Genomic DNA, 57,671 nt, shown 5'->3' with positions numbered 1-57,671 from the left:
CGGTAGTCAAGGGCATGCTCATCGGTGACAACGGAGCGATTGCCACGAGCCCATGTCGGACTCAGGCCGGAAAGCACTTCACTCTCGCTTTGCAAGTGTCCGAGCTGCGTGCGGATGACCGAAGCCGCCGCACGGAAATCGAGGACTTCATGCGTTCCTACTTCCCGGCCACGCTCAAGACAATGCACTGCTCCTGAGGACCACCCACCACTGTCCGACAAAGCAGTTGCCGCTGTCCGCGCGACGGGCTACCAACTCTCCATGACAACTCTCGGTGCCATCATCCGCCCGCAGCTTCCCCCCGAGCGGTTCCGGGGTCTCGTTCAGCTTGCCGATCGGGCTGGGCTTGAGGAGGTGTGGCTGTGGGAGGACTGCTTCCTTGAGGGTGGGGTGTCCAGTGCTGCTGCCGCGCTCGCCTGGACCGAGAACGTTCGGGTGGGGGTCGGGCTGTTGCCCGTTCCGTTGCGGAACGTTGCCATCGCCGCCATGGAGATCGCCTCGCTGCAGCGCATGTTCCCTGGGCGGGCCCGTGTCGGCGTCGGGCACGGGGTGCAGGAGTGGATGGGGCAGGTGGGGGCCCGGGTCGAGTCGCCCGTGACGTTGTTGCGGGAGTATGTCGAGGCTCTGCGGGCGCTGTTGAGGGGGGAGAGGGTTTCCGTGCAGGGGCGGTACGTCAGGCTTGAGGACGTGCAGCTCGGGTGGCCGCCTCAGGAGGCCGTCGAGGTTCTTGTGGGGGCCGTCGGGCCCCGGACCGTGCGGCTGTCGGGGGAGGTTGCCGACGGGACCATCCTCAGTGAGGTGACGCCGGCCGACGGGGTGCGCAGCGCCGTGCAGTTGATCGCCGAAGGGCGCGCGGCGAGTGGGCGGGGTGGCGAGCATGCCGTCGTGTCCTATCTGCTCGCCGCCACCGGGGACGGCGCCCATGACCGGCTCCGTGCCGAGGTCGAGGGGAAGGGGCTCGGGGACGTGGCCGGGCTCGGGGTCGCCGGGGATGCCAAGGCCGTTGCCGAGGCCGTGTTGCGGCTGGTCGATGCCGGGGCCGACACCGTCGTACTCGAACCGACCGGGGACGAGCCCGACCCCGAGGGGTTCCTGCGGTTCGTGGCCGAGGAGGTTCGGCCGCTCGTCCCCTAGGGCTCGCGCCTGGTCCCCTGATGCTCGGCCCTCGTTCCCTGAGGCTCGCCGCTCGTCCCCCTGAGCCCGGCGTCAGGTGCGTGGGCGGTCGCCCGTCGCGCCGTCGATCAGTTCCCGCACGATGTCCATGTGGCCCGCGTGCCGTGCCGTCTCCGTGAGCATGTGGGTCAGGACCCAGCGCAGGGAGACCGTGCGGTCCGGTTTCCAGGGCGGGGCGCCCACCGCGTCCAAGGGGAGTTCCGTGATGACCGCGTCCGCGGCGGCCCGGGCGCGGGCGTAGAAGGCGAGGAGGCCGGCCGTCGTCTCGTCGGCCGTCGCCCGCATGTCCTCGTCCGTGTAGGGGTCGAACCACAGCGGCTCCCGTTCACGGCCGAACGTCTCCACGAACCAGCCGTACTCCACCGACGCCAGGTGCTTCACCAGGCCCAGCAGGCTTGTGCCGGACGGGGTCATCGGGCGGCGGGCCGCCTCCTCGTCCAAGCCCTCCAGCTTCCACACCACCGCGTCGCGGTGGCTGTCCAGAGCCGCGAGGAGGGTCGTCTTTTCGTCGCCTTGGGCGTCCGCAGTCGTCATGCGCGGAAATTAGCAGCAGCCTCTGACATCGCCCTGTCATCATCATGACCATGCCTACACCGCACGCCCCGGACCACGGCGACCGCAGCTTCGACGATCTCGTCGCCGAAGGCGTCGCCGTGCCCACCGAGGGGTGGGACTTCTCCTGGTTCGAGGGGCGGGCCAGCGAGGAGCGGCCCTCCTGGGGGTACGCCGTGTCCATGGCCGGGCGGATGGCCGGTGCCCGTGCCGCGCTCGATCTGCAGACCGGGGGCGGGGAAGTGCTGGACTTCGCCCTGGGGCGCGCCGGTCGTACGCCGCCCGTCGCCGTCGCCACCGAGGGGTGGCCGCCCAACGTCGCCAAGGCCACCGCCCTCCTGCGGTCGCGCGGCGTCGCCGTCGTCGCCGCCGAGGAGGACGCCCCGCTGCCCTTCGCCGACGGGGCCTTCGATCTCGTCGTCAGCCGGCATCCCGTACGGCCGCAGTGGGAGGAGATCGTGCGGGTGCTGGAGCCGGGCGGGACGTACTTCGCGCAGCATGTCGGGCCCGCGAGTGTCTTCGAACTCGTCGAGTATTTCCTCGGGCCGCTGCCCGAGGAGGTGCGCTCCAAGCGGCATCCCGACCGTGAGCGGGCCGACGCCGAGGCCGTGGGGCTGGAGATCGTCGACCTGCGGGCCGAGCGGCTGCGGATCGAGTTCCACGACATCGCCGCCGTCGTGCACTTCCTGCGGAAGGTCGTGTGGATGGTTCCCGGGTTCACCGTGGAGGCGTACGAGCCGCAGCTGCGGGCGCTGCACGAGCGGATCCGGGACGAGGGGGCGTTCGTGGCGCACAGCACCCGGCATCTCTTCGACGCGCGTAAGCCCCGGTAGGACCCCGGTAGGAGCAGGGCGGGGGCGGTTTCCACATCGTTATCGGGGGCGGCTGGTTTTTCGGGCAGTCCTTCGCATAGGTTCAGACCAAGGTAATTCGCGTGAGCAAAGCTGCGCGGGCGGCACCGCGCAGTGGAGGGGGCTGCGCGGTGCCGTCACCCACCGAGCAAGAGCGCCGCGCCGTAAGTCCGAGGCCGTGAAGCGCCGTCGCCGTCAAGCACGCGCGCGGGACGCGTAGTCCGTCGGGGGGACCCCCGGGGTGGCGCGCTGTACCGGCCGCCGTACGGGTCCGGAATCGTCCGAAAACCGAGAAGCCGCTGCGTCCGGGCCCTCTGCCGGCTGTCCGGAATCCGTTCTCGGTCTCATCGCGGCGTCGTCATTCGGTTTCGGAGAGTAGTTGTGGCACGCCGGTGCACGCATCTGCCCTTACGAAGGGTTATGGTGGAAACCCCCCCTCGGGCCGGTCCGTCTCCCCCCCACGGACCGGCCCGTTTTCTTGTCCGTGCGCACCCCGTGCGCCCCTGCGCCCCCGACCGGCCCCCGGGCCCCGCTCGGCGCCCGCCTCCAGCCCGGCGCCCGCCCCCGGCCCGGCCCTCGCCCCCAGCCCGGCCCCCTCACCCCTTGCCGGCCCCCTCCCGCATCAGCGGTAGGCTTCGCCACCGGGGACCGTTCCGCACCGGAGGGGCTGACAATCACGTGAACCTGCGCGACAAGCTGCGCGGCCTGCTCGTCAGGCTCTACGCACGCCGGGTGGAAGGCCACCTGGACCACGCTCAGGTGCCCAAGCACATCGGCGTGATCATGGACGGCAACCGGCGCTGGGCCAAGGCCGCGGGGTCCACCACCGCCCAGGGGCACCGCGCCGGAGCGGACAAGATCGAGGAGTTCCTCGGCTGGTGCAGCGAGACCGATGTCGAGGTCGTCACCCTCTGGCTGCTGTCGACGGACAACTTCGACCGGCCCCAGGAGGAACTCGGTCCGCTCCTCGGGATCATCGAGGACGTCGTGCGCACCCTCGCCGCCGACGGACGCTGGCGCGTCCACCACGTCGGCACGATGGACCTGCTGCCCGGCGGCATGCAGCGCACGCTGAAGGAGGCCGAGGAGGCCACCGCGCACGTCGACGGGATACTGGTCAACGTGGCCATCGGCTACGGCGGCCGGCAGGAGATCGCCGACGCCGTGCGGTCGATGCTGCTCGACGCCCGGGACAAGGGCACCTCGCTGGAGGAGCTGACCGAGTCCGTCGACGTCGAGATGATCGGGCGGCACCTGTACACCGGCGACCAGCCCGACCCCGACCTCGTGATCCGCACCAGCGGCGAGCAGCGGCTGTCCGGTTTCATGCTGTGGCAGACCGCCCACTCGGAGTACTACTTCTGTGAGGTCTTCTGGCCGGCCTTCCGCAAGGTCGACTTCCTCAGGGCCCTGCGCGACTACGCCGCCCGCCACCGCCGCTACGGCGGCTGAGGGCCCCTGACCTGACACGGAACGGACACGGGGCAGGCGTCACCGGGAGTTCACCGGCACGCCGCCGCGCGCTTCGGCATGGCATCGCGCGTTCGAGGGCATAAGCCAAGCAGGTCGACACCCGAACCACGGGCGTCGGATCTCAGCGGGCGGCACGGGGCCGTCCGCCCGGGAGGCCCTTTGCACCAGCCCGACCGTGCGGACACTGCACGGAAGCAGCCGCGGAGGGCCGGTTCACGGCCCCTCGCACGCGAGGGCCGGACACCGGTCCAGCACCGTCTCGTCGCTCCCCGACCTCATCCGAGGGGGTACGTCCTTCCGTGGTGACCAGCGTAAAGCGCCACAAGCCCGACCGGCGCACCTATGTTCTCGACACCAGCGTCCTGCTGGCCGACCCCAATGCCCTGACCCGCTTCGACGAGCATGAGGTCGTGCTCCCCATCGTCGTGGTCACGGAACTGGAGGCCAAGCGGCACCATCCCGAACTCGGGTACTTCGCCCGGCAGGCCCTGCGCCTGCTCGACGACTACCGGGTGCGGTACGGCCGCCTCGATGCCCCCATCCCGACCGGGGACCTCGGCGGGACCGTACGGGTCGAGCTCAACCACTCGGACCCCAGCGTGCTGCCCACCGGCTACCGCCTGGGGGACAACGACTCCCGCATCCTCGCGGTCGCACGCAACCTCCAGGCCGAGGGATACGACGTCACGGTCGTGTCGAAGGACCTGCCGCTGAGGATCAAGGCCTCCTCCGTCGGGCTCCTCGCGGAGGAGTACCGGGCCGAACTGGCCATCACGGAGAACTCCGGCTGGACCGGGATGTCCGAACTCACCCTGCCCGGCGAGCAGGTGGACATCCTCTTCGAGGAGGGACACGTGTATGTGCCGGAGGCCGCCGGCCTCCCGGTGCACACCGGCCTGACCATCGAGTCCGAGCGCGGCAAGGCCCTCGGCCGGGTCACGCCGGAGGGCAACGTCCGCCTGGTCCGCGGGGACCGCGAGGCGTTCGGCATCAAGGGCCGCAGCGCCGAGCAGCGCATCGCGCTGGACCTGCTGCTCGACCCGGACGTCGGCATCGTCTCCATGGGCGGCCGGGCCGGCACCGGCAAGTCGGCGCTGGCGCTCTGCGCGGGACTGGAGGCCGTCCTGGAGCGGCGGCAGCACCAGAAGGTGATGGTCTTCCGGCCGCTGTACGCGGTCGGCGGGCAGGAGCTGGGCTATCTGCCGGGCAGCGAGGCGGAGAAGATGAGCCCCTGGGCCCAGGCCGTCTTCGACACGCTGTCGGCGGTCACGTCCCGCGAGGTCATCGAGGAGGTCACCGCGCGCGGCATGCTGGAGGTCCTGCCGCTCACCCACATCCGCGGCCGCTCGCTGCACGACGCGTTCGTCATCGTCGACGAGGCCCAGTCGCTGGAGCGCAACGTGCTGCTGACGGTGCTCTCCCGGATCGGCGCCAACTCACGGGTCGTACTGACCCATGACGTGGCACAGCGGGACAATCTGCGCGTCGGCCGCTACGACGGTGTCGTCGCCGTCGTGGAGAAGCTGAAGGGCCACCCGCTCTTCGCGCACGTCACGCTCAACAGGTCCGAGAGGTCCCAGATCGCCGCACTTGTGACCGAAATGCTGGAGGACGGGCACATCTGACCCACCTGAACAGACTCATCCAACTTCATAGGCGTTACGCATCAGTTGGCGCCGTCGGACGAAGGGAAAGAGCCTAGTCCGGCGGCGCCTTCGCATGTGTGCGTTCGATGAAATCCCGTGGGTCAAACGGGATGTGAGCTTTCACACGCAACTCGGAATTGCCTTGCGGCGTCGGGTTACGGCAGAGTCTCACTCCTGTCAGGCCCCGCATACGACACACCTGTACCCCCAGCGGTACGGCACCACAGCAGGAACACCAACTCCATAGCAGCCGTCGTATGCCGCCCGAGCACCACGCGGCGCTCCCGTGCAGGGAGTTGCCCACCGGGCCCGAGCCTCCCGTGACCCCGCAGTTGGGGAGGCCAGTGCCAGGGGCACGATTGCGTCCGCCAGGGTCACCGAAGCGGGCGATGCTGGAAGGAAACCGTGTGAGCCGGATCTCGGTCCGGGGATTCGCAGTGGCATCCGCCACCGCAGTCACCGCTGTCGGAAGCGTCGTCGGCGTTGCCTCGGGCAGCACCGCAGCGCAGAACAACGACGCCGAAGCGCTGGCAGCCGACGCGACGCTCCTCGCGGACATCCCCGCGGGTCAGCAGGCCCAGGTCCAGGCCGCGTCCCTGACGCAGCAGGCCGACGCACAGGCCATCGTCGCGGACGCGTCCGCGAAGAAGGACGCCGAGGAGGCGGCCCGCAAGGCGGCCGCCGAGACCGCGATCGCGAAGAAGGAGGCCGCCGAGAAGGCGGCCGAGGAAGCCAAGGAACGCGCCGAGGCCAAGGCCGCCGCGAGCCGCAGCTCCGCCGACTTCCCCGTACAGAGCTCCTACTCCATCGCGCAGATCCAGGCGATGGCCCGCCAGATGGTGGCGAGCGGCCAGTACCAGTGCTTCAGCAACATCGTGGACCACGAGTCCAGCTGGAACTACCGCGCCGTGAACGCCTCCTCCGGCGCCTACGGTCTCTTCCAGGCCCTGCCCGGCTCCAAGATGGCCTCCGCCGGCGCCGACTGGCAGACCAACCCGGCCACCCAGATCAAGTGGGGCCTCAACTACATGAACGAGCGGTACGGCAGCCCCTGCGACGCCTGGTCGTTCTGGCAGGCCAACCACTGGTACTAGAGACCGGCCACTGGTCCCGGACACCGGTACCCGGCACCGCCGGTCAACCTCCGCAAGCCCCTCCCCGTCTTAACGGAGAGGGGCTTTCGCCCTGTACGGTCTGACACGGACGACCCCTGGGGGGAGTGGTGGGGCGAGACGGGGGAAGAGGACGGATCATGTCGCGAGTGCCAGGGTGGCTCGGCCGGCTCGGCGCTGGGCTCAGTGAGATGGGGGAGCGGCTCGACGAGCGCCGCGCCGAGGCCGAGCGCGAACAGCACGAACCGGAGCCGCAGCCCGACCCGGTGGTGTCACCGGAGTACGAGCCCGCCGTGGTCCGGGTCCGCCCCGACCCCGCCCAGGCGGTCCCCTGGGGTGTGCGGGTGGCCGCCGAGGCCGGCTGGCGGCTGCTCGTGCTGGCCGGCACGCTCTGGGTGCTGATGAAGGTGATCAGCGCCGTCCAGCTCGTCGTCCTCGCCTTCGTCGCCGCCCTGCTCATCACGGCGCTGCTGCAGCCGACGGTCGCGCGGCTGCGGCGCATGGGCGTACCGCGCGGTCCGGCCACGGCGCTCACCGCGATCCTCGGCTTCGTCATCATGGGCCTGATCGGCTGGTTCGTGACCTGGCAGGTCATGGAGAACATCGACAACCTCTCCGACCAGATCCAGGACGGCATCGACGAGTTGCGCAAGTGGCTGCTCAACAGCCCCTTCCACGTCACCGACAAGCAGATCAACCAGATCGCCAAGAACCTGCGCGAGGCGATCGGCGCCAACACCGACCAGATCACCTCGGCCGGCCTGGAAGGCGTCCAGGTCGTGGTCGAGGCGATGACCGGCATCCTGCTGACCGTCTTCTCCACGCTGTTCCTGCTCTACGACGGCCGGCGCATCTGGGAGTGGACGCTCAAGCTGGTCCCCGCCGCCGCCCGCCCGGGCGTGGCCGGGGCCGGGCCGCGCGCCTGGGCCACGCTCACGGCGTACGTACGGGGCACGGTGATCGTCGCCCTCATCGACGCCATCTTCATCGGCCTCGGCATCTACTTCCTGGACGTGCCGATGGCCGTCCCGCTCGCCGTGTTCATCTTCCTGTTCGCCTTCATCCCGCTGGTCGGCGCGGTCGTCTCCGGGGCGCTGGCGGTGGTCGTGGCGCTGGTGACGCAGGGCGTGTTCACGGCGGTGATGACGCTGGTCGTGGTCCTCGCGGTGCAGCAGATCGAGGGGCACATCCTGCAGCCGTTCATCCTCGGCCGGGCGGTGCGGGTCCATCCGCTGGCGGTGGTGCTGTCCGTGGCGGCCGGCGGCATGGTGGCCGGCATCGGCGGCGCGGTGGTGGCCGTACCGCTGGTGGCGGTGACGAACACGGTGGTCGGCTATCTGCGGGCGTACTCCCGCGGCCCCGCCCTGCGGCACTCGCCGCAGCCGCGGGGGGCGACGTCGTCGGACGCCTCACCGGCGGCGCCGGTGTCGGGGGAGGCGGTCGAGACGCGGTCGGAGGAGCCGAGCGAGCAACAACCATAGGAACGACAAGGCCCCGCTCACCTTTCGGTGGGCGGGGCTCTGTCGCGTGTGACGCGTCTTTGACGCTACTCCGCGTCGGCCAGGACGGCTTCGGCGTCCAGGGTCACGCCGACCGCCTGGATCACCGAGGCGATCTTGAAGGCCTCCTGGACGACCTCGCGGTCGAGGCCGGCCTTGCGCAGGACCTGCTCGTGCGAGTCCAGGCACATGCCGCAGCCGTTGATGGCAGAGACCGCGAAGGACCACAGCTCGAAGTCGACCTTGTCGACGCCGGGGTTGCCGATGACGTTCATCCGCAGACCGGCGCGCAGGTTGCCGTACTCGTGGTCCGAGAGCAGGTGGCGCGTCCGGTAGAAGACGTTGTTCATCGCCATGATCGCGGCGGCGGACTTGGCGGCCTGGTACGCCTCCGGCGTCAGGTTCGCCTTGGCCTCCGGCTCCAGCTCCCGCAGCACGACGGCGGAGCGGGAGGCGATGGCGGTGGCGAGCACCGTGCCCCACAGCTGCTGGGCGGGAAGCTCGGAGTTGCCGATGACCGAACCCAGGTTGAGCTTCAGGTCCTTGGCGTAGTCCGGTATACGGGACTTCAGGGAGTCGAGGGACATGCCTCACTCACCAGCCAGCAGCGCGACCGGGTCGAGGGTCTCGTCGCCCTTGCTCCAGTTGCACGGGCACAGCTCGTCCGTCTGCAGCGCGTCGAGGACCCGCAGGACCTCCTTGGGGTTACGGCCGACGGAACCGGCGGTCACCATGGAGAACTGGATCTCGTTGTTCTGGTCGACGATGAAGACGGCACGCTTGGCGAAGCCGTCCTCGTCCTCGATGCCCAGCTCGCGCATCAGCTCGTGCTTGGAGTCGGCCATCATCGGGAACGGCAGGTCGCGCAGGTCGTCGTGGTCCTTGCGCCAGGCGTGGTGGACGAACTCGGAGTCGCCGGAGAAGCCCAGGATCTGCGCGTCACGGTCGGCGAACTCGTCGTTCAGCTTGCCGAACGCGGCGATCTCGGTCGGGCACACGAAGGTGAAGTCCTTGGGCCAAGCGAAGATCACCTTCCACTTGCCCTCGTAGGTCTTGTGGTTGATCTTCTCGAACTCCTTGCCCTTCTCCAGCGAGACGCAGGCGGTCAGTTCGAACTCGGGGAACTTGTCACCGACAGTGAGCACACGCTCTCCTTGCAGCGAAGAAACACCCATTTTGCTGGTGTTTCCCATGGGTTGGACGATCTCGATGTTGGCACAGCGTGCATTGATCCGTGAAATAGCTACACTCGGTCGTGTTGATCGGAGACAGCTATCAGTGAGGATGTCGGTGAGGATCCGTGAGCGTCGGCAGTAAACGACGTCAGCCCAGCCTGTCGCAGCTCCGGGCATTCGCGGCGGTCGCCGAGCATCTGCACTTCCGGGACGCGGCCGCGGCGATCGGGATGAGCCAGCCGGCCCTCTCCGGGGCGGTCTCCGCCCTGGAGGAGACACTCGGTGTCACCCTCCTCGAGCGTACGACGCGCAAGGTACTGCTCTCGCCGGCCGGGGAGAGGCTGGCGGTGCGGGCGAAGGCGGTGCTGGACGAGGTCGGGGCGCTGCTGGAGGAGGCGGAGGCGGTGCGGGCGCCGTTCACCGGGGCGCTGCGGCTGGGCGTGATCCCGACGGTGGCGCCGTACCTCCTGCCGACGGTGCTGCGGCTGGTCCACGAGCGCTATCCGGACCTGGACCTCCAGGTCCACGAGGAGCAGACCGCGAACCTCTTGGACGGCCTGCACAGCGGACGCCTGGACCTGTTGCTGCTGGCGGTACCGCTGGGTGTGCCGGGTGTGGTGGAACTGCCCCTCTTCGACGAGGACTTCGTTCTCGTCACCCCTCTCGACCACCCGCTCGGCGGCCGCGAGGGCATAGGCCGCGAGGCCCTGAAGGAACTCAACCTCCTCCTGCTCGACGAGGGTCACTGCCTGCGGGACCAGGCGCTGGACATCTGCCGGGAGGCGGGGCGGGAGGACGCGCCGGTCACGACGACGGCGGCGGGGCTGTCCACGCTGGTGCAGCTGGTCGCGGGTGGGCTGGGGTGCACGCTGCTGCCGCGTACGGCGCTGAAGCTGGAGACGACGCGGAGCAGCCAGCTCCTCACCGGCTCCTTCGCCGAGCCGGCCCCGACGCGGCGGATCGCCCTGGCGATGCGGGCGGGGGCGGCGCGGGGCGCGGAGTACGAGGAGCTGGCGGCGGCTCTACGGGAGGCGATGCGGGCGCTGCCGGTACGTGTGCTGGACGGCGCGGGGGAATCTTCCTGACTTGGTCCTGGCCGGATCGGCTTGAGGGGTGCCCGGCGTTGGTCCGGCCAGGAGGTGGGTCGTGCCGAGGTCGGCTCGACGGGTGCCCGGCGCTGGTGCCGACCGGGGGTGGGTCGCGCGGCCCGGCGCTGGCGGGGTGCCGCTGCGCCCACCCGTGCCGCCCCAGCGGCACGACTGCCCGCAGCTAAGCGGACTGACGGCCGCTGCCGGGTGGGCGCCGGCCCAGCGGTGCGGCTGCCCGCTACCCCAGCGGGGCGGCCCCGCCGCAGTCAGGGCGGCCGGTAGACGCGTACGGCGGGAAGGGGACGTGTCGGGGGGTGTCCGCCCGCAGCGGGCGGCGGAAAGTGGCGGTGAGAATTTGACCGACGTAGCGGCGCACCGAGGACGGATACCCCCCGGCGCGGCCCCGACCCACCCACCAGCAGATGGCGCTACACCAGCCCCCCACACACCCGCGCGGGCCGCCGCAGGCATTCAGGGGCGCGGGGAACTGCGCGACCAGCCCCCCGCCACCCGCAGACGAACGACTACTCCGTCCGCAACCCGTCCGCCCTCATCAACCGCGCCAGCGGCGGCAGGCTCAGCAGCGTCACCGTCAGGACCACCCCGGCCCCGATCCCGGTCATCGACAGCACGCTCGGCCAGTCCACCCGCACCTTCGCCGCCGACATGCGCAGCAGCACCGACCCCAGCGTCAGCCCCACCACCGAGGCCAGCAGGAGCCCCAGCGCGATCGGGATGGCCGTCTGCCACAGCACCGACAACCCCAGCGTCCGCCGCCGCGTACCGAAGGCGACCAGCGACGACAGCAGCTTCCGCCGTTCCCGCAACTGCTCCAGCTGCGACACCAGCAGGCTCGCCCCGATCAGCGCCAGCACACACGCCGCGCCCACGAACAGCCCCTGCCGGATGGCGGTGAACTTCTCCGACTCCCGCGTCGACGTCCACGTCATCGCGTCCGCCAGCGGATCGACCCGCGCGGCGGTGTTACGGACGTACTCCGCCGCATCCGGCACCGACCGGTCGAGCCGCAGGTAGATCTCGGAACTGAGCGCAGAGCCGAGGGAGGAATCGAGGGCAGAGGCGGGGGCTGAGACGGCGGTAGAAGCGACCGCACCCCCCGCCCCCTTCCGCAGCGCCCCCGGCGTCAGCAGCAACCCGTCCGCCTTGAACCCGAGCAGCCCGTCCACGGACGCCGCCTCCCGCAGGCCACGCCGCGGCACCGTCCACGGGATCTCGCGGCCGGGATCCTCGTCGTAGGACGGGTCGAGGTACAGCGTCCGCCCGGGCTTGACCAGCGCGGACGCGCCGTCGTCGTACTCGGCGCCGGTCAGCTCGAACACATCGCCGTCCCGGCACGACGGCAGCGTGGCCAGTTCGCGCAGGGCGGCGCAGTCGCCGACGGTGATCGAGGCGCTCTGCTCGGGGTTCTTGCGCCGGTCGGAGAGGGAGCCCATGGAGAGCTGGGTCACCGTACGCACCCCCTTCGTGGCACGGAACCGCTCCCCGGCGTCGCTCCCGCCTCCGTCGGCCCCCAGATGCACCTGCATCTGAGCCCGCCGCAGATCCTTCCCCGTGGCCTCGGTGTAGTCCCCCTCGACCCCCGCGAACAGCATCTGCAGGGCGATCGCCCCGGCCACCGCGACCGCGATGCCGTTGACCATGCGCGCGGCCGTACCGCTGCTCAACTGGAGTCGTCGTACCGCGAGTTGCCAGGCGACCGAGCCCCCGCCGAGGCGGGCGACGACGGCCTCCACGATCCACGGCAGCAGCGCCGTCACGCCGACGAGCAGCAGCAGGACGCCGCCGGTGACGAGGTACTGGTTGAAGTCGCCGTTCTCCCGGCCCTGCCCGACCATCGGGTACAGCATCGCCAGGCCGCCCAGCGGCAGCAGCAGCCGCCACCACAGCCTGCGCCGGGCCGGCTTGGCGGTCCGTACGACGCCCAGCGGTTCGATGACGACGCCGCGCAGCGCGAACAGGGTGACCAGCACGGACGCAGCGGGGACGGCGACGGCGACCAGGACGGCCAGCGCGGGGGAGGGGTTGAGGTAGCTGGGGAAGACGCTGGTGCCCAGCACCTCGACCGAGCCCGCCGCCTGACGTCCGATCAGGAAGAACACCGTGCCGAGGACGAGGCCGAGCAGTGAGCCGCCGAGCGCCTCGCCGGCCGCGATGCGCCGGGTCATCCGGCTGTCGGAGCCGACCAGCCGCAGCGCGGCGAGCCGCCGGTCGCGGCGCTCGCCGCCGAACCGTACCGCCGCCGCGATGAACACGGCCACCGGCATCAGCAGCACCGTGAACACGACCAGGATGAGCAGGATCAGCACGGGGTCCATGCGCTCGGACGTCTGCCCGGGCACCTTCTCGCCGAAGGCGACGATGCGGGCCACGCGCGAGTTGTCGATGCGCGGCGCGAGGTCCTTCGCGCCCGCGTAGTAGGCGAGTTCGTGGGAGCCGACCAGGCCCTGCTCGGCGATCGTGCCGGCGATGCGGTACGGCAGCCGCTCCCGCAGCAGTGTGCCGTCGGAGGAGGTGAGCAGGTCCTTCAGTGCGGGGGAGACGACCATCTCGCCGGCCGCCGGGAACCGGTCCACGCCGGGTGGCAGCGGCGCCTTGGGGCCCTCGGGCTCCAGCAGCCGCCCGCGCACGTCCCGCTCGCCGTACGTGGTGTTCGCGTCGGCGACGACGAGCGTGTCGGCGGCCTTGGGCCGGGGCGGCTGGCTGAAGGTGTGGTCGGCGCGCGCCTGCTCACGGGCGTCGCGCACCGACAGCACGTTGGGGACGGCGGTGGTCAGCAGCAGCAGTGCCACGCCCAGGCCGACGCCGACGGCCGTCAGCAGGGCGCGGGTCCAGCCCTCGCGTCCGCCGCCGAACGCGAACCGGACGCCCATCGCCAGGTCCCGGGCCCACTGTCGCGCGGTCCTCATACGACCCGCTCCATGTCGCGGGACTTGCCGTCCCGTACGACGATCTCGCGGTCGGAGTAGGCCGCGACCCGTGCCTCGTGGGTGACGAGGACGACGGCGGTGCTGGCCGAGCGGGCGGCCTCGGTGAGCAGTTCCATGACGCGCTCGCCGTTGAGGGAGTCCAGCGCGCCGGTCGGCTCGTCGGCGAAGACGACCCGCGGGCTCGTGACGAGCGCGCGGGCGACGGCGACCCGCTGCCCCTGCCCGCCGGAGACCTCGCCGGGCCGCTTCTTCGCCAGGTCGTCGACCTCCAGCCGCCGCATCCAGTCGAGCGCGGTCTGCTCGGCCCGCTTGCGGGAGGTGCCGTTCAGCCGGAGCGGCAGGGCGACGTTCTCCACGCAGGTCAGCTCCGGCACCAGCTGCCCGAACTGGAAGACGAACCCGAACTCGGAGCGGCGCAGGGCGCTGCGCTGGGCGTCGTTCATCGTCGCGAGGTCGCGTCCGTCGTACAGGATCGACCCGGCGTCGGGGGTGACGATCCCGGCGAGGCAGTGCAGCAGTGTCGACTTGCCCGAGCCGGAGGGGCCCATGACGGCGACGACCTCGCCGGGGTGGATGGAGAACTCGGCGCCGTCGAGGGCGACGGTGGGGCCGTAGGCCTTGCGCAGGCCCTCGGCCGCGAGGAGGGAGCCGGCGGGGGCGGTCACGGGGACACCACCGCCTGCCGCAGCTTGTCCAGGCGGGCGGCGGTCAGCTCCAGCCAGCGCAGGTCGGCCTCCAGGTGGAACAGGGCGTGGTCGCAGATCAGCTGGTCGGCGAGGTCGCCCTTGCGCTTGCGGTCGGTGAGGATGCGCATGCTGCGCAGGTGCTCGGCGCGCTGGGTGTCGAGGATGTCGGCCGCGTCGCGGTGGGTGAGCAGGGCCAGGACGACCTTGGTGTACAGGGTCGACTGGAGGTAGGGCTCGGGCTTCTCCGGCGTGCCGAGCCAGCGCTCGACGTCGGTGATGCCGGCCTCGGTGATGGCGTACCGCTTGCGCTCGGGGCCGTCGCCGGCCTCGATGCCGTCGACCTCGACGAGGCCGTGCTTCAGCAGGCGGGACATCGTGGAGTAGACCTGGCCGTAGTGCAGCGGCCGGTCGTGACCGAACTTCTCGTCGAAGGCCCGCTTCAGGTCGTAGCCGTGGCGGGGCCCGGACTCCAGGAGTCCCAGGAGGGTGTGACCGATGGACATGCCGACGACTGTACACAGGGTGTATACCCCTCGTGTATACGCGGAGTGTGCACCTCACGGCGGGCGGTAGGGACGGGCAGGTCGGGGCCGATTGTCACGGTTCTGAAACACCGGAAGTACCGTCGGAGGTGCCGTCGGAGGCGCCGGACGCGGGCGGCCGGCCGCGCCGGGGCAGCGGGCCAGTCTCCCGGGGCAGCCGCCCGGCCTCCGCGAGCGCCTTGCGCAGCAGGAACTCGATCTGCGCGTTGGCCGAACGCAGCTCGTCGCCGGCCCAGCGGGCCAGCGCCTCGTACACCAGCGGGTCCAGCCGCAGCAGCACCTGCTTGCGCTGCTGCGGCCGGCGCCGCGGGGGCGTCCCCTCGGACTCGGGGGTCACTGGTAGAGGGTCCCGGTGTTGAGGACGGGCTGCGGGGCGCGGTCCCCGCACAGGACCACCATCAGGTTCGACACCATCGCCGCCTTGCGCTCCTCGTCCAGCTCCACGATGTCCTGCTCGGTGATCCGGGCGAGCGCCGCCTCGACCATGCCGACCGCGCCGTCCACGATCTGCCGCCGGGCCGCGACGACCGCGCCGGCCTGCTGCCGCTGGAGCATCGCGGAGGCGATCTCCGGTGCGTAGGCGAGGTGCGTGAAGCGGGACTCGATGATGTGCACGCCGGCCGCCTCCACGCGCGCGTGCAGCTCCGCGGCGAGCTTCTCGGTGATCTCCTCGGCGTTGCCGCGCAGCGACAGGCCGTCCTCGTCGTGGGCGTCGTAGGGGTACTCGATGGCGATGTGCCGGACGGCCGCCTCGGTCTGGGTGCTGACGAACTCCAGGTAGTTGTCCACCTCGAAGGTGGCCTGCGCGGTGTCGTTCACCTTCCACACCACGACCGCGGCCAGCTCGATCGGGTTGCCGTAGGCGTCGTTGACCTTGAGGACCGCCGTCTCGTGGTTGCGGACCCGGGTGGAGATCTTCGTCCGGGAGGTGAAGGGGTTCACCCAGCGCAGTCCGTCCTGGCGGATGGTGCCGCGGTAGCGGCCGAAGAGCTGGACGACCCGCGCCTCGCCCGGCGCCACCGTGTTCAGGCCGCGCAGGCCGATGAGCGCGGCCAGCAGGACCAGCGCGCCGCCGACGGCGAAGAGCGGGTTCTTCTCGGCCCCGGCGAAGAGGGCGGCGGCGGCGCCGATCCCGATCAGCCCGAGCAGCAGGGCGAGGCCGCCCCCGATGCTGCGCGCGGCGAACTCGCGGACGCGTGGGGCGGGCATCTCGGGTACGTCGAGGTTCTCGGACATGGGGTTCCCCCGGTTCGTGAAGTGCTTGCGCGGCGCTCCGGTCTGGAAGCGCGCATCTAGCTAAGTGATATCACTTTTCCCGGTGGAGGCAACTCTCAACCCCCGCCGGACGTCGGTTCCCATGACAGGGGTGCTCATTGTCACGTCCGTAACGACCGCATCGGACGGCCTTTGTCACATACAGCGGTGTTAGCTTTCTGAGCTGACCTGGGCCCGGCACTCCTCGTGTGACGGACGACGACGAAGCGGAGCGAAGCAACCCATGGGACGAGCGGAAGAGAGACGAGCGCGGCAGCGCGGTGGCCGCCGCGCGGCGCCCAAGCGCCGCCGCTCGTCACAGGCGGGCGGCAAGAGCGGCATACGCCGGCTGTTCACCTGGAAGAAGATCCTCGGCACGTTCCTCGGCCTGTGCCTGCTCGGCATCGGCGCCTTCATCGTGCTCTACATGATGATCGACATACCCGAGGGCAACGCCGACGCCAAGCTGCAGAGCAACGTCTACAAGTACAGCGACGGCTCGGTCATGACCCGCGACGGCGACGTCAACCGGGAGATCGTCGACCTCGCGAAGGTGCCCAAGAAGGTCCAGCGGACCTTCGTCGCCGCCGAGAACAAGACCTTCTACAAGGACTCCGGCGTCGACCTCAAGGGCACCGCCCGCGGCATCCTCAACACGCTCTCCGGCAAGGGCGCGCAGGGCGGCTCCACGATCACCCAGCAGTACGTCAAGAACTACTACCTCAGCCAGGAACAGACCGTCTCCCGCAAGCTCAAGGAGATGGTGATCTCGCTGAAGCTGGACCGGGAGAAGTCCAAGGACTACATCCTCGCCGGCTACATCAACACCAGCTACTACGGCCGCGGCGCCTACGGCATCCAGGCCGCCGCCCAGGCCTACTACCGCGTCGACGCCGAGGACCTCAGCGTCGAGCAGGGCGCCTACCTCGCCGCGCTGCTCCAGGCGCCCAGCCAGTACGACTGGGCCAGCGCCTCCGACACCGGCAAGAAGCTCGTCCAGCAGCGCTGGAACTACGTCCTGGACAACATGGTCGAGGAGGGCTGGCTGACCCAGAGCGAGCGCTCCGCCATGCAGTTCCCGGTGCCCAAGGACCCCAAGCCGTCCCCCGGCCTCGGCGGCCAGAAGGGCTACCTGGTGGAGGCGGCCAACGCGCAGCTCGCCCGGCAACTCGTCGCCGAGGGCTCCGCGGACGACTACAAGGACGCGCTGTCGCTGGTCAAGCGCGGCGGCTGGACCATCACCCTGAACATCGAGCGGAAGAAGCAGGCCGAGCTGGAGAAGTCCGTGAAGGACCAGCTCACCAGCAAGCTCGACCCGAAGGAACGCAAGGTCGACGCGAACGTCCAGGCCGGCGCGGTCTCCGTGAACCCGAAGACGGGCGCGATCGTCGCGATGTACGGCGGCGTGGACTACTTCAAGCACTACACGAACAACGCCACCCGCGCCGACTACCAGCCCGCCTCCACCTTCAAGCCGGTCATCCTCGCCGCGGCGATCGACAAGGGCGCCGAGACCCAGTCCGGCCGCCCGATCACCGCGAACACGATCTACGACGGCACCAGTGAGCGCCCGGTCGTCGACCACGGCACCGAGGTCGGGTTCGCCCCGGAGAACGAGGACGACCAGAACTACGGCCCCATCACCGTGCAGACGGCGATGAACAAGTCGGTCAACTCCGTCTTCGCGCAGATGGGCGTCGACGTAGGCATGAAGAACGTGCTGGACACCGCCGGCGACCTCGGCATGGACACCGAGAACCTGCAGGCGGTGCCCGCGCAGACGCTCGGCTCGATGGGCGCGAGCCCGCTGCAGATGGCCGGGGTGTACGCCACCCTCGACAACCACGGCAAGAAGGTCACCCCGGCGCTCATCAAGTCGGTGGAGCACATCTCCCGCACGGTCACGCTGCCGAAGCCGGTCGGCGAGCAGGTCGTCAGCCGCGAGGCCGCCGACACGGTGACCTCCGTCCTCACCGGCGTGGTCGACGACGGTACGGCCCGCACCTCGGTCCGCGACAACCCGCTGCGCAACGGCCAGAAGGTCGCCGGCAAGACCGGTACCTCCGACAACAACAAGTCGGCCTGGTTCACCGGCTACACCCCCGACCTGGTCACCTCCGTCGGCCTGTTCGGCGAGGACGCCAAGACCCACGTCCAGACCACGCTGACCGGCGCGACCGGACGCCTGCCCGGCAAGGGCCGGGTCAACGGTGGCGGCTTCCCGGCGCAGATCTGGGCGGCGTACACCTTCGGCGTGCAGAGCGAGGTCAGCGAGTTCGACCTGGAGACCGACCAGGGCGCGGCGGTCCAGCCGACCGTGACGGCGACCCCGTCGGAGACGCCGACCACCGAGGAGCCGTCGGAGACGCCGACCACCGAGGAGCCGTCGGAGACGCCGACGACCCAGGAGCCGTCGGAGACGCCGACGACCGAGGAGCCGACCGAGACGCCGTCGCAGACGCCGACGACCTCGGCCACCCCGTCGGGGACACCGTCGCAGACACCGCAGAACCCCTTCGACCGGTTCACCCAGGGCAGTCAGTAGGAGCGGATAGGCGGAAGAGGGCGCCCGGTGCACACCGGGCGCCCTTTCCCGTACAGCCGCTCGTCCCGCCTCCGGTACGGCGGTGAGCCCTACGTCCGGTTCAGCTCGAACCAGACCACCTTGCCCGTGCTCAGCCGGGTCGCGCCCCAGCGCCGGGCCAGCCGGTTCACCAGGTACAGCCCGCGCCCGCCCTCGTCCGTGGCGCGCGCCTGCCGCAGCCGGGGCAGCTGCGGCACGTCGTCGCCGACCTCGCAGCGCAGCACGTCGGTGCGCAGCAGCCGCAGCGTGACCGGCCGGGAGGCGTACCGCACGGCATTGGTGACGACCTCGCTGACCAGCAGCTCCACCGAGTCGCTGAGATCCTCCAGACCCCAGCGGGCCAGCGCCCGCCGGGCCAGCTTGCGGGCCTTGCCGGGCGCGGCGTCCTCCGGCTCCAGGAACCAGTACGCCACGTCGCTCGGCGCGATCCCGTCGAAGCGGGCGGCGAGCAGCGCGATGTCGTCGTCCCGGTCGCCCGGCCCGAGCATGTCCAGGACCTCGTCGCACAGCGCTTCGAGCGGCGGCGGATGGTCCGGCCCGGTCAGCTGGGCGGTCGCGGCGAGCTTCTCCCGCAGCTGCTCTATGCCGGTCCACACGTCCCGCAGCCGCGACTCCACCAGCCCGTCGGTGTACAGCAGCAGGGTCGCCCCTGCGGGCGCGTCCAGCTCGACGGCCTCGAAGTCGACCCCGCCGACGCCGATCGGCGCGCCCGGCGGCACCCGCAGCACCTCGGCCCGGCCGCCCAGGTGCAGCAGGACGGGCGGCGGGTGGCCGGCGTTGGCGATGGTGATGCGGTGCGAGACCGGGTCGTACACGGCGTACAGGCAGGTCGCCATGCGGTCGGTGCCCAGGCGCTGGGCCTGCTCGTCGAGGTGGTGCAGCACCTCCTGCGGCGGCAGGTCGAGCCCGGCGAGGGTCTGCGCGGTCGTGCGCAGCTGGCCCATGATCGCCGCGGACGTCATGGAGTGCCCCATGACGTCGCCGACGACGAGCGCGACCCGGCTGCCGGGCAGCGGGATCGCGTCGTACCAGTCGCCGCCCACCCGTGCGGTCTCCGCGGCCGGCAGGTAGCGGGAGGCCAGCCGTACGCCCGTCGGGCGGGGCAGGGTCTCCGGGAGCATCGTGCGCTGCAGCTCGTCGGCGATGTACGCCTCGCGGTCGTACAGCACCGCCTTGTCGATGCCGAGCGCGCTGTGCGTGGCCAGCTGGGCCGCGACCAGCAGGTCGTCCGTCTCGAACGGGATCCGCTCGGGGCGGCGCAGGAACACCGCAGCGCCGATCACCCGGCGCCGGCCGCGCAGCGGCGCGAGGATCGCGCGCTGCCCGCTGGGGATGACCAGGTCGCCGCCCGCGCCGAGGAGTTCGGGCAGCGCGGCCCGCGCGGCGGGGGCGTCGGCGAAGACCGGGCGCACCCCGCGCAGCACCTCGGCGAGCGCGCCGCCGGTGCGCACCTCGCACAGCTCCGCCGCCACCGTGGACAGCTCCGCCAGCTCCCACGGCTCCGGCTGCTGCGCGGCGGGCTGCGGCAGCGGCGCGAAACCGGCCTCGCTGTCCCGCTCCACCGGGATCCGGTCGGTGCGGCGCAGGCGCAGCACCAGCGGGCCGGTGGGCCGCTCGTCGCCGACCGGCAGCGGGTCGCGCAGGTAGACGAGGATCGCGTCGGAGAACGTCGGCACGGTCGCCCGGCACAGCCCCATCACGATCTCGTCGAGGTCCAGACCGCGGGCGATCCGCCGGGTCGCCGCCCCGACGAACCGCAGCCGGTCGCCGTCCCGCCGCATCGGCGTCGGCTGCCCCGGCGAGGGGCCCTGCCCGGTCCGCCGGTCGGGGGTGGCGGGGGTGTTGGGGTCGGTGGCGGCGGCGGGGTCGGCGCCGGACGCGCCCTCGGCGGGCTGGGCGGAGCCGTCGGGCTGCACGGGGATCGCGTCGGGGGCCGGGCGGGGCCGGTGGGTGCCGGTGTCCTCGGCGGCCGGCTGGGCGTGCTCCGGGCCGGCGTCCGTGCCAGTGCCGGTGCCGGTGTCCGGGCCGGTGCTCTGCGGGGCGTCCGGAGCGCGGCCCTGCGGGGTGTCCGGCTTGCGGCCCTGCGCGCAGGGTGCCGCCGCGCCCGGCGGGGTGTCACCCCCGCGGGCCTGCGCCGGGAGCGCGGTCGTGCCCGGCGTGTGCGCGGGCGTGGAGGTACGCAGGAGCGCCCCGCGGGGATCCGCGGGGTCGACGCCCGGCTGGGGACGTTCGTAGGACGTGGGGTGCTCCGTCACGCGTGTCGAATCCATCCGTCAGCGACTGCGCGCCGCGCGTGCAGTTCGTCCCGCCGAAGTGCCGATACCCGCAATACGTGCCCCGGGAACGGAATTCCGGCGTGGTCAGAGGTTGTCACGTCCTGCCGCCCCTCGGTGACATAAGGTCAGACTCGGCGCTCGCGACGGGAGTTGCTGCCGTGCGCCCTTGCGGAGGACGATCCTACGTTTCGTGCCCGGGGGCGCATCAAGGGTCTCATGAGGACACATGCGCGGGCGTACGATCCCAGTCGTCCGGCAGCGGCGGCACGGTCCAGGAGGGATCCGGGCGCCAGTGCTCCCAGCCGTCGCGGAACGGCGGCCCCCACGCGTCGATCACCTCGACGGCCTGCCGCCCGGCCCGCCGGACCCGCTCCGCGAGGGCGTCGTCGACCAGCCCGTCCCGCCGGGCCTGCGCGAACTCGTCCTCGTCCCGCCAGTGCCAACTGCGGTCCGGGTGAACGGAGATGTCCAGGAAGTGGTCCTCGGAGTCGACGCCGCCGGCCCAGCGGGTCAGCGGCTCCTCCAGGTTCACGTACCAGTTCTTGAACCGCCAGCCCGGATCCCAGAACAGCCACACCGACCAGGGCTCGCCGGGCCTGGCCAGTTTCAGTACCCCGGTGCCGAACCAGCGGTCCCGCTGGACGGTCCGCGGCTTGGTGTAGCGGGACGCCAGCGGCTCCTGGTGCACGGGCGTGCCGTCGGTGAGCACCGGCTTGACGCACTCGGTGCCGGGCGCCATCCAGACGGCGAGGACCTCGGGGTCGTCCCGGACGACGGTGACGGGCCGCGCGATGTGGAATCGGGTACCGGCGTTCTCCCGGTAGCGCCACAGGATCCGGCTGCCCGGCGCCCAGAAGCCGCGCTGACCGGCCGAACTCGCCGCCGCCGCACCCGTGTTCGTGCCCTCGCCCGCTGTCGTCACCACATCCCCGTCTGCCATGCACAGATATTAGGTGTCACAGCCATACGACGCTGCGGCGCGCGTCACGGTTCGCACCCGGGCGTGACACGCGCCGCAGCGCCCTCACGGCGTCACGGGCGGGTCATCCGCAGCACGTCCAGCGCCTCGTCGAGCTGCTCGACCGTGAGGGCGCCCCGCTCGACGTACCCGCTCTCCAGCACCACCTGCCGGATCGTCTTCCGCTCCGCGAGCGCCTTCTTGGCGACCTTCGCGGCCTCCTCGTACCCGATGTACTTGTTCAGCGGCGTCACGACGGACGGCGACGACTCGGCGTACTCGCGGGCGCGTTCGCGGTGGGCGGTGATGCCGTCGACGGTCCGGTCGGCGAGCAGCCGGGAGACGTTGGCGAGGAGCCGGATCGACTCCAGGACGTTCTTGGCGATCACCGGCAGCATGACGTTCAGCTCGAAGTTGCCCGCGGCGCCGGCCGTGGCGACGGTGGCGTCGTTGCCGATGACCTGCGCGGCGACCATGAGGACGGCCTCCGGGACGACCGGGTTGACCTTGCCGGGCATGATCGACGAGCCGGGCTGCAGGTCGGGCAGGCTGATCTCGGCGAGGCCGGTGCGCGGCCCGGACGACATCCACCGCAGATCGTTGGCGATCTTCGTCAGGGACACGGCGATCGTGCGCAGCTGCCCGCTGGTCTCCACGATCCCGTCCCGGGCGCCCTGCGCCTCGAAGTGGTCCCGCGCCTCGGTCAGCGGCAGCCCGGTCACGCGGGCCACCTCCTCGATGACCGCGGCGGAGAACCCGGGCGGGGTGTTGATGCCGGTGCCGACGGCGGTGCCGCCCAGCGGCAGCTCGGCCAGCCGGGGCAGCGAGGCCCGCAGCCGCTCGACGCCGTACCGCACCTGCGCCGCGTACCCGGCGAACTCCTGGCCGAGGGTGACGGGCGTGGCGTCCATCAGGTGGGTCCGCCCGGACTTCACCACGTCGGCGAACTCCTCCGACTTGCGGGTCAGGGAGGCGGCGAGGTGGTCGAGGGCGGGGACGAGGTCGCGCAGGACGGCGGCGGTCGCGGCGATGTGGATCGACGAGGGGAAGACGTCGTTGGACGACTGCGAGGCGTTGACGTGGTCGTTGGGGTGCACGTCCCGGCCGAGCCGCTCGCTCGCCAGCGTCGCGATGACCTCGTTGGCGTTCATGTTGGAGGACGTCCCCGACCCGGTCTGGAACACGTCGACCGGGAAGTGGTCGTCCCACCGGCCCTCCGCGACCTCGCCGGCCGCCTCCTGCACGGCCTCCGCGATGTCCTTGTCGAGCACCCCGAGACGCGCGTTCACCTTGGCCGCGGCGCCCTTGATGCGCGCCAGCGCCTCGATGTGCGCGCGCTCGATCCGCTGCCCGGAGACCGGGAAGTTCTCCACGGCCCGCTGCGTCTGCGCCCGCCACTTGGCGTGCGCGGGCACCCGCACCTCGCCCATGGAGTCGTGCTCGATCCGGTAGTCGCCGCCGGTTCCGGTCGTCGTCATCGTCGTACCTCCACGAAGATCAGCGCGGGCTGGACCGAGGCTATTCCCCCTGCGGGGTTCCCGCCGGGAGCGCGGTGAGTCCGGATACGGCGACGGCCCCCGCCCGGTGCCGGGAGGGGGCCGTACGCGCGCGTGGCGGCGCCGGATCAGGCGAGGCCGGGCCCGCGCACCGGGATCGACGTGAACGTCGGGGCCGGTGCGGGGTCCTGGAAGAAGTCGTTGCCCTTGTCGTCCACCACGATGAACGCCGGGAAGTCCTCGACCTCGATCTTCCAGACCGCCTCCATGCCCAGCTCCTCGTACTCCAGGACCTCCACCTTCTTGATGCAGTCCTGGGCGAGCCGGGCGGCCGGGCCGCCGATCGAGCCGAGGTAGAAGCCGCCGTGGGCGTTGCACGCGTCGGTGACCTGCTTGGAGCGGTTGCCCTTGGCCAGCATCACCTTGGAGCCGCCCGCCGCCTGGAACTGCTCCACGTAGGAGTCCATGCGGCCGGCCGTCGTCGGGCCGAAGGAACCGGAGGCGTAGCCCTCGGGGGTCTTGGCCGGGCCGGCGTAGTACACCGGGTGGTCCTTCAGGTACTGCGGCATCTCCTCGCCCGCGTCCAGCCGCTCCTTGATCTTGGCGTGCGCGATGTCGCGGGCCACGACCAGCGGGCCGGTGAGCGACAGCCGGGTCTTCACCGGGTACTTCGTCAGCTCGGCGAGGATCGTGTCCATCGGCTGGTTGAGGTCGATCTTGACGACGTCGCCGTCCGACTCCAGGTGCTCGTCGGTCGTGTCCGGCAGGAAGCGCGCCGGGTCGGTCTCCAGCTGCTCCAGGAAGACGCCCTCGGCGGTGATCTTCGCGACGGCCTGGCGGTCGGCGGAGCAGGAGACGGCGATGGCGACCGGGCAGGACGCGCCGTGCCGCGGCAGGCGGACCACGCGCACGTCGTGGCAGAAGTACTTGCCGCCGAACTGCGCGCCGATGCCGATCTTCTGCGTCAGCTCGAAGACCTTCTCCTCCAGCTCCTTGTCCCGGAAGCCGTGGCCGAGCGGGGAGCCCTCGGCCGGCATGTTGTCCAGGTAGTGCGCGGAGGCGTACTTGGCGGTCTTCAGCGCGTACTCGGCGCTCGTGCCGCCGACGACGATCGCCAGGTGGTACGGCGGGCAGGCCGCCGTGCCCAGCGAGCGGATCTTCTCCTCCAGGAACTTCATCATGGAGGCCTCGTTCAGGACCGCCTTCGTCTCCTGGTAGAGGAACGACTTGTTGGCCGAGCCGCCGCCCTTCGCCATGAACAGGAACTTGTACGCGCCCCCGTCGGTGGCGTACAGCTCGATCTGCGCCGGGAGGTTCGAGCCGGTGTTCTTCTCCTCCCACATGGTCAGCGGGGCCATCTGGGAGTAGCGCAGGTTCAGCTTGGTGTAGGCGTCGTAGATGCCGTGCGAGAGGTGCTTCTCGTCCTCGCCGGACGTCAGCACGTTCTGGCCGCGCTTGCCCATGACGATCGCCGTGCCGGTGTCCTGGCACATCGGGAGCACTCCGGCGGCCGCGATGTTGGCGTTCTTCAGCAGGTCCAGCGCGACGAACTTGTCGTTCGACGACGCCTCGGGGTCGTCGATGATCCGGCGCAGCTGCGCCAGGTGCGCCGGGCGCAGGTAGTGCTGGATGTCGTGGATGGCCTCCGCGGCCAGCTTGCGCAGCGCCTCCGGCTCCACCTTGAGGAACGTCCGCCCGTCCGGTCCCTCGACGGTGGACACGCCCTCCGAGGTCACCAGCCGGTACGGGGTGGTGTCCTCGCCCTGGGGGAGCAGATCGGTGTACGCGAACTCAGGCATCTCAGCCCATTCCTCACTCTGACGGACGGCGGCCCGCCGACGCTGGCGGGCCCGTCCAGCGTAGAACCTGCCGTCGGCGCCGGGCTTGTGAGGTAAGGCTCAGTTCCGCGGCCCGCGGATCGTCCCGGGGCCCGCAGATCACCCTGCCGGGGGACTGTCGCGATCTATCGTGTTTCGCTACGCTGCTGCCGTGGACCTTCAGAAGCAGACCGCACCCACGCCGACCGCCGAGCTGCGCGCCTCCGACGCCGAGCGGGACCGCATCGCCGACATCCTGCGCGACGCCCTCGCCGAGGGCCGCCTGACCGCGGAGGAGCACGCCGAGCGGGTGGAGGGCGTGCTGGCCGCCAGGACGGTCGGCGAGCTGGAGGCCTTCGTCCGGGACCTGCCCGCCGCCCACGCCCGCCGCGCGCCGGGCGCCGTCCCGGGCCGCCCGGCCGCCGGCGCCGTCCCGGCCGACCCGGACGACAACGTGGTGGCGGTGTTCAGCAGCGCCACCCGCCGCGGCCGCTGGCGCGCGGGCCGCCGCATCCACGCGTACGCGGTCTTCGGCAGCGTCGAGATCGACCTCAGCGAGGCCCTGTTCGAGTACCAGCAGGTGGTGATCAAGGCGGTCTCGGTCTTCGGCAACATCGAGATCCGCGTCCCGGAGAACGTCTCGCTGCACGGCACGGGCGGCGGGGTCCTCGGCAACTTCGAGGTGGACGCCCTCGACTCCGGCGACCCGGACGCCCCCGTGGTGTACGTGGAGGGGTGGGCCGTGCTCGGCAACATCGAGGGCCGGCCGCGGCGGGGACGGATCGTCGCGGACATACTCGATCGGGTTCAGCGCAAGGTCGACAAGAATTTGCGCAAACACCTGGACCGTTGACGGATGTGAACACAGAGTCTGCCGGTTCGGAACTCAGTGCATAGGCGCGCGCACAGCGGGTAGGCCTTGCTGCATCGTCTCTCGCTCGCGAAGCCGTCGTCAGGAGTAGACCGTGCTGCAACCGCCGCATTCGTCCCTGCAGGTAGCTGCCGTTCCGGCCCAGCGGGTGCCAGCGCGAGACAGGGATCAAGACGCCCCATGGCACACCGAGGCGGTGTGCCGGCGTGACGAGGCGGGCCTGTTCTTCGCACCCTCCAAAGAACCCACCGCGGCCCGGCTCTCCCGCGAGGAAGCCGCGAAGCGCGTCTGTGCCCGCTGCCCGGTCATGGTCGAGTGCCGCGAACACGCCCTCCTCCAGCCCGAGCCCTACGGCGTCTGGGGCGGCCTGACGGCGGCGGAGCGCCGTGTCGTCCTGGCCCGCCGGCGCCGCCGCGAGATGGAGCTGAAGAAGGCCGCCCGCACCACCGACCGCATAGCGGCAGCGGGCTGACGGCCCTCACGCGAAACACATTCGGCGCCCTCTCCGCACAGAGGGCGCCGATGTGATGTCGGCCGGGGGAGTGCCCCGGGCCGGCCGGGCTACTTCGCCCGGTCGAAGTCGATCGCGCTGTACGCCCGCAGCTTGCTCAGCCGGTGCTCGGAGTCGATCCGGCGGACCGTCCCCGACTTCGACCGCATCACGATCGACTCGGTGAGCGCGGTCTCCGACTTGTACCGCACACCGCGCAGCAGCTCACCGTCGGTGATGCCGGTCGCGACGAAGAAGACGTTCTCCCCGGAGACCAGGTCGTCGGTGGTCAGCACCCGGTCCAGGTCGTGCCCGGCGTCGATGGCCCGCTGCCGCTCCTCCTCGTCCTTGGGCCACAGCTTGCCCTGGATCGTGCCGCCCAGGCACTTCACCGCGCAGGCCGAGATGATGCCCTCGGGCGTGCCGCCGATGCCGAGCAGCAGGTCGACGCCGGTGCCCTCGCGCAGGGCGTAGATCGACCCGGCGACATCGCCGTCGGAGATCAGCTTGATGCGCGCACCGGCCTCCCGGACCTCCTTGATGAGCCCCTCGTGCCGGGGCCGGTCCAGGATGACGACGGTGACGTCCTCCGGCGTGGACCGCTTCGCCTTGGCGATCCGCCGGATGTTCACCGCGACGGGCGCGTCGATGTCCACGAAGTCCGCGGCCTCGGGGCCGGTGACCAGCTTGTCCATGTAGAAGACGGCCGACGGGTCGAACATCGACCCGCGCTCCGCCGCGGCGAGCACGGCGATCGCGTTGGGCATGCCCTTGGCGGTCAGCGTGGTGCCGTCGATCGGGTCGACGGCGATGTCGACCTCGGGGCCGGTGCCGTCGCCGACCCGCTCCCCGTTGTAGAGCATCGGCGCCTCGTCCTTCTCGCCCTCGCCGATGACGACGACGCCGTTCATCGACACGGTGGAGACGAGGGTCCGCATGGCGCGCACGGCCGCGCCGTCGGCACCGTTCTTGTCGCCGCGCCCGACCCAGCGGCCGGCGGCCATCGCCGCGGCTTCGGTCACCCGGACGAGCTCCAGGGCGAGGTTGCGGTCGGGGGCCTCGGACGGGACGTCCAGCTCGGACGGCAAGTGATGATGCTCGGTCATCGGAGCGCACCTTTCTGATACGACGACGGCCGGATGAGGGTGTTCGACCCGACTCTATCGTCAGTCCGACAAAATGAGCAGGGGACCCCACGGATGAGCGGGCCGGGCACCTGCGACGATAGGGGCGTGGCAGGTTCGAACGGCAAGCAGAAGACGGTCCGGGACATGGTCCTCTCCCTGGGCCTGATCATGATCGCGGCGTTGGTGGTCTACCTCTTCATCCCGCACGACGATCACGCACCGGACATCAAGCGCGTCGACTACCGCGTCGAGCTGCTGACGGCACGCCGTGCCGCCTCCTACCCGGTGGCCGCACCCGAGGGCCTGCCGCAGAGCTGGAAGCCGACCTCCGTCCGCTTCGACGGGGCCGACTTCGACGCCTGGCACCTCGGCTACCACGCCCCCGACGGGGAGTACGTGGCGATCGAGCAGTCCACCGACAAGCGCGCGCGGTTCATCGACGAGGCCAGCCAGGGCGCCGAGGCGACCGAGGTGACCCAGCAGATCGGCGGCCGGACCTGGATCCGCTACACCGGCGGCCGGTACGACGCCCTGGTGCTCAAGGACACCCCCGGCGGCTCGACGACGGTCGTCGCGGGCACGGCCTCCTTCGACCAGCTGGCGAAGATGGCCGGGGCGCTGAAGATGGCCTGACCACGGCCCCGCACACGACGAGAGGCCCCCGGCGGTGCTGGGGGCCTCTTCCGTGGGACAACGACGGGGCCGGGCGTCGGTGACGCCAGGGGTCCGACCGTGGCCTGGATCGAGACCTGGACCCAGGGGTGTCTCGGCGAGCGCCGCCGCCTAGCCCTCGCCCGCCCCGTCGGCCGGTGACTCCCCGGCCTTCTCCTCCGCCAGCGCCGCGTCCAGCCGCGCCCGCGCGCCCTCCAGCCAGCGCCGGCACACCCGGGCCAGCTCCTCGCCGCGCTCCCACAGGGCGAGGGACTCCTCCAGCGTCGTACCGCCCGCCTCCAGGCGGCGCACCACCTCGATCAGCTCGTCGCGCGCCTGCTCGTAGCCGAGCGCCTCGTCCACCTTGCTGGTCATCCATCCAACCTAAACATCGACTCGGACAATGAACTCACCCTCGGCCACCCGGGCCCGCAGCGGCTCCTCGGCCGTCACCTCGCCCGGCGCGCGCACCACGTGTCCGTCGGCCTTCTGCAGCACCGCGTACCCGCGCTGGAGCGTCGCCGCGGGGGACAGGGCCACCACGCGCGCGTGCGTGTGCGTCAGCTCCGAGTCCGCGCGGTCCAGCAGATGCCCGAGACAGCGCCGCGACCGCTCCACCAGCGCCGCCACCTGGTCCTCGCGCTCGTCGATCATCCGGTGCGGGTCCTGTATCGAGGGCCGGGCCAGCGCGTGGGCGAGCCCGCGCTCCTCCCGCTCCACCAGCGCCTCCACGGACCGCCGGGCACGGCCGCGCAGCATCCGCACCCGCTCCAGCTCCTCACCGACGTCCGGTACGACCTTCTTGGCGGCGTCGGTGGGCGTCGAGGCGCGCAGATCCGCGACGTAGTCCAGCAGCGGGGTGTCCGGCTCGTGGCCGATCGCCGACACCACCGGCGTACGGCACGCGGCGACCGCGCGGACCAGCTGCTCGTCGGAGAACGGCAGCAGGTCCTCCACGCTGCCGCCACCGCGCGCGACGATGATCACGTCGACCTCGTCGATCTCGTCCAGCTCCTTGACGGCCTGCACCACCTGCGGCACCGCGTGCACGCCCTGCACCGGGACGTTGCGCACCTCGAAGCGGACGTGCGGCCAGCGGTGCCGGGCGTTCTCCAGCACGTCCCGCTCGGCCGCCGAGGCCCGCCCGCACACCAGGCCGATCAGCTGCGGCAGGAACGGCAGCGGCTTCTTGCGTTCCGTCGCGAACAGGCCCTCCGCCGCGAGCGACTTCTTCAGCTGCTCCAGGCGTGCCAGCAGCTCCCCGACGCCCACCGGACGGATCTCGGCGGCGCGCAGCGACAGCTGCCCGCGCGGCGCGTACCACTCCGGCTTCGCGTGCACCACGACCCGGGCGCCCTCGCCGACGACGTCCGCGACGGCGTCGAACACCTGCCGGTAGCAGGTGACGCTGACCGAGATGTCGTACGACGGATCGCGCAGCGTCAGGAACACCACGCCCGCGCCCGGGCGCCGCGACAGCTGCGTGATCTGCCCCTCGACCCACACCGCGCCGAGCCGGTCGATCCACCCGCCGATGAGCCGCGAGACCTCACCGACGGGGATCGGGGTGTCCGCGGACGTGTTGACAGCCATGTCCGCGAGGGTAACGGGCCGCACCGACAACGGAGCCGGGACTGCGCCGCGGCCCGCGGCCCCCGCCGGCCGCCCGGGCCGTCGGATCCGTGCCGGACACCAGGGCCTCCTTCCCGATCACCCCGGTCTCACGGGCGACAGGCCGGGGACGCGATCTCCGGGCCCCCGAACGCGGCCTTACGATGGGGTGCATGACTGCTTCGCCTGGCCGCCGTGTCCTGCTCGCCGCCCCCCGTGGCTACTGCGCGGGTGTGGACCGCGCCGTGATCGCCGTCGAGAAGGCCCTGGAGCAGTACGGCGCTCCGGTCTACGTCCGGCACGAGATCGTGCACAACAAGTACGTCGTGCAGACCCTGGAGAAGAAGGGCGCCGTCTTCGTCGAGCGGACGGAGGAGGTGCCGCCGGGCAACATCGTGATGTTCTCCGCGCACGGCGTCGCCCCGACCGTGCACGAGGAGGCGCGGCAGGGCCGGCTGGCCACCATCGACGCCACCTGCCCGCTGGTCACCAAGGTCCACAAGGAAGCCATCCGGTACGCCAACGAGGACTACGACATCCTCCTCATTGGCCACGAGGGCCACGAGGAGGTCATCGGCACCTCCGGCGAGGCCCCCGACCACATCCAGCTCGTCGACGGCCCCGGCGACGTGGAGAAGGTCGAGGTCCGCGACCCGTCGAAGGTCGTCTGGCTGTCCCAGACCACGCTGAGCGTGGACGAGACGATGGAGACCGTCGACGCGCTGAAGACGAAGTTCCCCGGGCTCGTCTCCCCGCCCAGCGACGACATCTGCTACGCCACGCAGAACCGGCAGCTCGCCGTGAAGCAGATGGGCGCCGAGGCCGATCTGGTGATCGTCGTCGGCTCCCGCAACTCCTCCAACTCCAAGCGGCTCGTCGAGGTCGCCAAGCTGGCCGGCGCCCGCGAGGCCTACCTGGTGGACTTCGCCAGGGAGATCGACGAGGCCTGGCTGGAGGGCGTCACCACGGTCGGCGTCACCTCCGGCGCGTCCGTGCCCGAGGTGCTGGTCGAGGAGGTGCTGGCCTGGCTCGCCGAGCGCGGCTTCGAGGACGTCGAGATCGTCAAGGCGGCCGAGGAGTCCATCACCTTCTCCCTGCCGAAGGAGCTGCGCCGGGACCTGCGCGAAGAGGCGGCGGCGCTGGTCGCCGAGCGCGGCGGGGCGGGCCCGGCCGGGGCGTGAAAAGCGCCGGGCATGGCGTGACTGTCAGTGGTCCGTCGTAACGTAGGGCCATGCAGATCTTCGGCGTGGACATCGGCGGATCCGGGATCAAGGGCGCTCCCGTGGACCTGGACAAGGGCGACCTGGCCCAGGAGCGCCACAAGGTGCTCACCCCGCACCCGGCGACGCCGGACGGGGTGGCCGACGGCGTGAAGCAGGTCGTCGAGCACTTCGGCTGGACCGGCCCGGTCGGGCTCACCTTCCCCGGCGTGGTCACGGGCGGCGCGACGGTGCGTACGGCGGCCAACGTCGACAGGAGCTGGGTCGACACGGACGCGCGGGCGCTGTTCAGCGAGCGGCTGGGCGGCCTGCCGGTGACGGTGGTCAACGACGCCGACGCGGCCGGCGTCGCCGAGATGCACTTCGGCGCCGGCAAGGACCGCCGCGGCACGGTCATCCTGCTGACCTTCGGCACGGGCATCGGCAGCGCCGTCTTCACCGACGGCGTCCTGGTGCCCAACACCGAGCTGGGCCACCTGGAGCTGGGCGGCCACGACGCGGAGAAGCGGGCCTCCAGCAAGGCCAAGGAGGACCACGAGCTGAGCTGGGAGCACTGGGCGCGGCGGGTGCAGAAGTATCTGGCCCACGTGGAGATGCTGTTCTCCCCGGAGCTGTTCATCATCGGCGGCGGCGTCAGCCGCAAGTCCCAGAAGTTCCTGCCCCACATCGAGGGCATCAGAGCGGAGATCGTCCCGGCGCAGCTGCAGAACAACGCGGGGATCGTGGGGGCGGCCATGCGTGCGGCGGAGGTGTAGGCACCACCCCGTCGGCGCGCGGCCGGCCGCCCCGGTCGTCCGGTCCGTGCCCCCGGGTCAGAGGTGGCGGCGGCGTCGGTGGTGGGCCGCCCGCAGCCCCCGGCCGAGGGTGATCACGGCGGCGACGATCGTGCCGCCGTAGAGCCAGCCCGCCTGGGTGGCGAGTGCCGTGACCAGGCCCATCAGCCACCCGCCGACCCCCTCGCCGCCGTCGGCCACCGTCAGCAGACCGGCGGCGAAGGCGATCGGTACGACGACGGGTGCCGTCAGCAGATCGCCCCGGCGCACCCACAGCGCGGTCAGCGCGGACACCGGCAGGAACAGCACGCCGTACACCGTCTCCGACGCCCCGAACAGCAGCCGCACCAGGAACCCGAGCACGATCATCACGGCGGCACAGAACAGCCCGCCGCCGAGGCCGGTCAGCCGGGGGTTGGGCAGCGGCCGCAGTGCGGGGGCGACGGGGGCGGGGGCCTGCCGTGGGGAGGAGGGCCGCCGGGGGCCCGGACCTCCGGCCGTACGGCCCCGGGGGACGGCCCCGGCCGGCCGCCGCGACGGCTGGGGCGCGGCTCCCTGCGGGGCGGGGCGCGGGCCGGGCGTGGTGGGTCGTGCGCTCTTGGAGGCCGGTCGGGGGCCGGAGGCCGCGGGACGCCCGCCGGCGGAGGGCGGACGGGTGCCCGGGGCGGACGGGCGCCCGCCGGCGGAGGGCGGACGCGGACCTGGGGCGGGCGTGCGCGCGTCGTCGGATGCGGGCCGCGCGGCGGGACGCCCTCCGGCGGAGGAGGGCCGCGCACCCGGAGCGCCCGGACGCGCACCGCTCTTCGGCGGCCGCCCGTCGCCGGAGGTCGGACCGGCGCCCTTGGCAGCCTTGCGCGGGTCGGCCCCCGTCCTCCGGGGGCCCTGCCCACCCGGCTTCGCCGTTCCGGACGGGGCCGGGCCCGGCTGGGGTGGCAGGGGCGCGGGCGTGCCGCGGCGCGGTGCGGGCTGAGGGGGGCGCGTCCTGTGCTGCTCCATTGGACCAACTTAGGTCGGTTTATGTGCCGAATCGGGGATCGGACACGCCGTTGGGCAGAGCTTGGCCAGGCGTTCGAGATGCCCGCCCGGCCCCGGCCGGGCACCCCGTAGACTGGTGGATCGGCCCCGCCCGGGAGTCCGCCCTCCACCCTCACGTACGGGAAGTCGCAACGTGTCGCTCACGATCGGAATCGTCGGTCTGCCGAATGTCGGCAAGTCGACCCTGTTCAACGCCCTGACCAAGAACGACGTGCTGGCGGCCAACTACCCGTTCGCCACGATCGAGCCGAACGTCGGCGTGGTCGGCGTTCCGGACCCGCGTCTGACCAAGCTGGCGGAGATCTTCAAGTCGGAGCGGATCCTCCCGGCGACGGTCGACTTCGTCGACATCGCGGGCATCGTGCGCGGCGCGTCCGAGGGCGAGGGCCTGGGCAACAAGTTCCTGGCGAACATCCGTGAGTCCGACGCGATCTGCCAGGTCATCCGCGCCTTCAAGGACGAGAACGTCGTCCACGTCGACGGCAAGGTCTCGCCCAAGGACGACATCGAGACGATCAACACCGAGCTGATCCTCGCCGACCTCCAGACCATCGAGAAGGTCCTCCCGCGCCTCCAGAAGGAGTCCCGGATCAAGAAGGACGTCGCGCCGAAGGTCAAGGCCGTCGAGGAGGCCAAGGAGATCCTGGAGAAGGGCGACACGCTCTTCGCCCACGGCATCGTCCAGGGCAGCGAGCGCGCCGAGCTGCTGCACGACCTGCACCTGCTCACCACCAAGCCGTTCCTCTACGTCTTCAACGTCGACGAGGACGAGCTGACGGACGAGTCCTTCAAGGAGGAGCAGCGCGCCCTGGTCGCCCCCGCCGAGGCGATCTTCCTCAACGCCAAGCTGGAGGCCGACCTGGCCGAGCTGGACGAGGAGGACGCCCTGGAGTTGCTCCAGTCGGTCGGCGCCGAGGAGCCTGGCCTCGCCACCCTCGCCCGCGTCGGCTTCGACACCCTCGGCCTGCAGACCTACCTCACGGCCGGCCCGAAGGAGTCCCGCGCCTGGACGATCAAGAAGGGCGCCACCGCCCCCGAGGCCGCCGGCGTGATCCACACCGACTTCCAGAAGGGCTTCATCAAGGCCGAGGTCATCTCCTTCGACGACCTGGTCGAGGCCGGCTCGGTCGCCGAGGCCCGCGCGAAGGGCAAGGCGCGCATGGAGGGCAAGGACTACGTCATGCAGGACGGGGACGTGGTGGAGTTCCGCTTCAACGTCTGAGCGGATGAAATGACACCAGGTCAGAAGGGGCCGGGCTCGTGGAGCCCGGCCCCTTCGCCGATTGCCGTGCTCTGTCAGGAGCGCTCAGCTGTCGTAGACGGTGGAGCGATGCCCGACGTGCACGACCCACACCACCAGCTCACCGTTGTCGATCGTGTAGATCACGCGGTAGTCGCCCACCCGTAGGCGGCGCCGGTCGGGCTGGGAGACGAGGGCCGTGGTGTTGAACCCCAGCGGGTCGCTCTCCAGCTCGGTCAGCTTGGCCAGGATGCGCAGGGCCATGTCGCGAGGGATCTTCCGGAGTTCGGCCTGGGCCTCGGGTCGGAAGACGGTTCGGTACTCACTCACCGCGCGCCAGGGTCTCCCTCATGATGTCCTCGATCGGGATGCCGGGTGCTCGATTGGCCATGCGCTCGTCGATGATCCGGTTGATCTCGCGCTCTTCCCACTCCTGGTACTTGCGGAGCACTTCGATGGACACCACGGCAGCCACCTGCTTGCCCCGGCGCGTGATCACCGTGGGCACGTCGTCGCGGTCGGCCCGCTCCACGACCTCGGCCAGGTGCGCCCGGACATCGCGGATGGACTCTATGGGCAGCCGTTGTGTCATGCGGCTAAGTGTACCGAGTGTCTCATGTGTACACAACGGCTCGGTTGTGCGCATGGTGCTGGGTGAACCGCAGGCGTGCAGGGGCCGGGCTCATGAGTCCGGCTCCTGCCGCATTCCCTTGCTGCCTCCTGCCGGCTTCAGCTGCCGCGGGGTGGGGTGGTCGCGGGTGCGGTCAGGCCGCCCGGGCGCCGTCCACCGCCGCGCTGGAGCCGAAGGCCTTCACGGCCTGGTAGTAGGTCCAGGCGGTGGAGTCGCACGAGGTCTTCTTCAGGCCGGAGTAGGCGGAGCAGACCCGCTTGAGGTCCGCGTAGAAGGCGTCGTCGAGGCGGGACTTGTTGGTGTCGAACGTGCCGGCCGCCTTGTAGTTGCGGTACCCGAAGTCGTGCCGTGCGCAAGCCGTCTGGAAGGGGAAGCCGAAGGGGTTGTCGGGGGACGTGGTGCAGTAGTCGGTCGACCAGTCGAAGCCGTACGCCGACCACGCACCCTGGTCGGCGCGCGCCGCGAGCCAGGCGTTCTGGCTCTCGGCGCTGGTCTGCGTCCAACTGCTCAGGACCTGCGGCTTGTCGGCAGGCGCGGCGCTCGCGGGGGACGCGACGGCGAGGGCCCCGGCAGCGGCGGCGAGCAGGGTGGCGAGACGGCGACGCATGTGATTCCTCCGGAGGGTGAGCGGCTGCCGGGTGTTTCCCGGCGCGGCAGGCCTCACGCTCGGAGGGGCTGCTATGCGAAGCCTCCGCGGGGGCTATACCGGGTCCTTCGCCGCGCTGCCGGGCGGCCCTCGCCTGACTCACAGGCGGGCGCGAGCGCGGTCCTCGCCTGACTCCCGGGCGGTCGCGAACGCCGCCCCACCGGTCTCACCGGCGGTCGCGAACGCCGCCCCGCCCGTCTCACCGGCGGTCCGCGGTCCCGCAGGGCGCCCGCGCCGCCCTATAGGCGGGAGATAGGACGCGACGGGAACCTCCGGTCGGAGCGTCGCGCCGTCATGTGCCGCGCTCCGTGGGGTCCGTACATGAACACCGTTCTGGGAGCGTGAGTCGGTTGGCACTTTCCGAGGTTCGCAACGATGTCCGGCTGCCCGTCACCGCCGCCCAGCTCGGCGTGTGGGTGGCGCAGCGCCTGGCACCGGAGAGTGCTCTCTACCAGTGCGCCGTCCACTTCGACTCCGGTCCCCTCGACATCGGGGTGCTGCGCCGCTCCGTCACGCGCGCCGTGGGCGAGACCGAAGCGCTGCGCGCCCGGTTCGGCGACGACGGGGAGGTCTTCCAGATCGTCGCGGGCGACGTGGACGCCCCGGTGGACCTGGTGGACCTGCGCGGCGAGGCCGACCCGGAGGCCGCCGCCCGCGCCTGGATGGACCAGGACATGGCCACCACCCCGGACCTGGAGGCGGGCCCGCTGTTCCGGCACGCGCTGCTCGTGCTCTCGGACCGGCGGCACTTCTTCTACCTGCGCTACCACCACATCGTCCTGGACGGCTTCGGCCAGACCCGCTACCTGGACCGGCTGGCCCGGATCTACACCGCGCTGCTCGCCGGGCAGGAGCCCGGGCCGGCCGGGGCCCGGGGACTCGACGTGCTGCTGGCGGAGGAGCGCGCCTACCTGGAGTCCCCGCACCACGCGAGCGACCGCGACCTCCTCCTCGGGCGCCTCGCCGGGGCCGAGGAGCGGCAGAGCCTCGCCGACGGGGCCGCCGCTGCCGCGCCGCGCGCTCTGCGGCTGCGGACGGAGCTGCCCCGCGAGCTGACCCGTGCGCTCACCGCCGTAGGCCACTGGCCGGCCGTGATCGCCGCGGCCACCGCCGTCTACCACCACCGGCTGCTCTCGGTCGACGACGTGGTCCTCGGCATCCCGGTGGCCGCCCGGCGCACCCCGGCCGCGCTCACCACCCCCTCCATGCTCGCCAACGACGTGCCGCTGCGGCTGACGGTCGGACCCGACGCCACCTTCGCCGAGCTGGTGCACGCGGCCCGCACCGAACTGGGCGCCCTGCTGCGGGCGCAGCGCTTCCGCCGGGAGGAGCTGCACGAGGCCCGTGAGCTGACCGGCACCGACGGGACCGTGTTCGCCACGGCCGTCAACGCCATGTCCTTCGACGCCCGCGTCCGGTTCGGCGAGGTCCTCGCCACCGCGCGGCAGCTGTCCAACGGCCCGGTGGCCGACCTGGCGATGGCCACGTACGGCGATCCCGCCGAGGGCGGGGTCCTGCTGGAGTTCGCGGCCAACCCGGAGCTGTACACCGAGGACGAACTGCGGGCCCACCAGGACCGGTTCCTGCGGCTGCTCGGCTCGCTCGCCGAGTCCCCCGACGCGCCCGTCGGGCGCGCCCACCTCCTCGCCCCGGCCGTCGCGGAGGAGTTGCTGCACGGAGTCAACGACACCGCGGGGGACGTCCCCGGCACCCTCGTCGAACTCTTCGAGCAGCAGGCCGCCGCGACCCCCGACGCCGTGGCCCTGTGCGCCGAGGAGACCCTCACCTACGCCGAGCTGGACGCCCGCGCCAACCGGCTGGCCCGTCTGCTCGCCGCGCGCGGCGTCGGCACCGAACGGCTCGTCGGCGTCGCCCTGCCGCGCTCGGCGAACCTCGTCGTCACGCTGCTCGCGGTGCTCAAGGCCGGCGGCGCCTATCTGCCGATCGACCCCGAACACCCCGCCGACCGCCGCGCGATGGTCCTCGACGACGCGCGTCCCGAACTGCTCGTCACCATCTCCGGCGGCGAGGTCCCGGACGGGGTGCCCGCCCTGTTCCTCGACGAGGTGGACCTGTCCGCCGGTGACACGAGCCCGCTCGGCCGCGTCCAGGACCCGCGCTCCACGGCGTACGTCATCTACACCTCCGGCTCCACCGGCCGTCCCAAGGGCGTGGTCCTGGAACGGTCCGCGATGGACAACTTCCTCGCCGCGATGGCCCGCGCGGTGCCGGTCGGCCCCGGCGACCGGCTGCTCGCGGTGACCACCGTGAGCTTCGACATCGCCGTACTGGAGATCTTCCAGCCGCTGCTCGCCGGTGCCCGCGTGGTGCTCGCGAGCCGCGACGAGGTGCTCGACCCGGACGCCCTGCGGGCCATCGTCGAGCGCGAGGGCATCACCGTCATGCAGGCCACGCCCAGCCTGTGGCAGCCGCTCGTCGAGACGCGGCCCGAGGTCTTCGCCGGTGTCCGCGTGCTCACCGGCGGCGAGGCACTGCCGCAGTCCCTCGCCGGGCCGCTCGCCGAGCACGCCGCGCGGGTCACCAACATGTACGGGCCGACCGAGACGACCGTGTGGTCGATGACCGCGCCCGTCGACGGGGGCCCCGTCTCGCTCGGCGCGCCGATCCTCAACACCCGGGTGTACGTCCTCGACACGGCCCTGCGCCCGGTGCCGCCCGGCCACAGCGGCGAGCTGTACATCGCCGGTGACGGCGTGGCCCGCGGCTACCGCGGCCGCCCCGGTCTGACCGCCGAGCGCTTCGTCGCCGACCCGTACGGTCCCGGGCGCCTGTACCGCACCGGTGACCTGGTGCGGCGCGAGCACGACGGGTCCTTCACGTTCCTGTCCCGTCTCGACCACCAGGTCAAGGTGCGCGGCTTCCGTATCGAACTCGGCGACATCGAGGCGGCGCTGCTCGCGCACCCGCCGGTCGAGCGGGCTGCCGTGCTGATGCGCGAGGACCGGCCCGGCGACAAGCGCCTCGTGGCGTACATCGTGTCGCCGGAGGGCGACTCGCCGCTGCTGCGCACCCATCTCGCCGAGACGCTGCCCGAGTACATGGTGCCGAGCGCCGTGGTGGTCCTGGACGCACTGCCGCTGACCCCCAACGGCAAGCTGGACCGCCGCGCCCTGCCCGCGCCGGTGCACGTCGCCCGCACCGACGGCCGCGCCCCCCGCACCCCGCTCGAAGAGCGGCTGTGCGCCCTGTACGCCGAGGTGCTCGGCCTGGACTCCGTCACCGTCGACGACGACTTCTTCACGATCGGCGGTACGTCCCTGTGGGCCACGCGCGTCGTCGTGCGTGCCGCCCGTGAGGGCATCAGCTTCGCGATCCGCGACCTGTTCCGGGCCCGCACCGTCGCCCGCCTCGCCCCGCTGTGCGCGGTGGGCGCCCCGGCCGGCGAGGAGCCCGTGGAGACGGCGCTGCCCGACGTGCTGCCGCAGGCCGAACTCGCCGCGCTGCTCGCCGGCGCCGAGGTGGAGGAGGTGCTGCCGCTGACGCCGCTGCAGGACGGCCTGGTCGTGCACAGCCTCACCACCGACGAGGACCGCGACGTCTACAGCGTGCACATCACCCTCGACCTGACCGGCGAGGTCGACGCCGAACGGCTGCGCGGCGCGCTCGACACCGTCGTCTCCCGCCACCCCGTGCTGCGCTCGTCCGTCGCCCACGAGGACGTCAGCCGTCCGGTGCTCGTGGTGCGCGGACGGGCCGCCGTGCCGTGGCGCGTCCACGATCTGCGCGGTCGCGCGGACCGGCTCGACACGGTGCTGCGCGCCGAGACCGCCCAACCCTTCGACCTCGCCTCGGCCCCGCTGCTGCGCGCCACCCTGCTGCGCCTCGACGAGGGCTGGCGGCTCATCGTGACCTGCCACCACCTCGTCCTCGACGGCTGGTCCGTGCCGATCCTGCTCGGCGAGACGCTGCGCGCCTACGCGGGCGGCGACCTCGGCCCCGCACCCCGCCCGTACCGCGCGCACCTCGGCTGGCTGGCCGCACAGGACCACGAGCGCTCCGCCGCCGCGTGGGGCGAGGCCCTCGCGGGTGTCCGCCCGACCCTCCTGGGCGCGGTCCAGGGCCCCGCGCGGGAGGCCGTACGCCTGGAGAGCGCCCTCGACGCCGCGACGACCACACGCCTGGAGCGGACCGCACGCGAACTCGGCGTCACCGTCAACTCCCTGGTGCAGGCCGCCTGGTCCGTCGCGCTGCGCGAGGTGACCGGGCAGGACGACGTGGTGTTCGGCATCACCGTGGCGGGCCGTCCGGCCGAGGTGCCGGGCGTGAACGAGATGGCCGGTCTGTTCGTCAACACCGTGCCGCTGCGCGCCCGCCCGGGCTCCGGCCGCACCCTGGCCGAGCTGGCCCGCTCCGTCCAGGACGACCAGGCCGACCTGCTCGCGCACCAGTACCTGCCGCTGGTCGACGTGCAGCGCGCGGCCGGTGTCTCCGGTCTCTTCGACACGGTCGTGGCCTTCCAGAACTACCCGGTGGACCGGGCGGCCCTCGATGCCCTGGCCCGCGAGGGCGGCCTGGTCGCCGGGGACGCCGACGTCCACGACGTCAACCACTACCCGCTGACCCTCACCGCCGTCCCCGGCGAGCGGCTCACGGCACGGCTCGTGTGCCGTCCGCACCTGTTCGACCCGGCCGCCGCGCGGGAGCTGCTGGACCGGTTCACCGGCACCCTCACGACGCTCGCCGCCGCTCCCGGCACGCTCGTCGGCGCGCTCGTCCCCGACCGCGAGCCGTCGGCCGCCGAGGACGCCCGCGACCTGGCCGAGCTGCGCGGCTTCCGCTTCGACACGGCCGACGTCGAGGCCGCCCTCACGGCCCACCCCGACGTGGTGCGGGCCGCGGCCGTCGTCCGCGAGGACACCCCGGGCGAGCGCCGGCTCGTCGGCTATGTGGTGCCCCGCCGCGGCGCCACGCCCGACATCTCCGCCCTGCGCGACGCGCTCGCGGCCGGACTGCCGGACTACATGGTGCCGTCCGTGTTCGTCACCCTCGACACCCTGCCGCCCGCGCCCGGCGGCGGCGTCGACCGGCGTGCCCTGCCCGTCCCGGTGCTCGCCGGAGCGGTCTCGCGGGAGCCGCACACCCCGCTGCAGGAGCTGCTGTGCGAGCTGTACGCGGAGGTGCTCGGCCTCGGCACGGTCGGGATCGACGACGACTTCTTCGCCCTCGGCGGCGACAGCATCCTCGGCTTCCGGCTCCTGAGCCGGGCCCGCGCCCGCGGGGTGTCCTTCGGGTTCCGCGACATGTTCGAGCGGCGCACCGTGGCCGCGCTCGCCGAGGTGTGCTCGGCGTACGAACCGGAGGCCGCGAGCGGACGGATCACGCTGCCGGTGTCCGCCGAGGAGGCCGCGCGGCTGGCCGCCGAGCCCGGCGTGGAGACCGTGCTGCCGCTCTCTCCGAACCAGCAGGGCCTGCTGTTCCACCACGCCTTCGACGACACCGGCGCCGACCCGTACACCCTGCAGATCGTCCTCGACTTCACGGCCCCCCTGGACGCCGGGCGTCTCGGTGCCGCACTGGACCGGGTGCTGCTGCGCCACGAGGCGCTGCGGGCCTCCTTCCGCACCACCGCGGAGCAGCGGTCGGTGCAGCTCGTGCACGAGGCGCCGAGCGTGCCGGTGCGCGAGGCGGAGGCCGCGGACGACGCGGCGTTCGCCGCGCTGCTCGACGAGGACCGCGCCACCCGCTTCGACCTGGGCCGCCCGCCGCTGGTGCGCGCGGCCGCGGTGCGCCGCGCCGGTGGCGGAGGCTCCCTCGTCCTGACGATGCATCACATCGTGGTGGACGGCTGGTCGCTGCCGATCGTGGCGCGTGACCTGTTCGCCGCGTACGCCGAGCTGGGGACCGAGCCGGAAGCCGCCGCGCTCTCCGGTGCCGTACGGGAGGACTCCGCGCTGCCGGGCGCCGTACCGGACGAACCCGGTGGTGCCCGCTACCGCGACCATCTCGCCTGGCTCGACGGCACCGACCGCGAGGCGTCCCTCAGGGTGTGGCGGGAAGCGCTCGCGGAGGTGACCGAGCCCTCGCGGATCGCCACCGGGCAGGGCGACCGGGTCCTGGAGCCGGTACGGCAGGAGCACGTGCTGAGCGAGGCCGACACGGCCGGTCTCGCCGCCGTCGCCCGCCGGTACGGCGTCACCGTGAACACCCTGGTGCAGGCCGCGTGGGCGATCGTGCTGCGGGGCCTGACCGGCCGCGACGAGGCGCTGTTCGGCGTCACCGTGGCCGGCCGTCCGGCCGAGCTGCCGGGCGCGGGCGAGCTGGTGGGCCTGTTCATCAACACCGTGCCGCTGTCGGTGCGGCTCGACGCGGGCGAGCGCCTGGGCGATCTCGCCGTACGGCTCGGCCGCGAGCAGTCCGCGCTGCTCGACCACCACCACGTGGCGCTCGGCGACATCCAGCGCGCGACGGGCATGGGCGAGCTGTTCGACACCCTGCTCAGCTTCGAGAACTACCCGCTGGACCCGGCGGAGATCACCGCGCGCGCCCGGGCCGCGGGCCTCGATCTGGCCGGCGCCCGGGTCCGCGACGGCAGCCACTTCGCCATCAGCGTCGTCGTCGAACCCGGCGAGCGTATGCGGCTGCGCGTACGCCACCAGCCGCAGCTGGTGGACGAGGCGACCGCGCAGGCCGCGGGCGCGGAGCTGCTGGCGACGCTGCGTGCCTTCGTGACCGTGCCCGAACTGCCGCTCGCCCGCCTGGCCCGGGGTGAGGAGACGGCGCCCGCGCAGGCCGCCCCGGCGGTGTCGTCCCCGGTGACCCTGCCCGGGCTGTTCGCCGCGCAGGCCGCGCGCACGCCGGACGCGCCCGCCGTCGTCGCCGGCGGTGAGAGCCTGACGTACCGGCAGCTCGACCGCCGCTCCAACGCCCTGGCCGCCGAGCTGGTCGCGCACGGCGCCGGTCCCGGCCGTCTCGTCGCGGTGCTGCTGCCCCGCTCGGTGGACCTGATGGTCGCGCTGCTCGGTGTTCTCAAGTCCGGTGCCGCGTACGTCCCGGTGGACCCGTCCTACCCGGCCGAGCGCATCGCCGTGATCCTCCAGGACAGCGCTCCGGCGCTCGCCGTCACCGCCGACCCGGACCTCGCTCCGGCGGGACTGGCCACCGTACGGCCGACCGGCGCGGAGGCGGACGCCCTCGGTCACACGCCGCGTCCCGAGGACGCCGCGTACGTCATCTTCACCTCCGGCTCCACCGGCCGCCCCAAGGGCGTGGTCGTCGAACACCGGGCGCTCGGCGCCTACCTGGCCCGTGCCGCGACGGCCTACCCGGACGCGGCGGGCACCTCCCTCGCGCACACCTCGGTCTCCTTCGACCTCACCGTCACCTGCCTGTACACCCCGCTGGTCGCGGGCGGCCGGGTGCACCTGGCCGAGCTGCCGGACGCGATCGGCGCCGCCCGCCCCACGTTCCTCAAGGGCACGCCCAGCCATCTGCGGCTGCTCGACACGCTGCCCGAGGAGGTGTCGCCGTCGGGGACGCTGGTGCTCGGCGGTGAGGCGCTGCGCGGCGAGATGCTCGCCGGGTGGCGGGCCGCGCACCCCGGGGCGACCGTCGTCAACGCGTACGGCCCGACCGAGGCGACCGTCAACGTCATGGAGTTCCGGATCGAACCGGGCGAGCCGCTGGCCGACGGCCCGGTCCCGATCGGGCGCGCGTTCCCGTACGCCCGGGTGTATCTGCTCGACAGCGGTCTGCGGCCCGTACGGCCGGGGGCACGCGGTGAGCTGTACCTCGCGGGCGAGGGCCTGGCCCGCGGCTACCTCGGGCTGCCGGGCCAGACCTCGCACCGCTTCGTGGCGGACCCGTTCGGCCCGGCGGGCAGCCGGATGTACCGCACGGGCGACCTGGCGCGGCTGCGCCGGGACGGCATGATCGAGTACCTGGGCCGGGTCGACGACCAGGTCAAGGTGCGCGGTTTCCGGATCGAGCTGGGCGAGGTCGAGGCGGCCGCCGAGGCGGTGCCCGGTGTCCGCCGCGCGGCCGCGGCCGTGCGCGGCACCACGGGCGAACCCCGCCTCGTCGGCTACCTGGTGGCTCCCGGCGGCGTGGACACGGGCGAGGTCGAGGCGCGGATGCGGGCGGTGCTGCCCGAGTACATGGTGCCCGCCGCGTTCGTCGTCCTGGACGAGCTGCCGCTGACGCCGAACGGCAAGGTGGACCGGGCCGCCCTGCCCGAACCCGCCGTCACCGCCGGCACCGCGGGCCGCACGGCCTCCGGGGCCCTGGAGGAGCGGCTGCTCGGCCTGTTCCGGGAGGTGCTGGGCCGCGCTGATGCGGGTGTGGAGGACGACTTCTTCGCGCTGGGCGGCGACTCGATCATGTCGATCCAGTTGGTGGGCCGTGCCCGTGCGGTGGGTCTGAAGTTCTCCGCCCGTCATGTCTTCGAGCACCGCACCCCGGCGGCCCTCGCGGCGTCGCTGGGCGGCGAGCCGTCCCGCAGCCCGCTGGAGGAGCGGCTGCTCGGCCTGTTCCGGGAGGTGCTGGGCCGCGCTGATGCGGGTGTGGAGGACGACTTCTTCGCGCTGGGCGGCGACTCGATCATGTCGATCCAGTTGGTGGGGCGTGCCCGTGCGGTGGGTCTGAAGTTCTCCGCCCGTCATGTCTTCGAGCACCGCACCCCGGCCCGCCTCGCGGCGGCACTCGGCGCGCAGGACGGCGCCGTACCCACGGCCGACGCGCAACACGGCACGCGCAGCGCGCCGTTGCTGCCGCTGATGCACCGGCTCGTCACCCGCGGACGCTTCGACCAGTACAACCAGTCCGTCACCCTGACCCTGCCCCCGACCACCCGCGCCCACCTGGCCGCCGCGCTCGGCGCGGTCGTCGAACGGCACGAGGCGCTGCGGATGCGGGTCGCGGACGCCACCGGATTCACCGTCGCCCCCCTGGCCGCGGACGGTGCCACGGCCTTCGCCGACGCGCTCCTCACCCGTGTCGCCGCACCCGCCGACGCGACCGAGGACGAGCTGACCGCCCTCGCCGCCGAACAGACCGCCGCCGCGCGCGACGCCCTCGACCCGGCCGCCGGGCGGATGCTGCGCGCCGTCTGGATCGACGCGGGGGACCGGCGCACCGGACGGCTGCTGCTCGTCGTGCACCACCTCGCCGTCGACGGCGTGTCCTGGCGGATCATCGTGCCCGACCTCGCCGAGGCCTGGGCGGCCGTCGCCGACGGCGGCCGGCCCGCACTCGCCCCGGTCGGCACCTCGTTCGCCGACTGGGCCCGCGCGTTCACCGCGCTGCCCGCCGACGACACCCCGTACTGGCGTGAACTGCTCACCGCGGACGACCCGTTGATCGGGGACCGGCGGCTCGACCCGGCCCGTGATCTGCGCGGCGACGCCGGACGGCTGACCCTGCGCGTGCCCGCCGACGTGACGGGCGCGGTGCTCGGCACGCTGCCCGCCGCCTTCCACGCGGGACCGGACGACGTCCTGCTGACCGCGCTCGCCGCGGCCGTGCCGCTGTGGCGCGGCGACCGCGCCGGACTCCTCGTGGACGTCGAGAGCCACGGCCGCCACGAGGAGCTGGTCGCGGACGCCGACCTCTCGCGGACCGTCGGCTGGTTCACCGTGATCCATCCCGTGCGTCTGGACACCGCCGATCCGGGCGCCGTGCTCGCGGGCGCGGACGCCGCCGGCGACGCCCTGCGCGCGGTGAAGGAGCAACTGCGCGCCACTCCTGGCCAGGGCATCGGATACGGCCTCGCCCGCCAACGCGAGCAGGCCGCAGCGGCGGAGTCCGCCGGGCTGCCCGAGGCGCAGATCGGCTTCAACTACCTGGGCCGCGTCCGTCTCGCCGGTGGCCTCGCGCCCGGCTGGGACCTGGCCGCGGTCGGCGCCGACGACGCGCCCGACGTGCCGCTCTCGCACGTCGTCGAGGTCACCGTCGCCGCGCACGAGGGCCCCGACGGGCCCGAGCTGGTCGCCACCTGGACGTGGGCCCGTGCCCTGGTCTCCGACGCCGACGCGGCCCGCCTCGCCGACCTGTGGGACAGCGCGCTGCGCGGCCTCGCCGCCCACGGCGACCGGCCGGGCGCCGGCGGACGCACCCCGTCCGACCTGCTGGTCCACCTCAGCCAGGAGGAGATACGCGAACTGGAGGCGGACCCGGACGTGGCCGACCTCCTCCCGCTCGCCCCCCTCCAGGAAGGCCTGCTCTTCCACCACCAGTACGGCGACGGCGCCGACGACCCGTACATCTCCCAGCTCCGCGTGGAACTGACCGGCTCCCTCGACGTCGCCCGGCTGCGCGCCGCCGCCGCCGAGGTGCAGCGCCGCCACCCCGCGCTGCGGGCCGCGTTCCGCCGTACCTCGCAGGGCACGCCCGTGCAGGTCGTCCTCGCCGACCCGGCCGTCGACTTCACCACCGTCGAGCTGCGCGACCCCGCCGAGCTGGACGCCGTCTGCGCCGCCGACCGCGGGCGCGGCTTCGACATCACCACCCCGCCCCTGATCCGCTGGACCGTGGCCTCCACCGGGGACCGCCACACCCTCGTCGCGACCGCGCACCACAGCGTCCGCGACGGCTGGTCCATGCCGATCGTGATGCGCGAGCTGATGGCCCACTACCTGGGCGACGCCCTGCCGCAGCCCCGCCCGCACCGCGAGCACCTGGCCTGGCTGGCCCGCCAGGACCGTACGGCCGCCGAGGCCGCCTGGGGCGAGGCGCTCGCCGGGCTCGACGGCGGCACCCTGCTCGCCACCGGACCGGCCCCGGCCGGCCAGCAGCCCGGACGCCTCGACCTCACCGTGGACGGCCTCGACGTACAGGGCGCGGCCCGCCGCCTCGGCGTCACCGTCAACACGCTGGTCCAGAGCGCCTGGCTGCTGCTCGTGGCCCGGCTCACCGGCCGCGACGACATCGTCACCGGCGCCACCGTCAGCGGCCGCCCCGCCGACCTGCCCGGCGCGGCCGACATGGTCGGCCTGTTCGTCAACACCGTGCCGCTGCGCGCGACCCTGCGCGCCGACGAGCACGTCGGCGACTTCGCCCGCCGCCTCCAGCTGGAACAGGCCCGTCTGGTCGAGCACCACCACCTCGGCCTGGTCGACATCCGGCGCCTGGCCGGGCACGGCGAACTCTTCGACACCTCCATGGTGTTCGAGAACTACCCGCTGGACGTCGACGCCCTGGCCGCCGTGGCCCGCCGCGCCGGTCTGGAGGCCGGAGCGGTCTCCCACCACTCCGTCACCCACTACGCGCTCGCCATGGAGGCGAGCCCCCTCCCGGGCGGCGACGGGCTGCGGCTGCGGCTGCACCACCGTACGGACACCCTCACCGCCGAACAGATGGGCCAGATCGGCGAGTTGCTGCCGCGGCTGCTGCGCACGGTCGTCACCGCGCCCGGCACCCCGGTCGGCCGGATCCCCGGATACGCCCCGGACGCGCTCCTCGCCCTCGGCCGGGGGCCCGAGGACGCCGCCGACCCGCGCACCTGGCCGGAGCTGTTCCTCGACCAGGTCCGCCGCACACCCGACGCACCCGCGGTCGTCTCCGGCGCGCGGACCCTCACCTACCGCGACCTCGCCGACCGGGCGGGCGCGCTGGCCCGCCTGCTCGCCGAGGCCGGAGTCGGTGCCGAGCAACGGGTCGGGATCGTGCTGCCGCGCTCCGTCGACCTCGTCGTCGCCCTGCACGCGGTCGCCCTCGCGGGCGGCGCGTTCGTGCCCGTCGACCCGGCCCACCCGGCCGAGCGCATCGCGCAGACCCTCACCGACGCGGCGCCCGTCCTCGTCCTCACCACGAGCGGCACCGCCCTGCCCGAGACGGGGACGCGCCGCCTCGACGTGGACGCGCTCGACCTGAGCGGCGACGGCCTCGTCCGGCCGGTGCGCGCCGAGCAGGCCGCGTACGTCATCTACACCTCCGGCTCCACCGGCCGCCCCAAGGGCGTCGTCGTCACCCACGCCGGCATCCCCGGCCTGGCGCGCGCCCAGAAGGCCGGCTTCGACGTCGACGCGGACAGCCGCGTCCTGCAGTTCGCCTCGCCGAGCTTCGACGCGTACGTCTCCGAGGTGGCCGTCACCCTGCTCGCGGGCGCCTGCCTGGTCGTCGCCCCGCGCGAGGAACTGCTGCCCGGCGCCCCGCTGGTGCGCACCGTCGCCGAGCACGGCGTCACGCACGTCACGCTGCCGCCGGCCGCGCTGCGCGAACTGCGGCCCGAGGACCTGCCGACCCTGCGCTCCCTCGCCGTCGCCGGCGAGCAGTGCCCGCCGCAGGTCGCGGAAGTCTGGTCGGCGGGCCGCCGCATGGTCAACGCGTACGGTCCGACCGAGACGACCGTGTGCGCCACCATGAGCGCCCCGCTGTCCGGCTTCGGCGTCCCGCCCATCGGCACCGCCCTGCACGGCCTTGAGGTCCGCGTCCTCGACGCGCACCTGCAGCCCGTCCCCGTCGGCGTGGTCGGCGAGCTGTACGTGTCCGGCGCCGGCCTGGCCCGCGGCTACCTGGACCGCCCCGGCCTGTCCGCCGAGCGCTTCGTCGCCGACCCGTTCGGCACCCCCGGCACCCGCATGTACCGCACCGGCGACCAGGTCGCCTGGCGCGAGGACGGGCAGCTGGTCTACGTCGGCCGGGCCGACCGGCAGATCAAGCTGCGCGGCTTCCGCATCGAACCGGGCGAGATCGAGGCGGCCGTCGTCGCGGCGCCCGAGGTCGCCGCGAGCGCCGTCGTCGTCCGCGAGGACCGGCCCGGGGACCGCCGCGTGGTCGCCTACGCCGTGCCGGCGCCCGGCGCCACCGTCGTACCCGAGGCACTGCGCGCCCGGCTGCGCGAGGTGCTGCCCGACCACATGGTCCCGGCCGCCGTCGTCGTCCTCGACCGCATCCCGGTCACCGTCAACGGCAAGCTCGACCAGGCCGCGCTGCCCGCGCCGCGCTACGACACCACCGCGGGCCGCACCCCGGGCGACCCCGTCGAGGAACTGCTCGCGGGCGTCTTCGCCGAGGTGCTCGGGGTGGACCGGGTCGGCCCGGACGACTCGTTCTTCGACCTGGGCGGCCACTCGCTGCTCGCCATGCGGCTGGTCGCCCGGGTGAGCGCGGTGCTCGGCACCGAGCTGCCCGTGCGCGCGGTCTTCGAGTCGCCCACCGTCCGCGAACTCGCCCGGATCGCCGCGGGCGGCCCCCGCGCCACGGCCCTGGCGCCCGGCGCGCTGCCGCGCCCCGAGCGGCTGCCGCTGTCGTACGCGCAGCAGCGGCAGTGGTTCCTCGACCGCTTCGACGGCACGAACTCCGCGTACCACATCCCGATGGCGCTGCGCCTGACCGGCCGGCTCGACGAGGCGGCGCTCTCCGCCGCGCTGGACGCCCTGGTGAGGCGGCACGAGAGCCTGCGCACGCTGATCGCCGAGGACGAGGAGGGCCCGTACCAGCGGATCGTCGGCACCACGCTGTGGTGCGAGCCGGCACCGGTCGCCCGGGAGGCGCTGGACGAGGCGCTGCGGGAGGCCGTGGCCCGTCCCTTCGACCTGACGGCCGACGTGCCCGTCCGCGTCCACCTGTTCGCGGTCGGGCCCGACGAGCACGTCCTGCTCGTCGTCGTCCACCACATAGCCGGGGACGGCGCCTCCGTGCCGGTGCTCGCCCGCGACCTGGTCGCCGCCTACCGCGCCCACCTCGACGGCACCCCCCTCGCACCGGCCGGAGAGGCGCCGCAGTACGCGGACTTCGCCCTGTGGCAGCGCGCGGCCCTCGGCGCCGAGGACGACCCCGGCTCGGTGCTCGGCCGCCAGCTCGACCACTGGAAGGCCGCGCTCGACGCCCTGCCCGAGGAACTCGCGCTGCCCGCCGACCGGCCCCGCCCGGCGGCCGGACCGCACCGCGCCGGCCGTCACCGCCTGGAGATCCCGGCCGACCTGCACACCGAACTGACCCGCGTGGCCAGGGAGTTGAAGGCGACACCCTTCATGGTCGTGCAGGCCGCCGTCGCGGCGCTGCTGTCCAGGCTGGGCGCCGGCACCGACATCCCGCTCGGCTCCCCGGTCGCCGGACGCACCCACGCGTCGCTGTCCGAGGTGGTGGGCCTGTTCGCCAACACGCTGGTCCTGCGCACCGACGTGTCGGGCGACCCGAGCTTCGCGGAACTCGTCGACCGCGTACGCGAGACCGACCTCGCGGCCTTCGCCCACCAGGACGTGCCGTTCGAGCGGCTCGTCGAGGCGCTCCGCCCGGAGCGCTCCGCCGCACGCCACCCGCTGTTCCAGGTGGTCGTCGAGTGGGGCGACGACGGGACCCGCGCCCTGGACTCCCTGCAGGACCTGCCCGGACTGTCCGTCGAACCGCTCCAGCTCACCGTGGACGCCGCCAAGTTCGACCTGGTCTGGCACCTGCGCCCGCGGCACACCGCCGCGCACGCGCCGGCCGGCATCGCGGTGGACGTGGAGTACAGCGCCGACCTGTTCGACGCGGCCACCGTCGCGAGCATGGGCGACCGTCTGGTCCGGCTGCTCGGCGCCGCCCTCGCCGAACCCACCCGCCCGGTCACCGACCTGGACGTGCTCGGCGCGGACGAGCGGGACCTGCTGCTCGGCGACTGGGCGTACACGCCCGCCGAGCCGACCGCGCCCCTCGGCGCGGACGACACCATCGTGCGCCGCTTCGAGGCGGCGGCCGCCGCCCACCCCGACCGCGTCGCCGTCACCGGCGAGGACGAGCGGGGCCGCCCGGTCTCCCTGACGTACGCCGAGCTGAACGCGCGCGTCAACCGGCTCGCGGCGCTGCTGCGCGAACGGGGCGCCGCACCCGAGCGGTTCGTCGCCCTCGCCCTGCCCAGGGTGACCGACCTGGTGACGGCCGTGCTCGCCGTGCTGAAGTCCGGCGCCGGCTATCTGCCGGTCGACCCGGCCTACCCGGCCGAGCGCGTGGCGCTGCTCCTCGGCGACAGCCGCCCGGTCGTCACCGTCGGCACCCGCGCCACCGTGGCCGCCCTCGGCGGCGACGCCACCTGGCTCGCCCTCGACGACGAGGACGTCGTCGCGGACCTCGCCGCACGGGACACGGCCGACCCGGAGCCCGCCGCGGGCGCCGACCACGCCGCGTACGTCATCTACACCTCCGGATCCACCGGCACCCCCAAGGGCGTGGTGGTCACCCACCGCAACGTCCTCAAACTCTTCGACGCCACCGGCCACTGGTTCGGCTTCGGCGCCGACGACGTCTGGACCCTCTTCCACAGCTACGCCTTCGACTTCTCCGTGTGGGAGCTGTGGGGTCCGCTGCTCTTCGGCGGCCGGCTCGTGGTGGTGCCGCACGCGGTCAGCCGGGAGCCCGGAGCGTTCCTGGAGCTGCTGCGGCGCGAGCGGGTCACGGTCCTCAACCAGACCCCGTCCGCGTTCCACGAACTGATCCGCGCCGACGAGGCCGCGGGCGGCGCCGACCTCGCGCTGCGCTACGTCGTCTTCGGCGGCGAGGCGCTCGACCCGGCGCGGCTGCTGCCCTGGTACGAGCGGCACGCGGACGACAGCCCGGTCCTGGTCAACATGTACGGCATCACCGAGACCACCGTGCACGTCACCCACCGCGCCCTCACCGCCGACGAGGTGCGGGCCGGGGTGACCGGCGCCATCGGCGTCGGGATCCCCGACCTCGGGGTGCACGTCCTCGACGAGCGGCTGCGGCCCGTCCCCGCCGGCGTCGTGGGGGAGATGTACGTCTCCGGAGCGGGCGTCGCCCGCGGCTACGCCCACCGCCCCGGCCTGACCGCGGGACGCTTCGTCGCCGACCCGTTCGGCCCGCCCGGCACCCGCATGTACCGCTCCGGCGACCTCGCGCGCCGCCGCCCCGACGGTTCGCTCGACTACCTGGGCCGGGCCGACTCGCAGGTCAAGGTGCGCGGCTTCCGTATCGAACTCGGCGAGATCGAGGCCGTGCTGCTCGCGCAGGACCAGGTGGCCCAGGCGGCCGTCGTGGTCCGCGAGGACACCCCCGGCGACCAGCGTCTCGTCGGATACGTCGTCACCGACGGCGGCACCGGCCAGGCCCTCGCGCCGGCCCTGCGCGAGGCGGCCGCCGAGGCGCTGCCCGCGCACATGGTGCCCTCGGCCGTCGTGGTGCTCGACCGGCTCCCGCTGACCGTCAACGGCAAGCTCGACCGCAAGGCCCTGCCCGCCCCGCAGGCACCCGCCCGCACGGCGGGCCGGGCCCCCGCGAACCCGGCCGAGGAACTCCTCGTGGATGCCTTCGCCGACGTCCTCGGCGTGGACCGGGTCGGCGTGGACGACTCCTTCTTCGACCTGGGCGGCCACTCGCTGCTCGCGATGCGCCTGGTCACCCGGGTACGGGCGGCCCTGGACGCCGACCTCGGGGTGCGCGACCTGTTCGAGTCGCCGACCCCGGCGGCCCTCGCCCGCCGCGCCGCGGGCGTCGAGGGCACGGGCAGGCCCGCGCTGACCGCGCTGCCGCGCACCGGGCGCGTCCCGCTGTCGTACGCACAGCAGCGGCTGTGGGTGCTCGACCGGCTCGGCGGCGGCGCGGGAGGCGACGGCGCGTACAACATCCCGATCGCGCTGCGGCTCACCGGCACCGTGGACGCCGACCGGCTGCGCGAGGCGCTCGGCGACGTGGTGGCCCGGCACGAGAGCCTGCGCACCCTGGTCGACGACCGGGGCGGCGAGGGCGCCGAGGCCTGGCTGCGGGTGCTGCCCGAGGCCCGGGTGGAGCTGCCCGTCGTGCGGGTCGGCGCGGACGACCTGGACGCGCGGATCCAGGCGGCCGCCTCGGCCGGCTTCGACCTGACCACCGAACTGCCGCTGCGGGCCCGCCTGTTCACGGTCGGACCGGACGAGCACGTCCTGCTCGTCGTGGTCCACCACATCGCGGGCGACGGCACCTCCATGCCGGTCCTCGCCAGGGACCTGGCGACCGCGTACGCGGCCCGCCTGGACGGGGCGGCGCCCGCCTGGGAGCCGCTGCCCGTGCAGTACGCCGACTACGCGGGCTGGCAGCGCGCGTTCCTCGGTGAGCCGGACGGCACGGACACCGGCAGCGAGATGGGCCGCCAGCTCGGCTTCTGGAGCGAGGCGCTGGACGGGCTGCCGGAGGAGCTGACGCTCCCCGCCGACCGGCCGCGCCCGGCCGTCGGACCGCACCGCGCGGGCCGGCACACCTTCGAGGTGCCCGAGGAGCTGTACGAGCGGGTGGGCCGCGTGGCCCGCGAGCTGAAGGCCACCCCGTTCATGGTCGTGCAGGCCGCCCTCGCGGCGCTGCTGTCGCGGCTCGGCGCGGGCACCGACATCCCGCTCGGCTCCCCGGTCGTCTCCCGCTCCGACGAAGCCCTGGCCGATGTCGTCGGCTTCTTCGTCAACACCCTCGTCCTGCGCACCGATGTCTCGGGCGACCCGAGCTTCGCGCAGCTCGTGGACCGGGTGCGGCAGGCCGACCTGGCGGCGTTCGCGCACCAGGACGTGCCGTTCGAGCGGCTCGTCGAGGCGCTGCGCCCGGAGCGCTCGGCCGCCCGCCACCCGCTGTTCCAGGTCGCGCTCAGCCTGGACAGCGCCGGCGGCACGGCACTCGCCGAGGCGGGCCGGATGCCCGGCCTGACCGTCGAACCGCGCCCGGTGGCGCCGTCCGTCGCCAAGTTCGACCTCACCTTCACCCTCACCGAGCGCCTCGGCGAGGGCGGCAGGCCCGTCGACTGGGCCGGCGGTGTCGAGTACAGCGCCGACATGTTCGACGCGGACACCGTGGCGCGGCTCGCCCGCCGCCTCGTGCGGCTCCTGGACGTGCTGACCGACCGGCCCGGCGCCCGCGTCTCGGCCCACGACGTCCTGGTGGACGGCGAGCGCGAGGCGATCCTCGGCAGCTGGCTGGAGAACACCGCCCCGGTGGCCCCCGCGAGCCTGCCCGAGGCCATCGCCCGCCAGGTGGCCGAGCGCCCGGACGCGCCCGCCGTCACCTTCGGGGGCACCACGCTCTCGTACGCCGAACTCGACGCGCGCGCCAACCGGTTCGCGCACGCCCTGCTCGCCCGCGGCGTCGCCCCCGAGGCACGCGTCGGCGTCCTGATGGAGCGCTCGGACACGCTCGCCGTCGCCCTGCTCGGCATCGTCAAGGCGGGCTGCGCGTACGTGCCGCTCGCCCCGGCCAACCCGGACGAGCGCCTGGTCCATCTGCTCGACCAGGTGCAGGCCCCGCTGCTCGTCGTCGACGAGGCCGGCCGCGAGCGGGCCGAGGGCCTCGACATCCGGGCCGAGCTGGTGGACGCGGGCGCCGATGTGTCCCGGCTGCCCGCCACCGCGCCCGGCGTGCCGGTGGACCCGCGGAACCTGGCCTACCTGATGTTCACCTCCGGCTCCAGCGGACTGCCCAAGGGCGTCGCCATCTGCCACGGAGACATCGTCCAGCTGGCCGCCGACCGCTGCTGGGACGGCGTCACCGACCGGGTGCCGCTGCACTCGCCGCACGCCTGGGACGCCTCCATCCTGGAGTTCTGGGTGCCGCTGGTGCGCGGCGGCGAGGTGCTGGTCGTGCCGCCGGGCGACCTCGACGTGAGCGACCTCAAGGCGCTCATCGCCGACTCCGGGATCACCTCGCTGTTCCTGACCGCCGGACTGTTCCGGGTGCTCGGCCAGGAGATCCCCGAGGCGTTCGCCGCGATCCGGCAGGTCGCCACCGGCGGTGACGTGGTCTCCGGACCGGCCGTGCGCCGCATCCTGGAACACGCCCCCGGCCTGCGGATCGTCAACGCCTACGGTCCGACCGAGGTGACCGTGATGGCGCTGTCCCACCGCGTCGACCCCGCCACGCTCGACCCGCAGGCGCACAGCGTGCCGATCGGCCGCTCCCTGGACGCCATGCGGCACTACGTCCTCGACGACGCGCTGCGGCCCGTGCCGCCGGGCGTCACCGGCGAGCTGTACGCGGCCGGGCCCGGTCTGGCGCGCTGCTACTGGAACCGTCCCGACCTCACGTCGGACCGGTTCGTCGCCGACCCGTACGGCCCGCCCGGCACCCGGATGTACCGCACCGGGGACCTGGCGCGCTGGACGGCCGACGGCCTGGTGGAGTTCGCCGGCCGCGCCGACGAGCAGGTCAAGCTGCGCGGCTTCCGCATCGAACTCGGCGAGATCGAGTCCGCGCTGGCCGCCGCACCCGGCGTCACGGCCTGCGCGGTCCTCGTCCGCGAGGACCGCCCCGGCGACAAGCGCCTGGTCGCCTACACGGTCGCCGGACCCGGCTACGACCGGGCGGAACTCGGCGCGCACCTGGGCCGCACACTGCCCGACTACATGGTCCCGGCGGCGATCGTCGAACTGACCGAGCTGCCGCTCACCTCCATCGGCAAGCTGGACCGCAGGGCGCTGCCCGCACCCGAGTTCGGCAGCACCGGCGGCCGGACCGCCGCAACCACCGAAGAGGAGATCCTCGTACGGCTGTTCGCGCAGGTCCTCGGCCTGCCCGAGGAGTCCGTCGACGCGGACAGCGCCTTCTTCGACCTCGGCGGCGACTCCATCATGGCCATCCAGCTGGTCAGCGCCGCCCGCCGCGAAGGCCTGACGATCACCGGCGCGGACGTCTTCACGCACCGCACCGTCGCCGAACTGGCCCGCGCGGCCGCCGCCGCACAGGCACCCGGGGACAGCGAGCCCGACGAGCCCGTCGGCGACCTGCCCGCCTGGCCCATGCTGCACTGGCTGGCCGAACGGCGGGTCCCGGTGGACCGCTTCAACCAGACCACCGTCCTGCACGCGCCCGCCGAGCTGGACCTGGACCGGCTGCACACCCTGGTCGGCGCGCTGCTCGCCCGCCATGACAGCCTGCGGCTCAAGGTGGCCGTCGACGACCCCGCCGACGCCGCCACCTGGCACGTCGAGGTGCCCGCGCCGGACGCCGTACGCGCCGGGGACCGGGTGCGGCGCGTGGACGCGGCCACCCTCACCGACGACGAACTCGCCGACGCCGTACGGGACCACGGTGAGGCCGCCGTCGGCCGCCTCGACCCGAGCGCCGGGGCGATGGTGGAGATCGTCTGGTTCGACCGCGGCACACGGCCCGGACTGCTCCTGGTCGCCGTCAACCACCTGGCGATCGACGGGGTGTCCTGGCGCATCCTGCTCCCCGACCTGTTCCGCGCCTGGGCCGACATCCTGGCCGGACGCGCACCCGACCTCGGCTCCGGCGGCACCTCACTGCGCCGCTGGGCGCAGCGGAACACCGAGAGCGCCGTATCCCCGCGCACCCTCGCCCAGCTCGACCACTGGACCGGCACGCTGCGGCACGGCACCCCGCTGGGCGCCCGCCCGCTCGACCCGGCGGTGGACGTGCTCGGCGCCGCGCGGCGGCTGCGGCGCACCCTGCCGGCCGGCATCACCGGACACCTGCTCACCACGGCACCGGCCGTGGTCGGCGCGGGCGTGGACGACGTCCTGCTCGCCGGTCTCGCCCTGGCCGAGGCCCGCAGACGGCGCGACCCGGACGCGTCCGTCCTGATCGACGTGGAGAGCCACGGCCGCGAGCGCGACGGAGCCTCGGACCTGTCCCGCACGACGGGCTGGTTCACCGCCCTGTACCCGGTGCTGCTGGACACCGCGGGCACCGACCTCGACGAGGCGTTCGCGGGCGGCCACGCCGCCGGCACGGTGCTCAAGCACGTCAAGGAGCTGCTGCGGGCGGTGCCGTCCGAGGGCCTGGGCTACGGCCTGCTGCGCCACCTCAACCCGGAGACGGCGGCGGCCTTCGAGGGACTGCCCACCGCGGGCATCGGCTTCAACTACCTGGGCCGGTTCGTGGCGGGCGAGACCGGCGACTGGGCGGTGGCCGCGGACGCGCCGCGTCCCGACGGCGAGGACCCGGCGACACCGCTGGCCCACGCCGTCGAGATCAACGCGTACGTCGAGGAGAGCGCGGACGGCCCCCGCCTGGGCGCCACCTGGACGTACGCGCCGGGTGTCCTCACCGACGACGAGGCCGCCGCGCTCGCCGACGGCTGGTTCGAGGCGCTGACAGCCCTCGCGGAGCACGCCCAGCGGCCCGACGCCGGCGGCCTGACCCCGACCGACGTGGGGCTTATAGAGATCACACAGAGCGAGATTGAACAGTTCGAGGACGAACTGGCCTCGGACTGGGAGATTTGAAGTGGCGAGAAGCAACCGCACCGTCGATGACATCCTGCCTCTCTCCCCGCTCCAGAGCGGTCTGCTGTTCCACAGTCTTTTCGATGTATCCGACGAGTCGACCCCGGACATCTACACGGTCCAGTCGACCTTCCACCTGGCCGGCCCGCTCGACGCGGGCCGCGCCCGGGAGGCCGCCGACGCCCTGCTGCGCCGGCACGCGAGCCTGCGGGTGGCCTTCCGGCAGCGCAAGGACGGCGAGTGGGTGCAGATCGTCGCGGCCCGCTACAAGCTGCCGTGGACCGAGATCGACCTGTCCCACCTGCCGGCGGCGGAGGCGGACGCCGAGGCGCGCGAGGCCACGCTCGCCGACCGGGAGCAGCGCTTCGACACCGGACGCCCGCCGCTGATCCGCTTCACGCTGATCCGGCTCGGCGCCGAGAGCCACCGGCTCGTGCTGACGATCCACCACACGGTGCTCGACGGCTGGTCCCTGCCGACGCTCCTGAAGGAGTACCACGCGCTGTACCTGTCGGGCGGCGACGCCCGCGGGCTGCCCGCCGTGGCCCCCTACCGGGACTACCTGGCCTGGCTCTCGCGGCAGGACGCGGACGCCTCCCGCGCCGCCTGGGACGCCATGCTCGACGGGCTCACGGCGCCCAGCCTGGTCGCGGGCACCGCCGAGCACACGCCGCAGGACCCCGGACGATACGAGTTCGGGCTCACCGAGGAGCAGACCCGGGCCCTGACGGCGCGGGCCCGCTCCGCGGGCGTCACCGTCAACACCGTGGTGCAGGCGGCCTGGGCGCTGGTGCTGGCCGGCCTGACCGGCCGGGACGACGTGGTCTTCGGCGTCACCGTCAACGGCCGCCCGGCCGAGCTGCCCGGCATCGAGTCGATGGTCGGCCTGTTCATCAACACCCTGCCGCTGCGCGTCCGTCTGCGGCCCGGCCTGACCGCGGGCGAGCTGCTCGGCACCGTGCACCACGCGCAGGCCGAGCTGATCGCCCACCAGTACCTGGGCCTGTCGGAGGTGCAGCACCGCACCGGTCTCGGCCCGCTCTTCGACACGTCCGTCGTCTTCGAGAACTTCCCCTTCGACTCCGCGCCGGCCGTCTCCGCGGACAGCGACCCGCTGCGGGTGGTGGGCGCCGAGAGCCACTCCGCGAACCACT

General features: G+C 73.0%; 36 protein-coding genes (2 of these 36 only partly in view). 17 read left to right on the top strand and 19 right to left on the bottom strand.

The features are described from left to right. Together IE308_RS18230 and IE308_RS18225 are read left to right on the top strand one after the other, a co-directional pair. On the top strand, positions 1-197 hold the 3' portion of the coding sequence (locus IE308_RS18230; RefSeq protein WP_190218723.1) for a hypothetical protein. 322 nt of this gene lie to the left of the window's left edge; 197 of the gene's 519 nt are visible here — the last part of the coding sequence; its start codon lies beyond the left edge, outside the window; its stop codon occupies positions 195-197. Between the two features lie 64 nt (positions 198-261). Next, on the top strand, positions 262-1,134 hold the full coding sequence (locus tag IE308_RS18225) for an LLM class flavin-dependent oxidoreductase (RefSeq protein WP_190218722.1): 873 nt from the start codon (positions 262-264) through the stop codon (positions 1,132-1,134). Positions 1,135-1,206: 72 nt separating this feature from the next. Here the strand turns inward: IE308_RS18225 and IE308_RS18220 are convergent, their stop codons facing one another. Then, positions 1,207-1,707 carry a DinB family protein gene (locus IE308_RS18220; protein WP_110630089.1) on the bottom strand — a complete coding sequence of 167 codons (501 nt, stop codon included), beginning with the start codon at positions 1,705-1,707 and terminating at the stop codon, positions 1,207-1,209. Between the two features lie 44 nt (positions 1,708-1,751). On the opposite strand from IE308_RS18220, the gene IE308_RS18215 reads away from it, so the two are divergent. The 5 genes from IE308_RS18215 (at position 1,752) to IE308_RS18195 (ending at position 8,288) form a co-directional block, all read left to right on the top strand. After that, entirely contained in the window at positions 1,752-2,558 is an 807-nt protein-coding gene (locus tag IE308_RS18215; RefSeq protein WP_190218721.1) for a methyltransferase domain-containing protein, read from the top strand. A gap of 696 nt (positions 2,559-3,254) precedes the next feature. After that, the gene (locus IE308_RS18210; RefSeq protein WP_110630091.1) at positions 3,255-4,028 is read left to right on the top strand and encodes an isoprenyl transferase; all 774 of its coding nucleotides are present in this window, start codon (positions 3,255-3,257) and stop codon (positions 4,026-4,028) included. 320 nt (positions 4,029-4,348) lie between these two features. Beyond that, positions 4,349-5,674 carry an RNA 5'-3' helicase PhoH2 gene (phoH2, locus tag IE308_RS18205; protein WP_110630092.1) on the top strand — a complete coding sequence of 442 codons (1,326 nt, stop codon included), beginning with the start codon at positions 4,349-4,351 and terminating at the stop codon, positions 5,672-5,674. Between the two features lie 428 nt (positions 5,675-6,102). After that, positions 6,103-6,789 (top strand): aggregation-promoting factor C-terminal-like domain-containing protein, encoded by a 687-nt coding sequence (locus tag IE308_RS18200; RefSeq protein WP_190218720.1) that lies wholly within the window; start codon positions 6,103-6,105, stop codon positions 6,787-6,789. A 158-nt stretch (positions 6,790-6,947) separates the two neighbouring features. Further along, entirely contained in the window at positions 6,948-8,288 is a 1,341-nt protein-coding gene (locus IE308_RS18195) for an AI-2E family transporter (RefSeq protein WP_190218719.1), read from the top strand. Positions 8,289-8,353: 65 nt separating this feature from the next. On the opposite strand, the gene IE308_RS18190 is transcribed toward IE308_RS18195, so the two are convergent. Both IE308_RS18190 and IE308_RS18185 read right to left on the bottom strand, forming a co-directional pair. Continuing rightward, a complete protein-coding gene (locus IE308_RS18190; RefSeq protein ID WP_190218718.1) occupies positions 8,354-8,893 on the bottom strand; it encodes an alkyl hydroperoxide reductase in 540 nt (179 codons plus the stop codon). A 3-nt stretch (positions 8,894-8,896) separates the two neighbouring features. Next, on the bottom strand, positions 8,897-9,451 hold the full coding sequence (locus IE308_RS18185) for a peroxiredoxin (protein WP_110630095.1): 555 nt from the start codon (positions 9,449-9,451) through the stop codon (positions 8,897-8,899). Between the two features lie 155 nt (positions 9,452-9,606). Here IE308_RS18185 and IE308_RS18180 point away from each other — a divergent pair, with 155 nt between their 5' ends. Then, positions 9,607-10,566, top strand: coding sequence for a LysR substrate-binding domain-containing protein (locus IE308_RS18180; RefSeq protein ID WP_190218717.1), 960 nt, complete (start codon positions 9,607-9,609; stop codon positions 10,564-10,566). Positions 10,567-11,093: 527 nt separating this feature from the next. On the opposite strand, the gene IE308_RS18175 is transcribed toward IE308_RS18180, so the two are convergent. From IE308_RS18175 to IE308_RS18155, 5 genes are all read right to left on the bottom strand, one after another. Next, positions 11,094-13,496 carry an ABC transporter permease gene (locus IE308_RS18175; RefSeq protein ID WP_190218716.1) on the bottom strand — a complete coding sequence of 801 codons (2,403 nt, stop codon included), beginning with the start codon at positions 13,494-13,496 and terminating at the stop codon, positions 11,094-11,096. After that, on the bottom strand, positions 13,493-14,182 hold the full coding sequence (locus IE308_RS18170; RefSeq protein WP_190218715.1) for an ABC transporter ATP-binding protein: 690 nt from the start codon (positions 14,180-14,182) through the stop codon (positions 13,493-13,495). Before IE308_RS18170 ends, IE308_RS18175 begins: the two co-directional genes overlap by 4 nt. Further along, positions 14,179-14,706, bottom strand: coding sequence for a PadR family transcriptional regulator (locus tag IE308_RS18165; protein ID WP_190218714.1), 528 nt, complete (start codon positions 14,704-14,706; stop codon positions 14,179-14,181). The genes IE308_RS18170 and IE308_RS18165 overlap by 4 nt, the downstream gene beginning before the upstream one ends. A 94-nt stretch (positions 14,707-14,800) precedes the next feature. Beyond that, positions 14,801-15,082 carry a type II toxin-antitoxin system antitoxin gene (locus tag IE308_RS18160; RefSeq protein WP_190218713.1) on the bottom strand — a complete coding sequence of 94 codons (282 nt, stop codon included), beginning with the start codon at positions 15,080-15,082 and terminating at the stop codon, positions 14,801-14,803. Further along, positions 15,079-15,981 carry an SPFH domain-containing protein gene (locus tag IE308_RS18155; protein ID WP_110630100.1) on the bottom strand — a complete coding sequence of 301 codons (903 nt, stop codon included), beginning with the start codon at positions 15,979-15,981 and terminating at the stop codon, positions 15,079-15,081. Before IE308_RS18155 ends, IE308_RS18160 begins: the two co-directional genes overlap by 4 nt. 262 nt (positions 15,982-16,243) lie before the next feature. On the opposite strand from IE308_RS18155, the gene IE308_RS18150 reads away from it, so the two are divergent. Continuing rightward, a complete protein-coding gene (locus tag IE308_RS18150) occupies positions 16,244-18,544 on the top strand; it encodes a transglycosylase domain-containing protein (RefSeq protein WP_190218712.1) in 2,301 nt (766 codons plus the stop codon). Positions 18,545-18,633: 89 nt separating this feature from the next. Here the strand turns inward: IE308_RS18150 and IE308_RS18145 are convergent, their stop codons facing one another. From IE308_RS18145 to IE308_RS18130, 4 genes are all read right to left on the bottom strand, one after another. Next, the gene (locus IE308_RS18145) at positions 18,634-20,853 is read right to left on the bottom strand and encodes an ATP-binding SpoIIE family protein phosphatase (RefSeq protein WP_110630103.1); all 2,220 of its coding nucleotides are present in this window, start codon (positions 20,851-20,853) and stop codon (positions 18,634-18,636) included. Positions 20,854-21,073: 220 nt separating this feature from the next. Then, positions 21,074-21,799, bottom strand: a complete 726-nt coding sequence (gene fomD, locus IE308_RS18140) for a cytidylyl-2-hydroxypropylphosphonate hydrolase (RefSeq protein WP_190218711.1) — start codon at positions 21,797-21,799, stop codon at positions 21,074-21,076. A 92-nt stretch (positions 21,800-21,891) separates the two neighbouring features. Further along, entirely contained in the window at positions 21,892-23,295 is a 1,404-nt protein-coding gene (locus IE308_RS18135) for a class II fumarate hydratase (protein ID WP_110630105.1), read from the bottom strand. 146 nt (positions 23,296-23,441) lie between these two features. Continuing rightward, the gene (locus tag IE308_RS18130) at positions 23,442-25,112 is read right to left on the bottom strand and encodes a fumarate hydratase (RefSeq protein ID WP_110630106.1); all 1,671 of its coding nucleotides are present in this window, start codon (positions 25,110-25,112) and stop codon (positions 23,442-23,444) included. 190 nt (positions 25,113-25,302) lie between these two features. On the opposite strand from IE308_RS18130, the gene IE308_RS18125 reads away from it, so the two are divergent. Beyond that, positions 25,303-25,983, top strand: coding sequence for a DUF1707 SHOCT-like domain-containing protein (locus IE308_RS18125; protein ID WP_110630107.1), 681 nt, complete (start codon positions 25,303-25,305; stop codon positions 25,981-25,983). A 112-nt stretch (positions 25,984-26,095) separates the two neighbouring features. Next, positions 26,096-26,473: a WhiB family transcriptional regulator gene (locus IE308_RS18120; protein ID WP_110630108.1), complete on the top strand. Its 378-nt coding sequence runs from the start codon at positions 26,096-26,098 to the stop codon at positions 26,471-26,473. A gap of 89 nt (positions 26,474-26,562) precedes the next feature. Here the strand turns inward: IE308_RS18120 and glpX are convergent, their stop codons facing one another. Then, entirely contained in the window at positions 26,563-27,597 is a 1,035-nt protein-coding gene (gene glpX, locus IE308_RS18115) for a class II fructose-bisphosphatase (protein ID WP_110630109.1), read from the bottom strand. A 126-nt stretch (positions 27,598-27,723) separates the two neighbouring features. On the opposite strand from glpX, the gene IE308_RS18110 reads away from it, so the two are divergent. Further along, positions 27,724-28,251 (top strand): DUF4245 domain-containing protein, encoded by a 528-nt coding sequence (locus IE308_RS18110; protein ID WP_190218710.1) that lies wholly within the window; start codon positions 27,724-27,726, stop codon positions 28,249-28,251. Positions 28,252-28,401: 150 nt separating this feature from the next. Here IE308_RS18110 and IE308_RS18105 read toward each other — a convergent pair whose 3' ends face one another. Beyond that, on the bottom strand, positions 28,402-28,644 hold the full coding sequence (locus IE308_RS18105; RefSeq protein ID WP_190218709.1) for an exodeoxyribonuclease VII small subunit: 243 nt from the start codon (positions 28,642-28,644) through the stop codon (positions 28,402-28,404). Between the two features lie 9 nt (positions 28,645-28,653). Further along, positions 28,654-29,862 carry an exodeoxyribonuclease VII large subunit gene (xseA, locus tag IE308_RS18100; RefSeq protein WP_190218708.1) on the bottom strand — a complete coding sequence of 403 codons (1,209 nt, stop codon included), beginning with the start codon at positions 29,860-29,862 and terminating at the stop codon, positions 28,654-28,656. A 182-nt stretch (positions 29,863-30,044) separates the two neighbouring features. On the opposite strand from xseA, the gene IE308_RS18095 reads away from it, so the two are divergent. Both IE308_RS18095 and ppgK read left to right on the top strand, forming a co-directional pair. Beyond that, entirely contained in the window at positions 30,045-31,061 is a 1,017-nt protein-coding gene (locus IE308_RS18095; protein WP_190218707.1) for a 4-hydroxy-3-methylbut-2-enyl diphosphate reductase, read from the top strand. A gap of 50 nt (positions 31,062-31,111) precedes the next feature. Beyond that, the gene (gene ppgK / locus IE308_RS18090) at positions 31,112-31,855 is read left to right on the top strand and encodes a polyphosphate--glucose phosphotransferase (RefSeq protein WP_190218706.1); all 744 of its coding nucleotides are present in this window, start codon (positions 31,112-31,114) and stop codon (positions 31,853-31,855) included. Between the two features lie 57 nt (positions 31,856-31,912). On the opposite strand, the gene IE308_RS18085 is transcribed toward ppgK, so the two are convergent. Then, complete coding sequence (locus IE308_RS18085; RefSeq protein WP_373314526.1) at positions 31,913-32,242, bottom strand: DUF6542 domain-containing protein; 330 nt, start codon at positions 32,240-32,242, stop codon at positions 31,913-31,915. Between the two features lie 799 nt (positions 32,243-33,041). On the opposite strand from IE308_RS18085, the gene ychF reads away from it, so the two are divergent. Continuing rightward, complete coding sequence (gene ychF, locus IE308_RS18080; protein ID WP_190218705.1) at positions 33,042-34,130, top strand: redox-regulated ATPase YchF; 1,089 nt, start codon at positions 33,042-33,044, stop codon at positions 34,128-34,130. Between the two features lie 84 nt (positions 34,131-34,214). Here ychF and IE308_RS18075 read toward each other — a convergent pair whose 3' ends face one another. The 3 genes from IE308_RS18075 to IE308_RS18065 form a co-directional block, all read right to left on the bottom strand. Further along, entirely contained in the window at positions 34,215-34,478 is a 264-nt protein-coding gene (locus IE308_RS18075) for a type II toxin-antitoxin system RelE family toxin (RefSeq protein ID WP_190218704.1), read from the bottom strand. After that, positions 34,471-34,740 (bottom strand): type II toxin-antitoxin system Phd/YefM family antitoxin, encoded by a 270-nt coding sequence (locus IE308_RS18070; protein WP_190218703.1) that lies wholly within the window; start codon positions 34,738-34,740, stop codon positions 34,471-34,473. The genes IE308_RS18075 and IE308_RS18070 overlap by 8 nt, the downstream gene beginning before the upstream one ends. A 172-nt stretch (positions 34,741-34,912) precedes the next feature. After that, on the bottom strand, positions 34,913-35,386 hold the full coding sequence (locus IE308_RS18065; protein ID WP_190218702.1) for a phospholipase: 474 nt from the start codon (positions 35,384-35,386) through the stop codon (positions 34,913-34,915). 335 nt (positions 35,387-35,721) lie between these two features. On the opposite strand from IE308_RS18065, the gene IE308_RS18060 reads away from it, so the two are divergent. Together IE308_RS18060 and IE308_RS18055 are read left to right on the top strand one after the other, a co-directional pair. Next, positions 35,722-56,517 (top strand): non-ribosomal peptide synthase/polyketide synthase, encoded by a 20,796-nt coding sequence (locus tag IE308_RS18060; RefSeq protein ID WP_308440111.1) that lies wholly within the window; start codon positions 35,722-35,724, stop codon positions 56,515-56,517. A 1-nt stretch (position 56,518) separates the two neighbouring features. After that, positions 56,519-57,671: the start of a non-ribosomal peptide synthetase gene (locus IE308_RS18055; protein WP_190218700.1), read on the top strand. Its footprint extends 11,465 nt past the window's final position; only the first 1,153 of its 12,618 coding nucleotides appear in the window; the start codon lies at positions 56,519-56,521; the stop codon falls past the right edge of the window.

This window comes from Streptomyces griseosporeus, assembly GCF_014656055.1.
In the GTDB taxonomy this organism is placed as follows: domain Bacteria; phylum Actinomycetota; class Actinomycetes; order Streptomycetales; family Streptomycetaceae; genus Streptomyces; species Streptomyces griseosporeus.
Note: the sequence above shows the minus strand (reverse complement) of the source record. Positions and strands in the feature narration are given on the sequence as shown.

What these genes read in the sequence shown, in the direction of transcription:
- IE308_RS18155 (WP_110630100.1), bottom strand. Translation starts at nt 15,981, where the DNA reads ATGTCCGAGAACCTCGACGTACCCGAGATGCCCGCCCCACGCGTCCGC.
- xseA (WP_190218708.1), bottom strand. Translation starts at nt 29,862, where the DNA reads ATGGCTGTCAACACGTCCGCGGACACCCCGATCCCCGTCGGTGAGGTC.
- IE308_RS18220 (WP_110630089.1), bottom strand. Translation starts at nt 1,707, where the DNA reads ATGACGACTGCGGACGCCCAAGGCGACGAAAAGACGACCCTCCTCGCG.
- IE308_RS18095 (WP_190218707.1), top strand. Translation starts at nt 30,045, where the DNA reads ATGGGGTGCATGACTGCTTCGCCTGGCCGCCGTGTCCTGCTCGCCGCC.
- IE308_RS18070 (WP_190218703.1), bottom strand. Translation starts at nt 34,740, where the DNA reads ATGACACAACGGCTGCCCATAGAGTCCATCCGCGATGTCCGGGCGCAC.
- IE308_RS18105 (WP_190218709.1), bottom strand. Translation starts at nt 28,644, where the DNA reads ATGACCAGCAAGGTGGACGAGGCGCTCGGCTACGAGCAGGCGCGCGAC.
- IE308_RS18195 (WP_190218719.1), top strand. Translation starts at nt 6,948, where the DNA reads ATGTCGCGAGTGCCAGGGTGGCTCGGCCGGCTCGGCGCTGGGCTCAGT.
- glpX (WP_110630109.1), bottom strand. Translation starts at nt 27,597, where the DNA reads ATGACCGAGCATCATCACTTGCCGTCCGAGCTGGACGTCCCGTCCGAG.
- ppgK (WP_190218706.1), top strand. Translation starts at nt 31,112, where the DNA reads ATGCAGATCTTCGGCGTGGACATCGGCGGATCCGGGATCAAGGGCGCT.
- IE308_RS18135 (WP_110630105.1), bottom strand. Translation starts at nt 23,295, where the DNA reads ATGACGACGACCGGAACCGGCGGCGACTACCGGATCGAGCACGACTCC.
- IE308_RS18150 (WP_190218712.1), top strand. Translation starts at nt 16,244, where the DNA reads ATGGGACGAGCGGAAGAGAGACGAGCGCGGCAGCGCGGTGGCCGCCGC.
- IE308_RS18130 (WP_110630106.1), bottom strand. Translation starts at nt 25,112, where the DNA reads ATGCCTGAGTTCGCGTACACCGATCTGCTCCCCCAGGGCGAGGACACC.
- IE308_RS18165 (WP_190218714.1), bottom strand. Translation starts at nt 14,706, where the DNA reads ATGTCCATCGGTCACACCCTCCTGGGACTCCTGGAGTCCGGGCCCCGC.
- IE308_RS18085 (WP_373314526.1), bottom strand. Translation starts at nt 32,242, where the DNA reads ATGATCGTGCTCGGGTTCCTGGTGCGGCTGCTGTTCGGGGCGTCGGAG.
- IE308_RS18215 (WP_190218721.1), top strand. Translation starts at nt 1,752, where the DNA reads ATGACCATGCCTACACCGCACGCCCCGGACCACGGCGACCGCAGCTTC.
- IE308_RS18175 (WP_190218716.1), bottom strand. Translation starts at nt 13,496, where the DNA reads ATGAGGACCGCGCGACAGTGGGCCCGGGACCTGGCGATGGGCGTCCGG.
- IE308_RS18065 (WP_190218702.1), bottom strand. Translation starts at nt 35,386, where the DNA reads ATGCGTCGCCGTCTCGCCACCCTGCTCGCCGCCGCTGCCGGGGCCCTC.
- IE308_RS18225 (WP_190218722.1), top strand. Translation starts at nt 262, where the DNA reads ATGACAACTCTCGGTGCCATCATCCGCCCGCAGCTTCCCCCCGAGCGG.
- IE308_RS18190 (WP_190218718.1), bottom strand. Translation starts at nt 8,893, where the DNA reads ATGTCCCTCGACTCCCTGAAGTCCCGTATACCGGACTACGCCAAGGAC.
- IE308_RS18145 (WP_110630103.1), bottom strand. Translation starts at nt 20,853, where the DNA reads ATGGATTCGACACGCGTGACGGAGCACCCCACGTCCTACGAACGTCCC.
- fomD (WP_190218711.1), bottom strand. Translation starts at nt 21,799, where the DNA reads ATGGCAGACGGGGATGTGGTGACGACAGCGGGCGAGGGCACGAACACG.